General features: G+C 47.1%; 58 protein-coding genes and 1 riboswitch (1 of these 59 cut by a window edge). Of the genes, 9 read left to right on the top strand and 49 right to left on the bottom strand.

The genetic code is table 11. The features are described from left to right. From ACZLMD_RS02940 to ACZLMD_RS02955, 4 genes are all read right to left on the bottom strand, one after another. On the bottom strand, nt 1-1,292 hold a 1,292-nt coding region (locus ACZLMD_RS02940), incomplete at its 3' end, for an ATP-binding protein (RefSeq protein ID WP_489495100.1). Between the two features lie 33 nt (nt 1,293-1,325). After that, on the bottom strand, nt 1,326-3,092 hold the full coding sequence (argS, locus tag ACZLMD_RS02945; protein ID WP_482522130.1) for an arginine--tRNA ligase: 1,767 nt from the start codon (nt 3,090-3,092) through the stop codon (nt 1,326-1,328). 76 nt (nt 3,093-3,168) lie between these two features. Next, the gene (gene aroA / locus ACZLMD_RS02950; protein WP_482522778.1) at nt 3,169-4,461 is read right to left on the bottom strand and encodes a 3-phosphoshikimate 1-carboxyvinyltransferase; all 1,293 of its coding nucleotides are present in this window, start codon (nt 4,459-4,461) and stop codon (nt 3,169-3,171) included. 45 nt (nt 4,462-4,506) lie between these two features. Next, entirely contained in the window at nt 4,507-5,382 is an 876-nt protein-coding gene (locus tag ACZLMD_RS02955; RefSeq protein ID WP_022305237.1) for a D-alanyl-D-alanine carboxypeptidase family protein, read from the bottom strand. A 144-nt stretch (nt 5,383-5,526) separates the two neighbouring features. Here ACZLMD_RS02955 and ACZLMD_RS02960 point away from each other — a divergent pair, with 144 nt between their 5' ends. Continuing rightward, entirely contained in the window at nt 5,527-6,585 is a 1,059-nt protein-coding gene (locus tag ACZLMD_RS02960; RefSeq protein ID WP_482522779.1) for a CPBP family intramembrane glutamic endopeptidase, read from the top strand. Between the two features lie 133 nt (nt 6,586-6,718). On the opposite strand, the gene ACZLMD_RS02965 is transcribed toward ACZLMD_RS02960, so the two are convergent. The 4 genes from ACZLMD_RS02965 to ACZLMD_RS02980 all read right to left on the bottom strand — a co-directional run bounded on the left by ACZLMD_RS02965 (nt 6,719) and on the right by ACZLMD_RS02980 (nt 10,239). Next, entirely contained in the window at nt 6,719-7,159 is a 441-nt protein-coding gene (locus ACZLMD_RS02965; protein ID WP_118559370.1) for a regulatory protein RecX, read from the bottom strand. A 110-nt stretch (nt 7,160-7,269) separates the two neighbouring features. Next, a complete protein-coding gene (recA, locus tag ACZLMD_RS02970; protein WP_482522126.1) occupies nt 7,270-8,370 on the bottom strand; it encodes a recombinase RecA in 1,101 nt (366 codons plus the stop codon). 160 nt (nt 8,371-8,530) lie between these two features. After that, nucleotides 8,531-9,586 carry a hypothetical protein gene (locus ACZLMD_RS02975; protein WP_482522780.1) on the bottom strand — a complete coding sequence of 352 codons (1,056 nt, stop codon included), beginning with the start codon at nt 9,584-9,586 and terminating at the stop codon, nt 8,531-8,533. Beyond that, a complete protein-coding gene (locus ACZLMD_RS02980; RefSeq protein WP_482522781.1) occupies nt 9,583-10,239 on the bottom strand; it encodes a DUF1653 domain-containing protein in 657 nt (218 codons plus the stop codon). Before ACZLMD_RS02980 ends, ACZLMD_RS02975 begins: the two co-directional genes overlap by 4 nt. Before the next feature lie 256 nt (nt 10,240-10,495). Between ACZLMD_RS02980 and thiM the strand changes: the two genes are divergently transcribed. The 3 genes from thiM (at nt 10,496) to ACZLMD_RS02995 (ending at nt 12,685) form a co-directional block, all read left to right on the top strand. Next, nucleotides 10,496-11,335 (top strand): hydroxyethylthiazole kinase, encoded by an 840-nt coding sequence (gene thiM / locus ACZLMD_RS02985; RefSeq protein ID WP_482522782.1) that lies wholly within the window; start codon nt 10,496-10,498, stop codon nt 11,333-11,335. A 73-nt stretch (nt 11,336-11,408) separates the two neighbouring features. After that, entirely contained in the window at nt 11,409-12,053 is a 645-nt protein-coding gene (thiE, locus tag ACZLMD_RS02990; RefSeq protein ID WP_482522783.1) for a thiamine phosphate synthase, read from the top strand. Continuing rightward, a complete protein-coding gene (locus ACZLMD_RS02995; RefSeq protein ID WP_482522784.1) occupies nt 12,050-12,685 on the top strand; it encodes an HAD family hydrolase in 636 nt (211 codons plus the stop codon). The genes thiE and ACZLMD_RS02995 overlap by 4 nt, the downstream gene beginning before the upstream one ends. Here the strand turns inward: ACZLMD_RS02995 and thiD are convergent. The 6 genes from thiD to scfA form a co-directional block, all read right to left on the bottom strand. Next, on the bottom strand, nt 12,628-13,506 hold the full coding sequence (gene thiD / locus ACZLMD_RS03000) for a bifunctional hydroxymethylpyrimidine kinase/phosphomethylpyrimidine kinase (protein WP_118559441.1): 879 nt from the start codon (nt 13,504-13,506) through the stop codon (nt 12,628-12,630). The genes ACZLMD_RS02995 and thiD overlap by 58 nt on opposite strands. 1 nt (nt 13,507) lies before the next feature. Beyond that, nucleotides 13,508-14,815 (bottom strand): phosphomethylpyrimidine synthase ThiC, encoded by a 1,308-nt coding sequence (gene thiC / locus ACZLMD_RS03005; protein ID WP_022305227.1) that lies wholly within the window; start codon nt 14,813-14,815, stop codon nt 13,508-13,510. A 247-nt stretch (nt 14,816-15,062) separates the two neighbouring features. Then, a riboswitch (TPP riboswitch) is annotated at nt 15,063-15,165 on the bottom strand. 105 nt (nt 15,166-15,270) lie between these two features. Continuing rightward, a complete protein-coding gene (locus ACZLMD_RS03010; protein WP_482522304.1) occupies nt 15,271-16,101 on the bottom strand; it encodes a hypothetical protein in 831 nt (276 codons plus the stop codon). Between the two features lie 187 nt (nt 16,102-16,288). Next, entirely contained in the window at nt 16,289-17,209 is a 921-nt protein-coding gene (locus tag ACZLMD_RS03015) for an exopolyphosphatase (protein ID WP_482522785.1), read from the bottom strand. 174 nt (nt 17,210-17,383) lie between these two features. Beyond that, nucleotides 17,384-18,757 (bottom strand): thioether cross-link-forming SCIFF peptide maturase, encoded by a 1,374-nt coding sequence (gene scfB, locus ACZLMD_RS03020; RefSeq protein WP_489495101.1) that lies wholly within the window; start codon nt 18,755-18,757, stop codon nt 17,384-17,386. A gap of 162 nt (nt 18,758-18,919) precedes the next feature. Continuing rightward, nucleotides 18,920-19,072 carry a six-cysteine ranthipeptide SCIFF gene (scfA, locus tag ACZLMD_RS03025; protein ID WP_022305223.1) on the bottom strand — a complete coding sequence of 51 codons (153 nt, stop codon included), beginning with the start codon at nt 19,070-19,072 and terminating at the stop codon, nt 18,920-18,922. A 252-nt stretch (nt 19,073-19,324) separates the two neighbouring features. Between scfA and ACZLMD_RS03030 the strand changes: the two genes are divergently transcribed. Next, the gene (locus ACZLMD_RS03030; RefSeq protein ID WP_022305222.1) at nt 19,325-19,534 is read left to right on the top strand and encodes an alpha/beta-type small acid-soluble spore protein; all 210 of its coding nucleotides are present in this window, start codon (nt 19,325-19,327) and stop codon (nt 19,532-19,534) included. A gap of 92 nt (nt 19,535-19,626) precedes the next feature. Here ACZLMD_RS03030 and ACZLMD_RS03035 read toward each other — a convergent pair whose 3' ends face one another. From ACZLMD_RS03035 to ACZLMD_RS03085, 11 genes are all read right to left on the bottom strand, one after another. After that, on the bottom strand, nt 19,627-20,097 hold the full coding sequence (locus ACZLMD_RS03035) for a DUF6465 family protein (RefSeq protein ID WP_482522571.1): 471 nt from the start codon (nt 20,095-20,097) through the stop codon (nt 19,627-19,629). Nucleotides 20,098-20,270: 173 nt separating this feature from the next. Further along, nucleotides 20,271-20,624, bottom strand: a complete 354-nt coding sequence (spoVAE, locus tag ACZLMD_RS03040) for a stage V sporulation protein AE (RefSeq protein WP_482522572.1) — start codon at nt 20,622-20,624, stop codon at nt 20,271-20,273. A 67-nt stretch (nt 20,625-20,691) separates the two neighbouring features. Continuing rightward, the gene (gene spoVAD / locus ACZLMD_RS03045; RefSeq protein ID WP_482522570.1) at nt 20,692-21,759 is read right to left on the bottom strand and encodes a stage V sporulation protein AD; all 1,068 of its coding nucleotides are present in this window, start codon (nt 21,757-21,759) and stop codon (nt 20,692-20,694) included. Between the two features lie 491 nt (nt 21,760-22,250). Continuing rightward, on the bottom strand, nt 22,251-22,760 hold the full coding sequence (locus tag ACZLMD_RS03050) for a hypothetical protein (protein ID WP_489495102.1): 510 nt from the start codon (nt 22,758-22,760) through the stop codon (nt 22,251-22,253). Between the two features lie 77 nt (nt 22,761-22,837). Then, on the bottom strand, nt 22,838-24,805 hold the full coding sequence (locus tag ACZLMD_RS03055) for a beta-propeller domain-containing protein (protein WP_489495103.1): 1,968 nt from the start codon (nt 24,803-24,805) through the stop codon (nt 22,838-22,840). Nucleotides 24,806-24,956: 151 nt separating this feature from the next. After that, complete coding sequence (locus tag ACZLMD_RS03060; protein ID WP_489495104.1) at nt 24,957-25,700, bottom strand: histidine phosphatase family protein; 744 nt, start codon at nt 25,698-25,700, stop codon at nt 24,957-24,959. A gap of 239 nt (nt 25,701-25,939) precedes the next feature. After that, nucleotides 25,940-26,884: a transketolase family protein gene (locus ACZLMD_RS03065; RefSeq protein ID WP_022305215.1), complete on the bottom strand. Its 945-nt coding sequence runs from the start codon at nt 26,882-26,884 to the stop codon at nt 25,940-25,942. Nucleotides 26,885-26,896: 12 nt separating this feature from the next. Then, the gene (locus ACZLMD_RS03070) at nt 26,897-27,751 is read right to left on the bottom strand and encodes a transketolase (RefSeq protein WP_279222350.1); all 855 of its coding nucleotides are present in this window, start codon (nt 27,749-27,751) and stop codon (nt 26,897-26,899) included. A gap of 36 nt (nt 27,752-27,787) precedes the next feature. Continuing rightward, nucleotides 27,788-28,444, bottom strand: a complete 657-nt coding sequence (gene fsa, locus ACZLMD_RS03075) for a fructose-6-phosphate aldolase (protein ID WP_022305213.1) — start codon at nt 28,442-28,444, stop codon at nt 27,788-27,790. A gap of 123 nt (nt 28,445-28,567) precedes the next feature. Beyond that, on the bottom strand, nt 28,568-30,337 hold the full coding sequence (locus ACZLMD_RS03080; protein ID WP_489495105.1) for an aryl-sulfate sulfotransferase N-terminal domain-containing protein: 1,770 nt from the start codon (nt 30,335-30,337) through the stop codon (nt 28,568-28,570). Nucleotides 30,338-30,341: 4 nt separating this feature from the next. After that, nucleotides 30,342-30,782: an acyl-CoA thioesterase gene (locus ACZLMD_RS03085; protein ID WP_489495106.1), complete on the bottom strand. Its 441-nt coding sequence runs from the start codon at nt 30,780-30,782 to the stop codon at nt 30,342-30,344. Nucleotides 30,783-31,009: 227 nt separating this feature from the next. On the opposite strand from ACZLMD_RS03085, the gene ACZLMD_RS03090 reads away from it, so the two are divergent. Continuing rightward, on the top strand, nt 31,010-32,839 hold the full coding sequence (locus ACZLMD_RS03090; protein ID WP_489495107.1) for an ABC-F family ATP-binding cassette domain-containing protein: 1,830 nt from the start codon (nt 31,010-31,012) through the stop codon (nt 32,837-32,839). 119 nt (nt 32,840-32,958) lie between these two features. Further along, nucleotides 32,959-33,159: a cold shock domain-containing protein gene (locus tag ACZLMD_RS03095; RefSeq protein ID WP_022305209.1), complete on the top strand. Its 201-nt coding sequence runs from the start codon at nt 32,959-32,961 to the stop codon at nt 33,157-33,159. 157 nt (nt 33,160-33,316) lie between these two features. Here ACZLMD_RS03095 and ACZLMD_RS03100 read toward each other — a convergent pair whose 3' ends face one another. The 11 genes from ACZLMD_RS03100 to mtaB form a co-directional block, all read right to left on the bottom strand. Next, on the bottom strand, nt 33,317-34,774 hold the full coding sequence (locus ACZLMD_RS03100) for an alpha-L-fucosidase (RefSeq protein WP_022305208.1): 1,458 nt from the start codon (nt 34,772-34,774) through the stop codon (nt 33,317-33,319). A 21-nt stretch (nt 34,775-34,795) separates the two neighbouring features. Then, on the bottom strand, nt 34,796-35,023 hold the full coding sequence (locus ACZLMD_RS03105) for a hypothetical protein (RefSeq protein WP_489495108.1): 228 nt from the start codon (nt 35,021-35,023) through the stop codon (nt 34,796-34,798). A gap of 21 nt (nt 35,024-35,044) precedes the next feature. Then, nucleotides 35,045-36,280, bottom strand: a complete 1,236-nt coding sequence (locus tag ACZLMD_RS03110) for a peptidase U32 family protein (protein WP_489495109.1) — start codon at nt 36,278-36,280, stop codon at nt 35,045-35,047. A gap of 11 nt (nt 36,281-36,291) precedes the next feature. Continuing rightward, nucleotides 36,292-36,945 carry an O-methyltransferase gene (locus ACZLMD_RS03115; protein WP_022305205.1) on the bottom strand — a complete coding sequence of 218 codons (654 nt, stop codon included), beginning with the start codon at nt 36,943-36,945 and terminating at the stop codon, nt 36,292-36,294. Beyond that, entirely contained in the window at nt 36,942-37,313 is a 372-nt protein-coding gene (locus ACZLMD_RS03120; RefSeq protein ID WP_489495110.1) for an endolytic transglycosylase MltG, read from the bottom strand. Before ACZLMD_RS03120 ends, ACZLMD_RS03115 begins: the two co-directional genes overlap by 4 nt. After that, a complete protein-coding gene (locus tag ACZLMD_RS03125) occupies nt 37,306-37,650 on the bottom strand; it encodes a YlbF/YmcA family competence regulator (RefSeq protein ID WP_022305203.1) in 345 nt (114 codons plus the stop codon). Before ACZLMD_RS03125 ends, ACZLMD_RS03120 begins: the two co-directional genes overlap by 8 nt. A 3-nt stretch (nt 37,651-37,653) precedes the next feature. Beyond that, a complete protein-coding gene (locus tag ACZLMD_RS03130; RefSeq protein ID WP_489495115.1) occupies nt 37,654-39,348 on the bottom strand; it encodes a ribonuclease J in 1,695 nt (564 codons plus the stop codon). Nucleotides 39,349-39,706: 358 nt separating this feature from the next. Beyond that, nucleotides 39,707-39,967 (bottom strand): DUF1292 domain-containing protein, encoded by a 261-nt coding sequence (locus ACZLMD_RS03135; RefSeq protein ID WP_022305201.1) that lies wholly within the window; start codon nt 39,965-39,967, stop codon nt 39,707-39,709. A 15-nt stretch (nt 39,968-39,982) separates the two neighbouring features. Next, nucleotides 39,983-40,405, bottom strand: coding sequence for a Holliday junction resolvase RuvX (ruvX, locus tag ACZLMD_RS03140; RefSeq protein WP_022305200.1), 423 nt, complete (start codon nt 40,403-40,405; stop codon nt 39,983-39,985). Nucleotides 40,406-40,560: 155 nt separating this feature from the next. Further along, on the bottom strand, nt 40,561-40,821 hold the full coding sequence (locus ACZLMD_RS03145) for an IreB family regulatory phosphoprotein (RefSeq protein ID WP_022305199.1): 261 nt from the start codon (nt 40,819-40,821) through the stop codon (nt 40,561-40,563). A 60-nt stretch (nt 40,822-40,881) separates the two neighbouring features. Then, nucleotides 40,882-42,252, bottom strand: a complete 1,371-nt coding sequence (mtaB, locus tag ACZLMD_RS03150) for a tRNA (N(6)-L-threonylcarbamoyladenosine(37)-C(2))-methylthiotransferase MtaB (RefSeq protein ID WP_484104442.1) — start codon at nt 42,250-42,252, stop codon at nt 40,882-40,884. Between the two features lie 190 nt (nt 42,253-42,442). Here mtaB and ACZLMD_RS03155 point away from each other — a divergent pair, with 190 nt between their 5' ends. Continuing rightward, entirely contained in the window at nt 42,443-42,676 is a 234-nt protein-coding gene (locus ACZLMD_RS03155) for an HPr family phosphocarrier protein (RefSeq protein WP_022305197.1), read from the top strand. Between the two features lie 101 nt (nt 42,677-42,777). Here ACZLMD_RS03155 and thiI read toward each other — a convergent pair whose 3' ends face one another. The 5 genes from thiI to ACZLMD_RS03180 form a co-directional block, all read right to left on the bottom strand. Continuing rightward, entirely contained in the window at nt 42,778-43,959 is a 1,182-nt protein-coding gene (gene thiI, locus ACZLMD_RS03160; protein ID WP_022305196.1) for a tRNA uracil 4-sulfurtransferase ThiI, read from the bottom strand. Between the two features lie 75 nt (nt 43,960-44,034). Next, nucleotides 44,035-45,198 (bottom strand): cysteine desulfurase family protein, encoded by a 1,164-nt coding sequence (locus tag ACZLMD_RS03165; RefSeq protein ID WP_118559389.1) that lies wholly within the window; start codon nt 45,196-45,198, stop codon nt 44,035-44,037. Between the two features lie 9 nt (nt 45,199-45,207). Then, nucleotides 45,208-45,948 carry a 16S rRNA (uracil(1498)-N(3))-methyltransferase gene (locus ACZLMD_RS03170; RefSeq protein ID WP_118559390.1) on the bottom strand — a complete coding sequence of 247 codons (741 nt, stop codon included), beginning with the start codon at nt 45,946-45,948 and terminating at the stop codon, nt 45,208-45,210. Between the two features lie 187 nt (nt 45,949-46,135). Next, on the bottom strand, nt 46,136-46,879 hold the full coding sequence (locus ACZLMD_RS03175) for a hypothetical protein (protein WP_147403691.1): 744 nt from the start codon (nt 46,877-46,879) through the stop codon (nt 46,136-46,138). A 166-nt stretch (nt 46,880-47,045) separates the two neighbouring features. Continuing rightward, the gene (locus tag ACZLMD_RS03180) at nt 47,046-48,947 is read right to left on the bottom strand and encodes a YgiQ family radical SAM protein (RefSeq protein WP_482521880.1); all 1,902 of its coding nucleotides are present in this window, start codon (nt 48,945-48,947) and stop codon (nt 47,046-47,048) included. A 114-nt stretch (nt 48,948-49,061) separates the two neighbouring features. Here ACZLMD_RS03180 and ACZLMD_RS03185 point away from each other — a divergent pair, with 114 nt between their 5' ends. Continuing rightward, nucleotides 49,062-49,856, top strand: coding sequence for a Cof-type HAD-IIB family hydrolase (locus ACZLMD_RS03185; RefSeq protein ID WP_489495111.1), 795 nt, complete (start codon nt 49,062-49,064; stop codon nt 49,854-49,856). Here ACZLMD_RS03185 and ACZLMD_RS03190 read toward each other — a convergent pair. The 8 genes from ACZLMD_RS03190 to ACZLMD_RS03225 all read right to left on the bottom strand — a co-directional run. Next, entirely contained in the window at nt 49,848-50,294 is a 447-nt protein-coding gene (locus tag ACZLMD_RS03190) for an HMG-box domain-containing protein (RefSeq protein ID WP_022305190.1), read from the bottom strand. The genes ACZLMD_RS03185 and ACZLMD_RS03190 overlap by 9 nt on opposite strands. Before the next feature lie 193 nt (nt 50,295-50,487). After that, the gene (locus ACZLMD_RS03195; RefSeq protein WP_489495112.1) at nt 50,488-51,543 is read right to left on the bottom strand and encodes an aldose epimerase family protein; all 1,056 of its coding nucleotides are present in this window, start codon (nt 51,541-51,543) and stop codon (nt 50,488-50,490) included. 81 nt (nt 51,544-51,624) lie between these two features. Further along, the gene (locus tag ACZLMD_RS03200; RefSeq protein WP_118559396.1) at nt 51,625-53,031 is read right to left on the bottom strand and encodes an Orn/Lys/Arg family decarboxylase; all 1,407 of its coding nucleotides are present in this window, start codon (nt 53,029-53,031) and stop codon (nt 51,625-51,627) included. Next, nucleotides 53,028-53,360 carry a hypothetical protein gene (locus ACZLMD_RS03205; RefSeq protein WP_022305187.1) on the bottom strand — a complete coding sequence of 111 codons (333 nt, stop codon included), beginning with the start codon at nt 53,358-53,360 and terminating at the stop codon, nt 53,028-53,030. Before ACZLMD_RS03205 ends, ACZLMD_RS03200 begins: the two co-directional genes overlap by 4 nt. A 24-nt stretch (nt 53,361-53,384) precedes the next feature. Then, entirely contained in the window at nt 53,385-54,704 is a 1,320-nt protein-coding gene (locus ACZLMD_RS03210) for a replication-associated recombination protein A (protein WP_484107762.1), read from the bottom strand. A gap of 30 nt (nt 54,705-54,734) precedes the next feature. After that, nucleotides 54,735-55,397 (bottom strand): YigZ family protein, encoded by a 663-nt coding sequence (locus ACZLMD_RS03215; protein ID WP_482521884.1) that lies wholly within the window; start codon nt 55,395-55,397, stop codon nt 54,735-54,737. A gap of 1 nt (nt 55,398) precedes the next feature. Then, nucleotides 55,399-56,433 carry a lysylphosphatidylglycerol synthase transmembrane domain-containing protein gene (locus tag ACZLMD_RS03220; protein ID WP_484107763.1) on the bottom strand — a complete coding sequence of 345 codons (1,035 nt, stop codon included), beginning with the start codon at nt 56,431-56,433 and terminating at the stop codon, nt 55,399-55,401. Nucleotides 56,434-56,479: 46 nt separating this feature from the next. Beyond that, nucleotides 56,480-57,671, bottom strand: partial view of a hypothetical protein gene (locus ACZLMD_RS03225; protein ID WP_484107764.1) — the 3' portion only. The gene runs 524 nt beyond the window's last position; the window shows 1,192 of its 1,716 coding nt (coding positions 525-1,716); the start codon falls outside the window, past its right edge; its stop codon occupies nt 56,480-56,482.

Consider the following 57,671-nt stretch of genomic DNA (forward strand, 5'->3'; position numbering starts at 1 on the left):
GCCAGGTGATTAATAAACTGCTGTGCCGTTCTTCCTGATATTCCCCCATGGCTCAGCTCCCATTGATTTGCCTTCAGCTTCAGTTCTTCCTCCGACAAGGTGATCTCCGGATAACGTTTTGCAAGCTGCAGAACAATATCAAAATATTCCTGCTGTGACGGTCTGTAATAACCGATTGTCACACCAAAACGTGCCACCAGAGATAACTTTTCCTGCATCGTGTCGGAACGATGCAGCTCATCCTGCGACATATCGGAGCGGTCACTCCACGTCTCACGGATCAGATGACGGCGGTTGGAGGTCGCATAAATCAAGATATTATCCGGTTTCGTCTCCAGACCACCTTCGATCACAGCCTTCAAATACTTATACTCGATCTCAAACTCTTCAAAAGACAAGTCATCCATATATATGATAAATCGGTAATTTCTATTCTTGATCTGCGCGATCACGGAGGAAAGATCCTTAAACTGATGCTTGTACACCTCGATCATGCGAAGTCCCCTGCCGTAATACTGGTTCAGGATTGCCTTCACACTGGTAGATTTACCGGTACCTGCATCGCCGAAAAGCAGGACATTATTCGCCTTTCTGCCCGCCACAAATGCCTCTGTATTCTCGATCAGTTTCTGCTTCTGCTGCTCATAGCCGATCAGGTCATCAAGCATCATATCTCCGGTCGTCGTGATCGGACTTAACAGACCATATTCCTTATCATTGCTGATGCGGAATGCCTTGTTGAGACCGAACTTGCCAACTCCGTATTTCTTGTAGAAGCCGGTTACCACCTCGTATATCTCTTCCTCTCCGGATGCCTGCTCGATCTGCGCGCTCAACTCCTGCACCTTTTCGCTGACACTCTTATTGTAGATCTGCTCGCTCTTCACGATTGCCTTGTAATTTAAGATCGTGGAGAAGCAGGAAATACCAAGCTCCAACTCGATCGGTCCAAAGTCATAGTCAAAAAGCTGCTTGAAAATATGAAAATCATTTCTTGCAAACACGTTAACCGTTCCATCATTGGAGCCCACCTTCTCGGATACTATGGAAAACGGATTCTCATTCATTGCCAGCAGGAATGCCAGATAATTGTGCCACAGATTTTTGTCAAAACCGTAGCGGGTGGAGATATCCAGCAGCCGGTTGATCTGCGCATAAATCTCCGTGATCAGCTCTTCCTTCACATAATCACCGGAGTAAAACTTCTCACAGATATCAGCCAGAGAATATAAAATATTATTCTCTTCTCCAAAATTTCTGTAAATTACAAGATTTGATGTTAAACGATACATTGTAGTATTACCTATGCCTTTCTCACGAAAATATTACATTCTGTCCGGTGCTTCCAGCCCCAGCAGATCAATCGCCTGCTCCAATACACTTCCAACCAGTCTGCTCAGCACGATCCACGACTGTCTCTCCTGTACGTCCTCGTTTGCCAGGATCTTGTTCTCATGGTAGAACTTGTTGTATGCATCACAAAGCTCATATACAAACTGGCAGATCTTATGCGGTGCCTGCTCCTGATAAGCGGCACTGACCGTATCACTCCATTTGGACAGGGCAAGCATCACGTCGGTAACCGTCTTGTTCTGTGCCGGAAGGATCCTGGCATCCCCGTCTACGTTGATTCCCTGTGCCTCAATCTTTGCATTTAACGACTTTGTTCTGACGATCGTGTAAAGAATATATGGTCCTGTATTGCCCTCGAAGGATGTGAAACGATCCACATCAAAGACATAATCCTTGGATGCCTGATTGCTGAGATCACCGTATTTGATCGCTGCAAGACCGATCTTAGCCGCAGCGTCGTTTAATACGTCCTCGTCCATGTCACGGTCCGCCATCTTCTCGCGCACCTCTGACTCAACATCGCTCAGAAGCTGTTCCAGGCGAAGCACTCCGCCGTCACGCGTCTTAAACGGCTTGCCGTCCTTGCCGTTCATCGTGCCGAAGCCGACAAAGATCAGATCAACATCATCCCCGATGATCTGTGTCTTTCTTGCGCAGCGGAATACCTGCTCGAAATACAGGGACTGACGCTTATCAACCACATAAATGATGCGGCTTGGATCAAACAGCTTTCTTCGTTCTACAATTGTAGCAAGATCTGTTGTATTGTATAAGGTCGCACCGTTTGACTTAAGGATCATACATGGTGGGATCTCCTTGGTATCGCTCTCTTCCTGCACGTCAACGACCAGAGCTCCCTGATCAATATGTGCATATCCGCCATCCTTCATATCCTGTACCATCTGCGGAATGTACGGCTGTGCATCAGACTCCTTCTTCCACAGGTCGAACTCTACGTTCAGGCGGGTGTAGATCTTACGGAGATCAGCGACAGATACATTGATAATATGCTGCCACAGTGCCAGATAACCTCTTCTGCCTGCCTGCAGCTCTGCAGTTGCGGTCTGTGCTTCCTCCTTATAATCCTCATGCTCCTTGGAATAACCGCTGGCATACGGATAGATCTCCTCGAGATCAGACATCGTAAACGGCGGCTCTGTCGGATATTCTCCATCATAGTTCTCTTCAAAATAGACAAGCTCCGGCTGACGGTGCTTTAACTCTGTAATGATCAGACCGATCTGCAGTCCCCAGTCGCCAAGATGAACATCACCAACCACCTTATGACCAAGATAGCGTGCTGTTCTCTTAATACTCTCACCGATCACGGCAGAACGGAGATGCCCGACATGAAGCGGCTTTGCGACATTAGCTCCGCCATAATCGATCACGATCATCTCCGGCTTGTCTGCTTTGTCGCAGCCAAACAGCTCGTCCTCGTTCATATGGTTGACAAAATCTGCGAGAAATGCATCGCTGACTGTCATATTGATAAAGCCCGGCATCTGTGCCACAATTTCCTTGAAGGTACTGCTGTCTTCCAGCTTCTCCACAACCTCATTGGCAATTTGGATCGGTGCCTTGTGATACTGCTTTGCCGCTGCAAGAGCACCATTACACTGATACTGGCAAAGATCCGGTCTGTTCGACAATGTTACCTTTGCATATTTCTGCTCATAACCAGCTTTCTCAAAAGCTGCACTAAGTTCTTCCTGTAATAATGTTATTATATTCTTCATGATCATCCTCTTTTCTGCGCACATGTTCTTCTCTGTCGTCCCCTCCCGGTGCGCTTTGGAAAGAACGCTTTATATATCAGCCGGTAATTTCATCCAGCAATTGAAAATAATTCTCGAAGGTCTTACGACAGCACATCGGGTCACGGATCACAATGCCCTCTGTACGCACACCTGTCACGGCAAACGCCATTGCCACGCGGTGATCCTGATAGGTCTCTATCTCTGCCGGCTGAGGTTCATCCGGATAAATGGTAACTCCATCCTCACGCTCCTCAAAACGAACCCGCAGCCGCTCCATATTCTCACAGATTGCATGCAGCCTGTCACATTCCTGCCCACGGATATGTCCGACATTGCGAATGCACACCGGACTGTCCGCATATGGTGCAATCGCCGCAAGGGTCAATGTCTGATCCGAAAAATCGCTCATGTCCACATCCACACCATGCAGACTGCCCGGCTCCGGTCCTGTTAAGAACAGCTCTCCATCCCGCCAGTCCAGCCGGCATCCCATCTGTTCTAAAACACTCAGAAACTTCATATCACCCTGCAGGGAATCCTGCCGCATGTTCCTTACACAGCAGGTACTTCCCGTGATCGCCGCCATCGCATAGAAATAACAGGCGGCGGAAACATCCGGCTCCACTGTATAATTCTGCGCCCGATATCCCTTTCTGCCTTCCACTCTGTAGCAGCGTTCGGATTCCTGCTCGACACCTGCATGGCCAAACTGTCTCATCATCTGCTCTGTCATCCGTACATAAGACAAAGCACTTCTCTGTCCGGTCAGGTGGATCGTCATATCATCAAAGTGAGACGGTGCTGTCATCAGAAGTGCGCTTAAAAACTGGCTGCTCCTGTCAATATTTAAGGATAACTCTCCCCGCTCCTGCCGATGACCGATCCCGGTCACATAAACCGGAAACGTACCTTCATCGCACAGATAATGAACACCGGCTCCAAGCTCTGTGAGTGCATCAAAAAGCTCTTTCATCGGCCGTTTCTTCATCTGCGCGGAAGCATCCAGCCGAAACTTTCCCACCGTCATTGCTGTCATCGCTGTCAGGAATCTTGCCGCCGTTCCGGCACTTCCCACATAAATATTCGCATTGCTCCGCGGTACTCTTCCGCCCATTCCCTGCAATGCTACTCTGAGCGCCTTTTCATCTACCTCTACGGTAAAACCCAGATCACGCAGTGCCTGCAAAAACACATTCGAATCATCACTGAACAATACACCGTCCAAGATAGATCTTCCCTCAGCAAGTGCCGCGAGAAGCAGTGCTCTGTTGGTGATGCTTTTGGAACCCGGCACAGTGACCATCAGATTAGAGTGGTATGGTAATTTCTTTCCCTGATATGTCTGCATGTCAAATCTCCCCGATTATATAAAGATCACTGGATCCATAAAGGATCAATATGTAGCAAATGCGTAGTCAAGAAGCTTCCTGATATCCTTATAGAGCTGTTTATGATCGCCCTTTCCATAAAAAGCACAGATCACAGTATTGCCCTTTTTGTCAACGGCTGTTGCCACAAGACAGTGTCCTGCTGCACGCGTCGTTCCTGTCTTACTGCCGATGATCTTATATTTCTTATTCTTGACCATCTTCTTGTAGTCACTATAAAATGCATTGGTACTCTCGATCACAAATGATTTCTTAACACCAACCGGCTGTACACGGTACTTATGCTTTGCTACGATTCTTTTGATCACAGGATTCTCCATGGCCGCCTTCGACACTTTGATAAAATCAGCTGCCGTCGTATAGGTTCCGTAATATCCGCTCCCCTTGTCCAGCCCGATCGGATTGTCAAAATGGCTGTGCATCATGCCAAGAGCCTTCGCCTTCTCATTCATCCACACCACGAAATCCTTCTGACTTCCTGCAGTTCCCTGTGCGAGAGCCACTGCAGAGCCTGCATCAGATACGATCAAAAGCATATGAAGATACTGCTCTACCGTATAGGTTCTGCCCGTCTTCAAGTTCAATGCAGAAGCATCGGACGGAACCATTCTGCGGATCTTTTTGGTATATTTGATCTCTTCATCTGTTCCTGAATACTCCAAAACTGTCAATGCAGTCAGCAGCTTTACTGTGCTTGCCGGATATATCCTTTTGTTCGCATTACTCGACAGAATCTTTTTGCCACTTCCGGCATCGATCATGTAATATGCATGCGACGTTGTCTTGGGTTTTGCTGCTGCCTGTGCTTTGGCTGTCGGGACAATTGTTGTCAACATCGACAGAACAAGCAGGAATACGATACACTTTCTTGTATTCTTCATCTCCATCCTCATTTCCGTACATATCTCTAATGCACTTTTTCTTCCTTTTTGATCCTAGCCAAATATTATAACACATAATTTTCATTTACGCTATCCGTCAAATGTGATACATTATTCTATAACACAGAAAGGATGGGTGATCATATGTCAAACCCTATAGACGGACTTCTCACAAAAGAGCAGACAGATCTGATATTCGAAAATATGAGCGATGGTGTCCTGATGGTCAACGAAGACGGTATCATTACATATATGAATTCAGCCTGTGCCAAGCTCCTTCATGTCTCTGCGCCGGACGTGATCCGCAGCTCCTTTACGGATCTGTTCCTGCAGGACAAGAAGAACCGCGCATTCAATAAGCTGTTCAAAAACAGTATGGAAAAGGGACAGCTCACCGATAAAACAACAGTGAAATATACTCCCACAGATGTAAAGGACAGCTCCTATCTGACCATCGATATCAGCCTGATGCAGCAGGAAAATACATCAATCCGGCGAAAGGAACCATTTCAGGGAATGATCGTTCTGATCGAAGATGTCACAGACAGCCAGCTTCTTCAGCAGCATGACCATGACTGTGCCTATATCTTTGCCGGTCTGATCCTATGTATCAGTATATATCTGGCAGCCTGGAGCTTCTGTCGCTTCACCCTGCACATTCCGCTGACAACACACGACTATACTCTGATGATCGAGGTCATCACCTTTGTGCTGTTTCTTGAAATTGCATTTTGTACGAGGTTTTCCTTAAGGGAGATCGGTCTGATTCCAAACATCTCCCGATTCCGTACCAACCTCAAAGAGACACTTACCACCGGCATGATCTCCTGTCTGGTGATCATCCTTGCAAAGCTTATCCTGTCGCTTGCCGGCATAAAGATCAAGGGCTACTTTATCGGTGGCTCTCTGCAAGGTGCATACATTTATATCTTCACTGCATTTATTCAGGAATTTCTCGCCCGTGGAGTGATCCAGAAGAGCGTAAAATCCCTGCTGCATGTGAAATACCAGAAGCAGCTCAGCATCTTCCTGACCTCTCTGTTATTCTCCCTGATGCATCTGCCCTTTGGTTTCTATTTCATGCTGGGTGCATTCCTGTTAAGCCTTGCACTTGGTGCAATCTTTGAACGTCAGAAGGATATCTGGGGCTGTGCACTGCTCCACTGGGGCTGCGGTTATCTTGCGATGTGTCTGTTCTTCTGACAGGAGCCGGTACAAGCAGATCGGAACACTCCGGGTTTCCTATACATTTAAAACAAACGGACCAAAGAAAATTCATTCTCTTCGGTCCGTTTATTTTATTCCATCGCCGTCATCAACTGCGGCGGCTTTCTGCTTACATGTCCAACGCCTTCTTGATATCTCCAAGTCGAAAGCCCTTCCGGTATAACTTCCCGGCAATCTTCTGCTTCTCCTCATAGGAAAACTCAGTCTCTCCATGCGTGAGCTTGCGCAGCGCTGTCTGCAACGCAGCGTCATCATTCTCACATACGTTCTCTATCGCCAGATCAATATACTCCTCCGGCACATGGCGCTGATACAGATCCTGCCGCAGCCTCTGTCTGCTCCGCTGTTCATGATGGAACTCTACAAAATGAACGGCATATCTGTAATCATCCAGATAATGAAACGACTTGACATACTCGATTGCCTCTTCAATGGCTCCCTCGGAAAATCCCTTCAACGACAGCTTGTCACGAAGCTGCCACTCGGTCCGATCCATATACTTCAAAAGAGACATCGCCTTCTTCTTGGCTTCTAATGATTCGTCCTGCATTAATACGCTCCGTCCTTATCGTGCTTTCACGGCTTCCCCCCGGACTCGGCAGCGCTGTCCGGTCTGACTCCCCTCATTGCCTTCCCTTAAGATAATCTGTCCTGTCAGACTTACTTTCCCTTCGGTGCGCCAGCCTTATCCTGTGCGTCTGCCGGTGCGGCATCATTCTGCTCTGCCACTGCATCCGCATCCTCTGAGCCATCTGCGGACGGGATTCTCTTAGCGCGAACCTTGTCCTCGACTTCCTTCATGATATCCGGATGCTCCTTTAAGAACTGCTTTGCATTCTCACGACCCTGACCGATCTTATTCCCATTGTATGCATACCATGCACCACTCTTATTGATAATATTGTCATTGGCAGCCAGATCAAGAATATCTCCCTCTCTGGAAATGCCAATGCCATAGACAAGATCCACCTCAGCCTCACGGAATGGAGGTGCTACCTTATTCTTAACAACCTTGATCTTAGCTCGGTTTCCAATAGCCTCTCCGTCCTTCTTGATCACCTCACCACGACGTACCTCCAGGCGAACAGAAGAATAATACTTGAGCGCCCGTCCACCGGTTGTCGTCTCCGGATTACCAAACATCACACCGACCTTCTCACGGAGCTGGTTGATAAAGATAACGGTACAGCTTGTCTTACCAATGATACCGGTCAGCTTACGAAGAGCCTGTGACATCAGTCGCGCCTGCAGACCCACATGGGAATCGCCCATATCTCCCTCGATCTCAGCCTTCGGTACAAGTGCCGCCACAGAGTCAACAATAATAATGTCGATCGCCCCGGAACGAACCATCGTCTCCGTGATCTCCAGAGCCTGTTCTCCATTGTCCGGCTGGGATATGTATAAATTGTCAATGTCAACGCCGATCCGCTTCGCATAGACAGGATCCAGCGCATGCTCCGCATCAATAAATCCGGCGATACCGCCAAGCTTCTGCACCTCTGCTACAATATGAAGTGCTACCGTGGTCTTACCACCTCCCTCAGGACCGTAGATCTCCACAACTCTTCCTTTCGGAATACCTCCTACTCCAAGTGCAAGATCCAGCCCCAGAGAACCTGTCGGGAATGTCTCCACGTTCATATGGGTATTGTCACCGAGCTTCATCACCGAGCCCTTGCCGTATGCCTTCTCGATCTGTGCAACAGCAGACTCCAGTGCCTTTCGTTTATTCTCATCGATCTTAATTTCCTTTGCCATAATCTTCCTCACTTTCTTACGAACAAGTGTTCTTATTCATTAAGCATAAACTATTTTCGGACTGCTGTCAACAGTAAATATTTCAGGTGGTCAAATCTTATCATAATTTTATGCCCGCTACAATTATTTTTACAGTTTCCTTATATTTTTCATAAAATTTTTAGTTATGCTTCATAACATACTTCTGCGTATATTTCGTCACATACTCCTGCGTGATCAGATGATAGTTGTTCATCGCATTCAGCGTCCTGAAAAACTGATCTCTGGTGACCGGTGCCTCCACAAGCTCCTCCAGTACACTTTCCATTTTCTGACGGTACTCCTCCAACGTATAAACATTATTCTTGCATAAAATGCCATAACGATAGATATCTTTAAAATATTCATCAAACCGTCCGGAGGTATTCACCGCATCATCCACAAGAAACGGTGCTCTTGTCAGAATACTGAAAATCCCCTTCATAGAGGTATTGGTAAATGAAATTCCCGGATGGATCGTAAACAGATTCTTCACATATACGATATGTCCGTTTTTTGTATTTTGCTTATATTCCGGCAGATACGGCTTATATACGCCCGTCATGAAACCGGAATATTGAAATGCCAGATAATCCTGTTCGGGATCTGCCGGCATATTTTTATGATAATGCACGCCCTTAATATCATTAAAAGGAATCTTAAACTCTCTGGCACTGCGGTCCATGATCAGAAGATGCAGATAATGATCCGTCCGCCAGACGATTGCCGGTGCCTGTTGTATTTTCTCCGCCGGATAAGAATCGACCATCGCAAACACATGCTTCTGCTTCACCTGATGCTCTTTGGCAAGTTTTTTAAACTTACGCGCATTAAAGGAAGATAAGTACTGAAGCTTTTCTTTCTCCTGTTCCTTTTGCTTCTTCTCCTCTTCCTTTTCGCGGTCTTCCTGTCCCTCCTGCATTTCGCCGGATGCATCCAATCCTTCGACTCCTTTAGCAGACAGCTTCTCCCTGCGCCTGCGGTCGCTGCGCTCAATCTCGGTCAGTGAGGCTGACTGTGATGTCACAAATGCCGACAGCGCGCAGACAAAGGCTCCCGTTCCGAACGCAAAGGATCCAAGCACTGCCGCAAGTACGCCAAACAAAACCGCAGCAAGTCCCATGATAACGATCGACCACAAAAATACTCTTGCTTTGGCACTGCCATAAAACATCGTATGCAGAATCTTATTCATCATCGCCGCAGTCTTCCCCCCTCATACTTCTCATATGTCTCCAGACAATGAAGAAGCGTATCATAGTGCTCCTGTGAAGATCCTTCCTCCAGCACAATATCAAGTGCCGCCGCCAGATTATTCAGATAAAGCTCATTGATATAATCACGCATACCGGTAAGAATCTGCCGTTTCTCGCGGTATGTCTCCGCATCCAGAAGTGCAAGGAAACCTCTCCTTGCAATCTCCTCCTCCGGCATTCTCCCGGTCAGCCTTTTCTCTCCCTGATCATTGATCAGAATTTCCCGTAATTCTTCATCGCTGACCGGTTCTGCCATCATTTCCTTTCTACTGCTTTCCTGCAATTGTCCGGAATCGGTCTGTCCGTTTTCCGGGACAGATTTATTTTGTGACCGGAACACACTATCACCGTCTTCCTTCTGAAAACGTACCTCCACAAAACGATACTCCTGCGCCGCCTCCGGATAACGCGTTCTGTCAAGCCTGTCTGTAAACATGGACAATGGTCTTACCCATGTCTCAAACGGCGGATACATCGCCTGATACACCACCATTTCCTCTCCGCTCTCCGAATGCTTTGCAATCGTGCGTACCTGATATATATTCCCTTTAAAATGCCGATAAAATGCTCCCGGCACCGGTCTGTTCTGATTCATCGCTTTCCCCTCCTGTCTTCTCTCATTATAGGATGTTTTGCAATGATTATCAATTTCTTTTTGCTGTCTGCATCCTGCCGCAAACACACGCACATATGCTTGACTTTTTCGATCGCTATGATATACTGGATTCAGATTTTGTCGAACGGCAGAAGAAGGGGCATACCACCGCGGGTATGATTCTTTTTCTGTCGTTTTTTTATCAGAATACAAGCAGCGCAGTCCTTTTACTGCCGCATCAGAAAGGAAACATATTATGAATATTACAGAACAGGCAAAAGAAATCTTTGACAACATCAAAACAGTTGCTCCGGTTGTACACAATATTTCCAACTACATCACCGCAACCGACTGCGCCAATATGACGCTGGCATGCGGCGGCTCTCCAACTATGGCAGATGATCCGGAGGAAGTTGCCGATATCTCCGCAGGCTGCAACGGCTGCGTGATCAATATGGGTAACACCGGCGGATTTCTGGAGGAGTCCATGCTGCGTATGGGACGCAAGAACAACGAAATCGAGCATCCTGTCATTTTTGATCCGGTTGGAGCCGGAGCCGCACACCGCCGCAACGCCGTTCTGGAAAATCTGATGAACAGCATCCGTTTCACCGTAATCCGCGGCAATATCTCCGAGATCAAATATGTTGGTGACAAGAGTTCCCACGCCAAGGGCGTAGATGCTGCCAATGAGGATCTTGCAAACGAGGATAACATTTATGAAATTGCAGAATACGCCAAAAAGATCAGTGCCATCACCTGCTCTGTGATCGCCATCAGCGGTCCGATCGATGTTGTTGCCAACGCAGACACTGCTTATCTGATCCGCAATGGTCATCCTATGATGTCACGCATTACCGGTACCGGCTGCATGCTGACCAGTGCGATCGGTGTCTTTGTATCCGCCAACCCTTATAAGGCTCTCGAGGCTACTGCAACAGCAATTGCCGCTTACGGCTATGCCGGTGAGCTTGCCTACGAAAAAACTGTCCGGACAGAAGGCGGCACCGGTTCTTTGCGCACCTTCCTCATCGATTATATGAGCAGAATGGACTACGAAACCTTCTTAAAGGGAGCTAAGATCGAGCGCGTATAACACTGATACAATCCGTGGCATCGTCGAATTCAAAACATCCTATCATAAATTCAGATAACAAAAGGAGATAAAAATGTCATATCCATTAAGAAATGATGCACTTACCTTATATGCGATCACTGATCGTTACTGGTTAAACGGCAGCCGTCTTGCCGATGTTGTAGAAAACGTTCTCAAAAACGGAGCGACGTTTCTGCAGCTTCGCGAAAAAGAATTTTCCCATGAAGAAATGGTACAGGAAGCAATGGAGATCAAAGAAATTGCTGCCAGGTATCGGGTTCCGTTCGTCATCAACGATGATATTTACGCCGCCAAAGAAATTGATGCCGATGGCGTCCACATTGGTCAGAGCGATATGGAATATCAGAAAGCCAGACAAATCCTCGGACCGGATAAGATCATCGGTATTTCCGCCAGCACACTCGAGGAAGCGGTTGCCGCCGAGAAGGCAGGTGCAGACTATATCGGCGTCGGTGCCGTATTCCCAACCGATACGAAGGCAGATCATATCCCGGTTACCTTTGAGGAGCTGAAGCAGATCACTGATACCGTTTCCATCCCTGTTGTCGCTATTGGCGGAATCAATGCCGATAATCTGACAAAGCTTGCCGGAACAGGCATTGACGGCATCTCTGTGATCTCTGCCATCTTCGGTCAACCGGATCCCGGAATCGCCACGAAAGAACTGCTCGCACGCACAAAGGAGATACTCTCATGAATACCATAAAAGAAGCCGGACTTTATATTTTCGACATGGATGGGACGCTTCTTGATTCCATGGGAGAATGGACACACCTTGGACGCAGCTTTCTGCTGTCCAGGCAGATCCAGCCTCCTGAGAATCTGGAGGACATCATCGAAACAATGACAATGGATGAATCCGCTGCCTATTTCCGGACACTCGGCGTCTCCGGAGACATTGCCTCGATCAATCATGATGTCATGCAATTGATCCATGATTCTTACCGGCTGCAGATCCCATTAAAACCCGGGGTACTTTCTTTACTGAAAAATCTGTCCACCAAAAAGGACAGTATCCTCTGCGTCCTGACAACCTCAGAGCGCGACTGCGCTGAGAATGCCTTTCGACGTCTTGGAATACTGTCCTATTTTAAGGACATACATACCAGCTTTGAAATCGGTCTCGGTAAACGCACCGGCGATATTTACAAGTATGTATGTGATCTTTATCAGGTACCACCTTCGAATACGGTTGTCTTCGAGGATGCTCCTTATGCCATCCATGCTGCCAAAGAAGCCGGATGTTATGTTTATGCTGTTCCGGAGGAAACCTACCGCGCAGACTGGGAGGACTGTGTAAACACAGCCGATGATGTATTCCAGCCATGATCAAGCGGTCCGTTTCCATGACCCAGTTCAAGTCCTGTGGACATGGCACCGCGCACATATTCCTTGGCACGTCCCACGGATTCTTCCAATGAGTAACCAAGCGCAAGTCCGCTTGCGATCGCAGAGGACAGGGTGCAACCGGTCCCGTGTGTATTGCTGCATTCAATGCGCTCTGCCGGAAACCATACCGGTTCACCCACATATAACAGATCATCCGCTGCCTGCTGCATATGACCGCCCTTTAAGAGTACCTGACAGCTATATCGCTGCCACAGCTTCTTCGCCGCAGCTTCCATGTCGAAGACGGTTGTGATGCAGTTCTCCGGTACCGGTTCACTGCTCTGTAAATGTTCCTCTTCAGTCTGGATCGTCCCTGCAAGAATCGCCTGTATCTCCGGAATGTTGGGCGTCACAAGCTCAGCCATCGGAAACAGTCGTTCCAGCATCAAACGTTCCCCTTCCGGCTCCAGAAGACATCGTCCGCTCGTCGATACCATGACCGGATCTAATACAATATGGGAGGGCTGATATTCTTCAAGCAGATCAGCCACCGCCTCCACAGCTTCTGCGGTAGAAAGCATGCCGATCTTAACGGCATCCGGCTTAATATCCTTAAGCACCGCTTCCAACTGCAGACGAATCATTTCGCCGGTTACGCTCTGCACGCCGGTCACACCGCATGTGTTTTGTGCCGTCACTGCCGTGATCACACTCATACCGTATACACCAAATGCAGACATTGTCTTTAAATCTGCCTGTATTCCGGCGCCTCCACTTGAATCCGAACCGGCAATTGTCAATACAACCGATAATTTTTTCATTTTATTCATCGAAAATTGATACAATCTCCCCGTCCAAAATCTTGTTCATATTCTTTACTGCACAGAAGTTACCACACATAGAGCAGGTATCCTCCTTCTCCGGAGCTGCCTCGGCACGGTATCTTCTCGCCTTCTCCGGATCAATCGAAAGCTCAAAGGTCTTCTCCCAGTCAAGGGCGCGGCGGGCTGCTGCCATCTCATCATCCCAGTCTCTTGCACCCGGAAGTCCCTTCGCAATATCAGCGGCATGCGCTGCGATCTTGGAAGCAATGATTCCTTCCTTTACATCGTTCAGATCCGGCAAACGCAGGTGCTCAGCCGGTGTTACATAGCACAGGAAGGATGCGCCATAAGTTGCTGCGATTGCCCCACCGATTGCAGAAGTAATATGATCATAGCCCGGTGCAATATCCGTAACGAGAGGTCCAAGTACATAAAATGGTGCTCCCTTACAGATTGTCTTCTGAATCTCCATATTCGCTTTGATCTGATCAAGCGGCATATGACCCGGTCCCTCGATCATAACCTGAACATCCTTTTCCCAGGCACGTCTTGTCAGCTCACCAAGTGTGATCAGCTCCTGAATCTGGGAAACATCGGATGCATCCTTCAAACAGCCCGGACGACATGCATCACCAAGGCTCATCGTAACATCATATTCTCTGCAGATATCCAGCACTTCATCATAATACTCGTAGAATGGATTCTCATTACCGGTCATCTCCATCCATGCATAAATGATGGAACCGCCACGGGATACGATGTTCATCAGACGTTTATCCTGACGGAAATGACGTGCTGTTTCCTTATTGACGCCACAGTGGATCGTCATGAAATCAACGCCGTCCTCCGCATGCATTCTGACAATGTCGAGCCACTCCTTCGCGGTGATCTCCTTTAATGCCTTGTGATAATATACGACTGCATCATAAATCGGTACGGTACCGATCGTTGCCGGACACTCTGCCGTCAGCTTGCGGCGAAACTTCTGTGTATCTCCGCTGGAGCTTAAGTCCATGATCGCCTCTGCTCCCATATCAACGGCACTCTTGACCTTTTCCATCTCCATGTCAAGATCAGTCCAGTCACGGGATGTTCCAAGATTGACATTGATCTTTGTGCGAAGCGCACTTCCGATTCCGTTCGGTTCAAGTACCTTGTGGTTCTTATTCGCCGGGATGATTGCCTGCCCCTTTGCGATCAGGTCACGAAGTACCTCCACATCCATTTTCTCTTTGGCAGCAACCTTCTCCATTTCCGGAGTGATGATATTCTTCCTTGCTGCATCCATCTGTGTTGTGTAATCCATAATCTACCTCACTTCTTCCTTTTTAACTGACTCAGACTTTGCGCACTCAGTATATAACTGTGGTCATAAAAATATTATGGTGCACGTTTTAATTTTTAATAATAGCTGTGCGAAGTTTGAGTAACTCATAATAAAATAAACATACGCCCGGGAGCATTTTCGTATATCGCGGATGACACATTTCCATACAAAAAGTGCTCCGGATATATTCATCTGAAGCACTGTAATTTGTAAGAATATGATGTTATACAAAGCAAATCTATCTTCCTACGCCGGAATTATCCGAATCAGGTTCATGGGTCGGACATCTTTCGTCCCTCTCAGCCGTAACAGCTCCCCAGACAAATTATCTCTTTTAGTATAGTGAGGGTCACGCTGTCTGTCAAGCATACAAAAGAAGAATCCATTCATTTACAATTTATCAATTTCATGTACACCTGCACAAAATTGCAAAATTATAACAGCTGAAATCCCACAATTCCGATAATACAGACAATTCCACCCAGCACACTGAGAAGATCGTGCTCCTCTTCTTTTCTGGCAATGCCCCAGAAGAAAAGCACCACAAGGATCATCGGCTGGATGAAGGAATAATTAGCAAGGCTTACCGCGATCACGGCATTCTCGCCAAGCAAACCCGCAACATTCGGAATCTTGGTCAGAACGACAAACAGACCTCCGTTTCTCTTTTCCTTAAAGAGCCGAACCGGATGTACCACCGGTAAAAGGATCAGAGCAAGAAGGATCAATGCAAAATAAAGACACATTGTTGAGGATATGTACGGCTCTGCCGCTGCGATCACAAAACCATAGCCGTATTTCGCCGCCAGATAGACAATGAGCGGAAGAAGAATTTTCCCATAATGAATGGTTTTTCTGCCCGCCTGTGCGATCAGTATAAGGCCGACTACCGTCACTGCAATAAATGCAAGACGCACCCACGAAAACACCTGTGTCTTCATGGCAATGTCCGTAAAATAGGACGCAAACAGGCAAATTCCAAGCCATGCCTTTAATTCAAACGCCGACATATCCCGAAGGATCAGTGCTGACATCTGAAACTCCAGCATCTTGGAAGCGGTCAACAGAAGGATCGCTGCCACTGCCGGCAGCCCCCACACAACGTGCGTATCAACAAACGGCAACGTAAATGTCATAAATACCGCAGTTGCTGCTGCCATCAGGAATGTCAGTTCATTACCATTAAATTTAATCTTGGCAACTGCATATTTATCACTCAGCGAACAGATCGTGTAGCACAAAACTACCATTAACATTAATAACATAATATTCCGATATTCCTTTCTCAGCCCGCAGCCGTACTCCACAGGCGTAGTGTCTTCATTCCTGTTTCGTCGGTAACAGGAAAACAGAGACAAACTTTTCGATTGCCGGAAAATCTGTCCCTGCTTTTATCTTGTGATGTTGAGGGAAAAATATATGCCCCCTGCAGCATCTTATTCCGCTATATTATTACTGATTCGACATTGCAATCAGCTCCTGCAGCATCTTCGGAAGCTCCGTCTCCATGTTCTCATCGGAGAACTGGCAGGTTCCTACTGCCTTATGACCACCACCGCCGTACTTGAGCATCAGGCTTCCGACATTGACATTAGAGGTCTTATTCAAAATGCTGTAGCCAACTGCTGCAGAACATCCTGCACCGCCCTTTCCGTTTACGATCCAGCAGGAAATATTCTGTTCCGGATACATGCTGTAGATCATAAAACGGTTACCGGAATAGATCGGATCAACACCGCGAAGATCGGATATGATCACATTGCCCTCGACGTGTGTATGTGCCTTGACCATTTCCTGAAACTTCTCAGACTGCTCATGATAAATCTCAATACGTTCCACCACATCCGGCAGTGCCAGGATCTGATCCGTAGTCATTGTCCGGCAGGCGTCGATCAATTCTTCCATTAGCTGATAGTTCGGAATCCGGAAATTACGCCAGCGCCCAAGACCGGTACGTGGATCCATAATAAATCCGACCAGGATCCATCCGGTCGGATGAAGGATCTCATCAATCGTCAGATTGGCGGAGTCTACCTTGTCCACCGCCTCCATCATCTCATCAAACTGTGGAAACTTCTCCTTACCGCCATAATATTCATAAATAATTCTGGCACAGGATGGAGTCAGACGACTCTCTCCTTTATATTTGCCGGCTAACTGCTGTCTCTCATGCTCGCTGGAATGGTGGTCAAACCAAAGACCACAGCCCTCCACATAAGGAACATTTGCCAGACAATCATCCTCCGTAACCTCAATCAGACCATCCTGCAGATCCTTCGGATGTGCAAACTTCCAATGATCAATGATCCCGGCTTCCTTTAACAGTGCCGCACATGCTAACCCATCAAAATCAGATCTGGTTACTAACCTCATGATAATACCTCCATTCCTTTGTTAACCCACATATACACTGCGGTGATCCATTCTCTCGTAACTCACCTGTAAACACCGCAGCAAACGGCTTCTTTCATGCAGCCACCAATGCTGCCTCTTCTCTATTATACTATACCACGGCAAACACGGCAACATCATTGTACGTTGATCGGCTTATGCATTCGCCTTTTCTAACATCTCACAAACCTTGATCAGAATTGCACTTTCCAGACGCTTTCTCTGAATCTTGCAGGACATCTCATGAACCTTATGAATGTCTCCATTATAAATATAGTTGTTTGCATTACAGCCACCGCTGCAGTAAAACTTCGCCCAGCACTTCTGGCAGGATGGCTTGGAATAAACATGTGCCCCCGCAAATTCCTTCTTGATCTCCTCATTGAAGGTGCCTTCCTCAATATTACCCATGCAGTATTCCTCATGTCCAACAAACTGATGGCATGGATAAATATCTCCATCCGGGGTGATGGAAACATACTCGTTACCACTGCCGCAGCCACGCAGACGTTTGATCACACACGGTCCCTGCTCCAGATCGATCATGAAATGGAAAAAATTCAGGAATCCACCGTTCTTCTTGAGTTCCATCAGACGGTCTGCCAGCTTATCATACTCCTCGCAGATACGATCCAGATCTTCCTCCGTGATCGCATACTCTACTTTCGGATCCTCCACAACCGGCTCCACCGAGATCTGATCAAAGCCCTGCTCATACAGATGGAATACATCCTCGGAAAAATCCAGATTGTACTTTGTATATGTTCCACGGACATACCATTCCTTATCGCCACGCTTCTCCACAAGTTTTTTAAAATTCCTGACGATGCGATCATAGCTTCCTGTTCCGTCTGCACGCACACGCATCCGGTCATTGACTTCCTTTCGTCCATCGATGGAAAGAACAACATTATACATTTCCTTGTTGATGAAATCAATCGCATCATCATCCAGAAGCATGCCGTTTGTTGTGATCGTAAAACGGAAATGCTTACCGTATTCCTTCTCCTTGCTTCTGGCGTAAGCTACGGTCTGCTTTACTACATCGAAATTCATCAGCGGCTCACCACCGAAGAAATCAAGCTCGAGATTCTCTCTTCCCACAGACTTCTCCAAAAGAAAATCAATGGCTGCCTTAGCGGTTTCCAGAGGCATCAGCTTACGTCCCGTACCAAAATCTCCCGTGGATGCAAAGCAATACTTGCAGCGCAGATTACAGTCATGGGAAATATGAAGGCACATTGCCTTGATCGGCGAATTGATCGCTGTTTCGGCATAGACAGCATACGGATCTCCGCTGAAAAGCACTTTGTCATGGTAAAGCTCTAAAATCTCTCCATAGCACTCCTCAACCTGCTCCCTTGTATACTTGTCTGCCAGCGCTTTCACTGCCTCTTCCGGACATGCCTCTGCCAGCGGTTCCTCCAGATGATCCAGCAGATCATAAGTAAGATCATCCACCAGATGTACTCCACCGCTGTTTACATCCAATACAATATTTAAATCCTTTGCTTTAAATTTATGAATCATAATTATCCTTTCTTAATTCAGATCACCCACACCAGATATGTCAGCGCATCGAGCCTGTGTGATCCGATACATTACCCGTGGGAAATTTGAAACTGTAACATGTAAATAGCTGCTGCAATAATAAATTGCAGCAGCTATCTGCTTTCAGCGCAATCACAACAATTATTTGTCGTCATCCTCTCTTGCACACTTCTGGTTTCCCACCGTACAAGATGTCTTACATGCAGACTGGCAAGATGCCTGACACTTACCACAGCCGCCCTTCTTAGCGGACTCACTTAAGTTTGCCTTGTTTAATGTCTGAATATGCTTCATGATATCCTCCATCCTTTCATAAGTTCTAAACATAATTATTTATATTATTGTATCACATTTCTCATAAATTTCAACCTTCTGGTCAAATTTTCCTCAAAAAGCAGGAAGAAACTGGCAAAATATTTTACCTGCAATTGCAGATAATAGAAATCAGGATAAGCAAAACAAAAGCCTATCCCGCCGAAAAAGATATGAATCTGCTGCGGCAGAATGAAATCAATCGGCAAAACCAATATCAAGGAGGTAGAAAAAATGACAAACAGCCAGAGTTCAAAAATGGAAGTTCCACAGGCAAAAGAAGCTATGGACAAGTTCAAGATGGAGGTTGCCAGTGAGTTAGGAGTACCACTTAAGAACGGTGGTTACAACGGAGATCTGACATCCGCACAGAACGGTTCCGTTGGTGGCGAGATGGTTCGTCAGATGATCAAGCGTCAGGAAGAATCTATGGCAGGTAAATAATCAATCATCTGTCAACACAAATATTTTCCATGGGTTGACATGGAAAAAGGGCTGAGAATGATCTCAGCCCTTTTGATATATCGCAAAAATTCTTACAGCTCGATATACTTACCTTCACCATTGTCTCCGTTGATGACATAATATGCCTTGCCTTCCTCAGAGTTGATGTAAACCTTCAGATCCTTGATACGTCCGATCTGATGACCCTCGTTCTTGTAAGCCTGCTCGATCAGAGAAACAACCTGGCCGGCCTCAACCTGCTTGCCATCAAACTCGAAGTAAACTTCCTGAACGCGTGGCTCAGCCTTCTTAGCTACAGGCTTTCTTCCACGTTTCTTAGGCTCTGCCTTCTTAGCTGCAGGAGCTTTCTTTGGTGCCTCTGCCTTCTTGGTCTCAGTCTTCTTTGGTGCTTCTGTCTTCTTAACTGTATCTGCTGTCTTAGCTGCAGGAGCGGCTGCCTCTGTCTTCTTAGCTGCTGCTACGGTTGCGGCTGCTGCTGTTACTGCTGCGTTTGTCTTAACTGCGGTCTCCTTTTTTGCGGTAGTATTTTTCTTGTCTGCCATAATACTTCTCCCTTTCATAACTAAAGAAATAATTAACAACTTAATCTACGATAAAAAGTTTATAGCGTTTTCCGAAAAGTTTCAACCCTTTTTTCAATTTTTGTTACTATTGTATAATTATTTGAATTTTGTTACAAAAAATTATAAATATTGCCTTGTTTTTCCAGTGCTTTTTATTTCATTTTCGGTTTAAAAATCAACGATCCGATATACCCAAAAATGATTGCACCGGAAACGCCAACCGAACATGCCGTAAAACCGCCTTTAAATAATCCGATAAATCCTTCCTGATCAATTGCTTCTTTCATACCGTGAAATAAAACATTTCCAAAACCAAGAAGCGGAACCGTCGCTCCGGCACCTGCCCATTTTTCGAAAGGCTCGTACCATCCAAGTGCTCCGAGTATGACGCCGGTGCAGACAAGCAACACCATGATCCTTCCCGGCAAAAGCTTTGTATTGTCCATTAAAATTTGTACAATGACACAGATAAATCCACCCACAATAAATGCCCAAACATAATTCATATTTTTCGGTTCTCCTTTTTCCAAATTTTATTACATAATTTTTCAAAAAACGCTACGTTTCTTTTTCTTATTTTCTGTCATTTTCTCCGGCACTTTCCAGGATAACTGCATGTGCAATTCCCGGTACACTTTTTCCTTCATTAAAACTTACCGGTGACAAAAGTGCTCCGGTCGGAACAAACAAAACACGCTTCCATTCCTGATTTTTTAACTTCTGCAGAATATAGCCGGTCAGCATGACCGCGCTGCAGCCACAGCCGCTTCCACCGGACTGTACATTCTGGTCATCCCGATAAATTTCAATGCCACAGTCGATATATCTGTCCGCAATGTCATACCCCTTTGCCTGCAGAATATCCAGCAGGATCTGTCTTCCAACTTCTCCCAGATCACCTGTGATGATCTGATCATAGTCCTCCGGCTTTCTCTGAAAATCATTCAGATTCGCTGCGATCACGTCAGCCGCAGCCGGTGCCATACAGGCTCCCATATTCATACTGTCCTTGACACCATAATCTACGATCTTACCGGTGGTAACACCGCGTACCTGTACGATTTTTTGGACATCCGTTTTGCGGGACAGTTTCTTCTTCGTATCAAACTGCGAGGATAGAACAACTGCCCCGCTTCCCGTCACAGTCCAGGTTGCCGCCTGCGGACGCTGGTTGCCATAACCCAACGGGAAACGAAACTGCTTTTCTGCACTGGCAAAATGGCTGGACGTAAGTGCCACGACACGATCCGCAAAACCGCCGTCCACTAACATTGATCCGATTGCCAGTGATTCCCCCATCGTCGAGCACGCACCATACACACCAAAGATCGGGATGTCCAGATTCATCAGACCAAACGAGGATGCAATGAGCTGTCCGAGCAGATCGCCCGCCACAACATAGCGGATATCCTTTTTCTTTAAGCCGCATTTTTCGATTGCCATCTCCGCTGCAATCTGCTGAAAGCGTTCTTCCGCTTCCTCCCATGTCTCCTGTCCCGCCATCGGATCCTTTATGACATGATCAAAATATTTTCCGTAGGGTCCCTGTGCTTCTTTTTCTCCAACAACAGACGCCGCCCCTACGATCAGGGGCGGACAGTCAAATTCTACGCTTTGTTTTCCGATTTCTTTTTTTGCCATCCGGCACCTCCTTTTCCGCACAAAATGTGCATACCTTTTATGCCTATTTTTTCCAATGAAGGTACCGATTATTCATAATAATCTCACAAAACTTTCCACAGCAATGAAACGAAATCGCTCATAATATTTCTTATGTCCAATTACTGATAATAGAATTTTGCCTGCCAAAGAACTTGAAAATCCGTGAGCTATGACAAAAAAATTGTCTTGTCACTAACGGATTTCGAAAAGTCTAATTGCTTTGCTGCTTTGATTTTTGATAAACGCATCCTACCGTACTCGCCCCGAGGTGGGCTCAGTCGTGCGGATGCGCATTTATCAAAGCATTGCAAAGCAAAGACTTTTCAGAAATCCTACTGATCTGCGTCAATTTTTTGTCATAGTTCACGGATTAATCTGTTTTACGAGGCAAAATTATTATTTGTTTTCAGGACATAAGAAATATTATGAACCTACATTAACATTTCGTGAGGAAAGTTTTCGTAACATGATTATGAATCCTGTGAATTTTTTGGAAATGCTTTTTCATTTTTGCCGGTATATTTGATAAATAATTTCTGAAGTTTGAGGGCATATTTTTTGTCGAGATAATAACTTTTTATGTCGTCGCCGTCTACGGCTCCCCATGTGAAAAGCCCTGTTTTATCGTCCTGATAATCGGACCAGTACAGAATGTTTTTTGTGTCGTTGTCCCAGCGAAACAGTATCTGTGTATCCCACAATCCAAGATCCTCCGGCGAATATTTTGGATCTTTTTCTTTTTGATAAATTCTTGTTTTTTGCAGAATATGAAATAACTGAACTTTGTCCTGAAAGGACAGGTTTTTTAATTTCTTGCCGGAATAATTTCCCTGCGCCAGCGAAACATCCGGCATCTGAAATACCGAATACATTTTCATCGTTCCAAGAATGGAACGAGAAGTCTGCTGTCTTGTGACCACAAAGATCACAAGGCAGAAGACCACGATCACTGCAGCAAACATGATTTTTCTTTTCTTCATAGTTTCCCCCTTTTCCAGGCAACCTGCTACCGTTACCATAGCGAACTGATTTTACTTAAAAATTTAAGATTTCTTCTTTATAGATACGGAACGATCACCATATCACTGACATCTGCATGACCATACGGAATAATATAAAACCACGATCCGATCCGCATGCCAACCGTTCCACTGCTTCCTGTTTTAACCTCGTAGTCCCCGATTGGTTCGAGCTTACCTTCTCTACTGTAACGATATAATACATAGGTGTTCCGGTATGCCTTCTCTTCTGGATCATCCAGATATTTCTCATCGTAGGTCATTCCCCCAAAACCGACGATACTGTTATCCCCATCAATAAATACACCCTTGTAATCATACTCTACATTGCTGTTCTCCATATCTTCGATAAGCTTTTCATCAAAAATATGCAGATTTTCATTGTCCGAAATATCGTACAGTGCTATCTTAATATGTTGATTCTGCGTATCGTCTGTTGTCCCGATTCCGAGAAGAAGATTGTCTTTGACCGGATGAAGATACGTAGAAAAGCCCGGCATTTTCAGTTCGTCCATCACCTTTAGCTCCTTTGGATCAGAAAAGTCAATACTGATGAGAGGATCCGTCTGCTGATAGGACACCACATATCCGACATCCTCCAGAAGACGGACGGCTTTGACATCTTCGTTTTCTGCAATATTGCCGCATTTCGAGATCATTTCTAATGCATCGTCAAAAACGTAGGCACAGATTTCTGTGTTACTGACATAGTTTTGCCCGGACTCATAGCCCTCCTCCCCCTTTGCATCCTGCTCATACGCATAACGGATAATCTCTGTCACCACATACAGCATGTCTTTTCTTTCCTGAATGGCAAAACTGTTTGCAAACGATCCCGGCATTACCACCGTCTTATTTTCAACCAGTTTTCCCCCGTCCAGTTTAAACCTGAGTATCCTGCTACTGTCATTTTTTTCCTGTTGGGCGATATCTGCATAAAGAGTCGTGGAAAGATACAGATTATTCTCTGTCATATATACGCCCGTGTACAGACCAATCACTGCTTTTGTATTGATCTTTTTCACGTCCTTTTGCAGCTTCCATGTGCTGACCATGGTGTATGCATTCCCCTGTGCATCTTCCGGCAGAATAATATTGTCGGTTTCCAGAAATTTTCCGTCCAGCCACGGAACATAACGTTCCTTATCCTTCTCCTTCATCGCAGTCACCGGAACGTCCCAATTCTGTGTCACCAGATACAAAACACCCTGATATTCCCGCAGAGTATTGTAACTGCCATTCTGCAAAACATGGCGCAGTTCCTTTGGATGTCTGATATCGGAAATGTCATAGAAATAAACGGCTGTTTTAACATCCCACTTCACCGTTTCCTGAATCTCCTCTTCTCCGGCAAGTCCATGAAGCTCCTCTGCCACAACAAGTATATCCTGATAAACATACAATGCTGCCGTCCGGTATGACAACCATTTTGCATCAGAAGATAAACCTGTGGATCCATTTTCGTCCTTTGGAACCGGCAGCTTAAACTTCAACATCTCCTTTGTCTGTTTCCCCTCCGGCTTCAGAATATGAATACACGGCGGATCACCCCAGTCATTCTCCGTCTCTTTCTGTACCAGCTCATAGATATATTGTCCGTCCGTAATGATCGCATCTGCTTCCCCGACTCCTGTTTCCCGCTGGTTGATCGAAACATATGTCTGCACATTGCTGTCGACAGAAGCAGTTGCATATTGCACATCCCCGCCGGAAGTATTCTCTCCTCCCATCTTTGCGTTCATTGCATCACTGTCTTTTAAAACAATTTTATCCTGCTTCTCAAGCAGTCCCATATAATATTGATAAATCTGCTGGTAGCTGTCCACATGCATGATACTGTTGGTATAGCAGCCATCCGTTCCTCCCAGAAAGATCCGGCACAATAATACTGCAAGCACGAACCACACACAGCCTCCGGCAATCCGTGCCGGTTTCTTCCAGTGACGTTTGCGAAGCGTCACCTTCCTCATTCTGAGTCCGATCAGCCGTTCCGTTCCATTCATCATAAGCGGCTCCCTTCTGCCGCTTCCCCTGCGGCACATAAAATAAACAATTTGTTTCCCATTTTCGGAATTCCTATTTATCTGTGTCGCCTCAGCTCAAAATGTTGCATGAAATAAATTTTTTTAATATAGTTATCACCGGATTGGATGTGGGTTAGTCGTGGCGCTCATCGGTGTGGTCATAGCACTCACAGAATCTGGCTGCGAAGGCAGGTGGTTCGTCTGCCACATACAGGTGTGAGGTATCTCCGAAGGCTGTCATACGGAAGGAGGCAATGCCCGGGCGGCGTTCTTCGGTATAGAGTGTTGTAACGGAGGTTGGTGCCGCGCAGAAGCCATGCCACAGCACCATCGGTGAGATCCCGAGAAGGTGACTTAGAAGCACGCATTCCAGTCCGAAGTGACAGAACAGGACAATGGTGTCATCATTGGCATTCTCCGCACGGTAGATCTGTCCTTCGCAGCGATAGCCATGACGCTCAAGCAGTTTGTCAAATTCACCGATGACCCAGTCATACTCCGCCCTGATATCACCATGTTCCGTTGTCCCTTCTTTCAGAAGTGTATGGTCACTCCATGCATCCTTATCATAAAAGGAAGAAACCTTCGTCCAGTCCTCCGGAAGCCAGTCCCACAATATCGCCCTGTCGCCCACGTCCGGTCGTTTGATCCAGGCATCAAATTCCCGCATCCACGTCATCTCTTCCGCTTCCCGTCCCAGCCATTTCAGCGTGAAGGATGCGGTATCCTTTGCTCTTCCAAGTGGAGAAACATAAAATTTTGCAATGTCCAGCTTACAAAGGCGGTCTGCTAAAAGCTCTGCCTCCTTCCAGCCCTTTGGGGTCAGCGAATCAATGCTGTAATCCGGATCTCCATGTCGTACGATCATCAGTCTCATATTATATCAGTCACCTTTCCTATTTTATTAATGCAAAGCATGCCTGCCAATTTCTACTTCCAATGCTTCTTATATGTGAGGGATCTGACACGCCTTGCGCGTTGCCGTACCATTATCGAAAATTTTCTATATACCAGAAATGGGATCTGTACCATTTTCAGTACAGACCCCACAAAATAACATATCATTTCTAAGCAGCTTTTGCTTTCTGCCGCCAGTCAAAGACGTCGAAACAGACCTTACTCCGCTACAAACGCCTTTACCTTTGCGTAAATGCTGTCTGCATCCAGACCATACTTCTTGATCAGTTCAAGAGCAGGACCAGACTCACCGAATGTGTCGTTCACACCGATCTTCATAACCTTTGTCGGTGCCTTTGCAGACAGGCAGTCACATACTGCACTGCCAAGACCACCGATCACGGAATGTTCCTCAACGGTAACAACCTTACCGGTTTCTTGGGCTGCTGCCACAACCAGATCCTCATCCAGAGGCTTGATCGTATGAATGTTGATCACCTTTGCGGAGATGCCGTCTGCTGCAAGCTTCTCTGCAGCCTCAAGGCTCTCTCCAACCTCAAGTCCGGTAGCGATGATCGTCACATCGGTACCCTCGCGGAGTACAACACCCTTACCAATCTCAAACTTGTAATCCGGTCTGTCATTGATCACCGGCACTGCCAGACGGCCAAAACGGATATATACAGGACCTTCATGATCCAGCGCCGCCTTTACGGCAGCCTTAGCTTCTACATCATCCGAAGGATTCATAACGATCATCCCCGGAATCGTGCGCATCAGAGCAAGATCCTCACAGCACTGATGGGTTGCTCCATCCTCGCCGACAGAGATACCTGCATGAGTTGCTCCAATTTTTACGTTGAGATGTGGATATGCGATAGAATTACGAACCTGCTCAAAAGCACGTCCTGCTGCAAACATTGCAAAGGAACTTACAAACGGGATCTTTCCTGTCGTAGCAAGTCCTGCTGCAATACCCATCATATCACATTCTGCAATACCACAATCTATATGTCTGTCCGGATATGCTTTCTTAAAGATTGCAGTCTTGGTCGCTGCTGCCAGATCGGCATCCAGTACGACAAGATTTGGATACTCCTCTGCATATTCCTTCAACGCATTTCCGTAGCTTTCTCTTGTTGCTATTTTCTTTACGTCAGCCATGTTCATCCTCCTTTACTTTAAGCTCTCACCGATTTTGTCCAGATCAGCCATTGCCTGTGCATACTGCTCATCATTCGGAGCAGAGCCATGCCATCCTGCCTGATTCTCCATGAAGCTTACGCCCTTGCCCTTGATACTCTTTGCAATAATTGCGGTTGGCATTCCCTTGGTAGATTTCGCCTTCCGGAATGCATCTGCAATCTGATCAAAGTCATGGGCATCAATCTCGATCACATTAAAATTAAATGCCTTGAACTTGTCTGCGATCGGATATGGTGAACATACATCTGCAATATCTCCATCAATCTGAAGTCCGTTGTTATCAACGATCACAACGAGATTATCTAACTTACGGGCACCTGCAAACATTGCAGCTTCCCAGACCTGTCCCTCCTGGATCTCGCCGTCACCAAGAAGTGCATATGTTCGGTAATCTTTGCTGTCCAATTTTGCGGACAGTGCCATACCAACTGCTGCAGAGATTCCCTGTCCCAGAGAACCGCTTGACATATCAACACCCGGGATATGCTTCATATCCGGATGACCCTGCAGATAAGATCCCACATGACGAAGTGTCTTCAGATCCTCCTTCGGGAAATAGCCTTTCTCTGCCAGTGTTGCATAAAGTGCCGGTGCGATGTGTCCCTTGGAAAGAACAAAACGATCACGGTCTGCTTTCTTCGGATCCTTTGGATCTACATTCATCTCTTCAAAATAAAGATATGTTAAAATGTCTGCTGCGGAAAGAGATCCACCCGGATGACCGGACTTTGCACTGTGCACTGCTGTCACAATACCTTTACGAATCTCATTTGCAGTTTTCTTTAATGCTAATGTATCCATTTTCATTTCCTTTCTGTCTTTGATCTTATGATGACAGCTTTTCAAAGCTGCCTGTTCTTATTACTCACCAAATACGGCAAGATACTCCTTCTGGAACTTCTCAATACCCTGATCGGTCAGCGGATGCTTTGTCATCTGCTCGATTACAGAATATGGTACTGTTGCAATATCAGCTCCTGCCAGAGCGCAGTCTGTTACATGGATCGGATTACGGATGCTTGCCGCAATGATCTCTGTATCAATACCGTAGTTGTCAAAGATAGCGGTGATCGTCTCGATCAGATCGATACCCGGCTGTGAAATATCATCCAGACGTCCAAGGAATGGTGATACATATGCTGCACCTGCTCTTGCTGCCAGAAGTGCCTGATTTGCAGAAAAGATCAGTGTTACATTTACCTTAACTCCCTCAGAAGCAAGTACCTTTGTTGCCTTGAGTCCCTCTACTGTCATAGGGATCTTTACAACCATGTTTGGATGAAGCTTTGCAATTTCACGTCCCTCTGCGATCATGCCCTCTGCGTCTACAGTTGTTGCCTTAACTTCTCCACTGATAGGACCATCAACGATAGAAGCGATTTCCTTTAAGATCTCCTCCTGGCTCTTGCCACCCTCCTTGGCAATCAGAGAAGGGTTTGTGGTTACACCACAGATCACACCCATATCGTTTGCCTTTTTGATGTCCTCAATCTTCGCTGTGTCAACAAAAAATTTCATTATAACTTTCCTCCTATACATTATTCATTAGACAGTTGCCTGATTACATACAAACTACTGTTTTTAGTATACCTCTTTTCCGGGACAGGGTCAATAAAAATAGCGTGTCGAAACGTTAAAACATCAGTAAAACCAAACGCCCTTCCAGTCGTTTTTATATACCCTGTGCAGGCTGCCCTTCACACGGAAGGAACGAATCTTTCTTCCGCTTCCGTCAAGCTCCTCAAACAAATGATCTGCCGACCTGCAGTAAAGAAAACTATCATCATATGCAGTTACATTTCCACCGCTTTTGTTCCAGTCCAGTCTGTTCTTATCCACCAGTGCATAAGTTCCTGCCGTCTCGTCCACAAGATACCGGTAATAGTAGGAATTCTTCCTGCCGGATGAACCCCTGCCGGAATTGTTATTCAGCATACTGACATAATACTGTCCATCGGCAAGTCCGGAATTTTCCCCGGTCACAAGCGCATTCTGACCATACTGGGAGGCAAAAAGCTCCGGTGTCGTATTGCCTGTGTCGAGAATGGAATTCACTAACGGTGATGCCTGTGTCGGCTCGGCCTGTCCCTCGGCAAGACCTTTGGTCAATATCTTTTTGCGAAGCTTTTTGTCTGCTTTGTTCTTTCCGGAAATATTCCATAGCTTCCGATCCGTGATCATATAATCGAGCTTCGGCATCAGACTGTTGACATTGCTGACCTTCATGATCGTTGAATATTTGGAGGAGCCAAGCAGAAGCTGATTCGTTCCGGTCACCCGGATTGAATTGACCTGCATATGGTTCTTCCCTTTTAAGGTCTTCTTATGATCGGCACGCTTTACAAGCTTCACAAGTGCCGGTATATCTGACAGATTCAGGGCATCCGTAACCTTCCCGGAATTAACCTCCACTCTTGTAACGTTTCCGAGGGATGCCGACTGCTGTACCGGTCTTGCCAGCACATAGACCGCCCCCGCTCCATCATAAGCAAATTCACCGTAGATCTGATGCATCGGAAGCTTTAAGCACTTCTCCACCTGCCCCAGTGCATTGACCCGGACAAGCGTATTATTATCCACGGCATAAACGAGCGTATCATAAATTTCTTCGATATTATAACCGGCTGCTTTCGTCGGAAATTCCGCACGCAGCACGCCACTGTTATCATAAAATAAAACGGCATTTTGCTGTCCGGAGGAAGCTTTGCGGAATACCGTATAAAGACCGTTTTGCTGCTTTCCTTTGCTACTCCCCTTCTCGGATGAAAGGATTGTCTGCGCACCACTCCGGCTTTTCGGCATGTCCACTTTATAGTACAGTGTGTTGGCAAGCTCGTCCTTTTTATTGTACAGCTTAACAATCAGATAATTGGTTCTGCCCGGCACCAGACCGATGATCTGATACTCATGCTCCTTTGAAACATTGCCGGAAGCGCCGTTGTCGAGTGTTCTCGTAAAATCCGGTATCTTGTCGTCATCCACCGAGATCGTATAACGGCAGTAGAAATTCCCTTTGCTTTTAAAGTACATATACAAAGAATCCGGATTGGTTCCATATGGATTGTATGCCCAGAGAACGTCCTTCTCCGAATAATCCCGCTTCTTCTTCAGTTCGGTCAGCATCTTTTCTGCCGATGCCGACCGGCTTTCATTATAAACCTCATCCAGACTGGCATAATCTCTGGTGACAACATTCTTGTCAGAGCCCGATAAATAGAGCGTCTGCATATCCAGCTTGTCAATATCCTCCAACGCCTTATCCTTCGTGTTCGTATCCATCTCTTCCTGCAAAAGTGCTGCCTTTTTCTTCTCGATGCGCTGTGACACCGCATTCATTTTCCAAAGAAAGGCTCCCATCCCCGCGATCATCACCAGACTGGTGATCAATATAGTTATCAGCTTCTTCTTCATGAATTCACATTCCCTTTCTTCCTTCTCCGCCATCCTCGTGAAGTGCCTGTATCATGATCTCATACAGCTTCGGATAGCTCTTGCGGATAAGCACCGGACGCATATCCTTATCCAGGAAGCAATGTCCACTGCTGCCTGTGCTTCGCAGCTTTCCGGTTGCTTCATCGCACACCTCATAGGCAAATACCATCTTGATTCCATCGAACTTCGATATGCGCACAGATATGCTGATCGTATCCCCAAAGCGGACCGGATTCTTATACCTGCAGTCCACAAAGGTGACCGGAATGATCACTCCAAGCTCCTCCAGTCCGCTGTATGAAAGTCCTATCTCGTCCATCCAGTGCAGACGTGCCTCCTCGAAATAACGAATGTAATTAGAATGGTGTACGATCCCCATCTGATCGGTCTCATAATAATTGACCGAACGGCTGTATTTTATCATCAAATCCCCCCGTTTCCTTTTTTGACAGAATCACGCTTTACAGGTATCATATTGATATTGTGACTCCTACCAGTTATTATAAAGCCTGGCGTGCCAAAAGTCCATTTTATAACCGGGATATTTTTCCGGATTCTGACACACCTCCTTTTCCGAGGATCACACAACTTTATGAAAACACATCTGTTACAGATTATTTATTATAGAAATTATCAGAAAAGAGGACGATTATGAATCTCATCACAACAGAACACCTGACACATTCCTACACGGAACGAAAGCTATTTGACGATGCTTCCTTTTCCTTAAACGAACAGGAAAAGGTCGGAATTATCGGCATTAACGGCACTGGCAAATCAACCCTTTTAAAGATCCTTGCCGGCAAAGAGGAACCGGATGAGGGAACCGTTATTATGGGAAGAAATCTGCGAATCGGCTATCTGCCGCAGAATCCTGTTTTCCCGGAAAGCTTCGATGCACTGACCGCAGCGCTTCCTCTCGCCTCTGACATTTCCGGAGATCCTATGGATTACGAAGCAGATGCAAAATCAATGCTGACAAAGCTTGGCATCACGAAGCTGTCCCAGAATATCACAGAGCTTTCTGGTGGACAACGCAAGCGGATCGCCCTTGTACGCACCCTGCTGACACCATCGGATATCCTGATCCTTGACGAGCCGACCAACCACCTTGACAGTGCGATGGCGGAATGGCTGGAAAACTTTCTGAAAAACACAAAGAGTGCTCTGATCATGATCACCCACGACCGCTACTTCTTAGACAGCGTCGTCAACCGTATCGTGGAGATCGACAAGGGCAAGCTGTACAGCTACAGCTGCAATTACCTCGGTTATCTCGAGCGCAAAGCCCAGCGTGAGGAGATTGAAATGGCAACCGAACGCAAGCGTCAGAGTCTTCTGCGCGTGGAGATTGCATGGATGCAGCGCGGTGCCAGAGCACGTTCCACAAAGCAGAAGGCACACATCTCCCGCTACGAAGCACTCCGCGACACCAAGGCTCCGGTACAGGACAGCTCCGTAGAGATGGCTTCCGTTTCTTCCCGCCTCGGAAAAACGACCGTCGAGCTGGAACATATTACAAAATCCTATGGAGATCGTACCTTGATCAATGATTTCTCCTATATTTTCCTCAGAGATGACCGGATCGGAATTATCGGTCCAAACGGCTGCGGCAAGTCAACATTAATGAAGATCATTGACGGCACCGTCAAGCCGGACACCGGAACCGTAACGATCGGTCAGACTGTAAAGATCGGTTATTTTTCACAGGAAAACGAGGCTCTGGAGGACAATATGCGTGTGATCGATTATGTCCGCAGCGGTGCAGAATATATCCGACAGCCGGACGGCTCGCTGATCACCGCATCCGCCATGCTGGAGCGGTTTCTTTTCCCGGGTGACATGCAGTATGCCCTGATCAAAAAGCTGTCTGGTGGCGAGAAGCGCCGTCTCTATCTGCTCCGCATCCTGATGGAGGCACCAAATGTCCTTTTCCTCGATGAGCCGACGAACGATCTTGATATCGCTACACTGACGATACTGGAGGATTATCTGGACCATTTCGACGGTATCGTTGCTGTTGTATCGCATGACCGTTATTTTCTGGACCGTGTTGTCCGCCGGATCTTCTCCTACGAGGAGGACGGACACCTTGTGCAGTACGAGGGCGGTTATACCGATTATCTCCATGCAAAGCAGGCGAAGGAAGCTGCGATCACACCGTCCGGCACAGACAGCACTGTCACAGAGAATGCCTCCAAAACAATCAACCGCAGCAACTGGAAGGACGGACAGACCCATAAGAAAAAGATGACCTATCAGGAACAGAAGGATTTTGAAACGATCGAGGAGGATATCCAGAAGTTAGAAACCCGCCTGGAAGAGATCGATGAGGAGATGGGACGTGCCGCCAGTGATTTCGTCCGGCTCGGCAAATTATCCGAAGAAAAAGAGAATCTTTCTCAGGAGCTTGAGCAGAAAATGGAGCGTTGGATGTATCTTGAGGAGCTTGCGCAGGAACTGGGAATAGACAAAAATTAGCGGAGTATTTGATTGGTTTTACATTGACAGCGAACAACGAATATGATAGATTAAACATGTTGTTGAATCTGTGCTCACACAGGTTACAAAATTTTTTCATTATTTTAGGAGGCACTACTATGAAGGGTACAGTTAAATGGTTTAACGCAAAGAAGGGTTTTGGTTTCATCTCTGACGAGACAGGAAAAGATGTATTCGTACATTTCTCAGCACTTCAGATGGACGGCTTCAAGGTTCTTGATGAGGGCGAAGAGGTTGAGTTCGATGTTGTTAACGGAGAAAAGGGACCACAGGCTGCTAACGTTGTTAAGCTTGGTTAATTGCAGACAACAGACAGACGTTATATTCATGGCATAAACCATTTTAGTTTTTTGATAAAATTTTTTATTGCAAAATTATCTGGACATAAGCTTTGAGGTGTAACAAAAGGCTGATGCATCATCTGATGCACCAGCCTTTCTTTATTATCTGTTTCTGTTATTTCAGCTTCATGCGGTATACAACCGGCATATCACTCTTTACAAACGGTGCATGGATCGTCATGGTATCCGCATCGCGCTCGTAAGTCACCGGCTCATCATAACCAAGTGCCTTCATCTCAAGAATAATGCCGTGGAAGTCCTTGCTGTCCTCGCCCATAGACTTAACAACAACATCGGCACCCTCCTGCTTCATCGCAATGATGTAGATGTAATCTGCCTTACAGGTGAAGCGGATATCATCCTTGCCATAAGCCTGACGACCTTCCTCGGAGAACATACCTTCAACACCCTTGGTGCTGCCCTCTGCCTGGATACGCCATGGGTGTGTATCGTAGATTGCCTCTCCGTTGACGCTCATCCACTCACCCATCTCCTTTAAGATCTTGATCTCTTCGTCGCAGATAGTTCCATCTGCCTTTGGTCCCACATTCAGAAGCAGGCAGCCGTTCTTGCTGACGATATCCACGAGATCCTGAATGATCTCCACCGTCGGCTTAAAGCGGTTCTGCTCTGTGTAACACCAGGAATTGTACGCCATAGAGGTATCTGCCTGCCAGGTAAACGGCTTTGCCTCTGTAAAATGTCCACGCTCCATATCAAGCACACCGGTGCCAAGCATCATTGCATCATGCTTATAAGAAATAGTCACCTGCTGTCCCCATTCCAGACCACGGTTGTAATAATATGCTGCAAACTTCTTAAGATATGGCTTTACGGAATCATGCTGGATCCACCAGTCGAAATATACCATATTCGGATGATACTTCTCCACAAGCTCACAGTTTCTTGCCAGCCAGTCTTCCATGAAATCCTGTGGTGGTGCCGGGCTGAACAGATCCTGATTATCCGGTTCCGGCATAGCAGGGTAATAGAAATCGCCTAACTTCATCGGATCCTTGATATCACTGTCAAACTCCTTACCATGCCCCATAAAAAAGGAATGCTCTACACGGTGATTTGACTCACAGAAGGTCAGTCCCTCCTTCTCGATGGCTGCCTTCATCTCGCCAAGAACATCACGCTTCATAGCCATCTTCACGCTGTTCCACTCGCTGATCTCACTGTCATACATCTGAAAACCGTCATGATGCTCTGCAACAGGCATGACATATTTGGCTCCCGCTTCCTTGAAAAGCTTCACCCACTCCTCCGGCTGAAACTTCGGTGCCGTAAACATCGGTATAAAGTCCTTATAACCAAACTTTGTGTGCTCTCCGAAAGTATCCCTGTGATGCTGCCACTCCTCCATGCTCTGGATATACATGTTGCGGGAATACCATTCATTGTTAAATGCCGGCACGCTGAAAAGTCCCCAGTGAATAAATATACCAAACTTTCCATTCTTGAGCCACTTCGGCGTCTCATAATCAGAGAGGGATACCCAGTCCGGTTTAAACGGACCTTTCTCGATCACCTCATCCACAATGTTTAAATATTTCTGCTGTGGTGTCATTCTTTTTCTCCTTTTCTTTCATTAGCGACTGGCAAGACGATATGTCTTGTCAGACTGGGTATACCGGATATCCAGTCCGAACTCCTTCAGGGCATGAATATCTTCGTAGATACTCTTTCTCTCGCCGGTCAGATCGTGTTCACCCAGCCAGTCCAGAATCTCCTGCATGGTTACTCCTTTTTCCGAATCTGTCTGCTCCACAAACAGCTCCATCACATACAGTACTCTAAGTCTTACATTTTTTTCCATAACGCTTCCTCCTGAATGTATTTACTCACATGATACACGGATCAAATTCATCAGATCCGGTGTCTCGCTAAACCTCACCTGAATCATTTGCTGTGGGTGAGGACAGCTCTCCATTGCTTCTCCTTTATCATCCCGCATGGCAAGAACCTTCACGTGACAGTCACTGCCATCCGGCTTCATAATCTCAACCTCATCGCCCACACAGAACTTGTTGCGCTGCTCCATCACTGCGTAGCCGTCCTCTGTGATTCCGCCGACAATGCCAAGATATGTGTACTTACGAACGTAGGTATTGTTATCGTAGATCTGTCCCTCATGGGTCGGTTTGCCATAGAAGAATCCTGTCGTATACTGGCGATATGTACACTTTGAGATCTCATCCATGTAATAGTCCTTGCGGGACTCATATAACTCCGGTGAGGTGAAATAATCATCGATCGCCTGACGATATGTTCTCGCCACATCCGCCACATAAAGTGCCGTCTTCATGCGTCCCTCGATCTTGAAGCTGTCAATTCCGGCATCCACAAGATCCGGAATATGCTCGATCATACACAGATCCTTTGAATTAAAAATATAGGTGCCGCGTTCATTTTCCTCCACCGGAAGATATTCCCCCGGACGATTCTCCTCCATGATATAATACTTCCAGCGGCACGGATGCGTGCAGGCACCCAGATTAGCATCCCGCCCGGTAAAATAATTGCTGAGCAGGCATCGTCCGGAATAGGAAATGCACATTGCTCCGTGCACAAAGGTCTCTATCTCAAGATCATCCGGAATATGCGCCCGGATATCCTTGATCTCCTTGATTGAAAGCTCTCTTGCGGAAACGACGCGCTTTGCACCCATCCGCTGCCAGAACAGATATGTTCCGTAATTGACATTATTGCTCTGGGTGCTGATGTGGATCTCTATCTCCGGACAGACCTCTCTGGCAATATCAAATACACCCGGATCGGAAATGATCAGAGCATCCGGTCCGATCTCCTTTAACTCGCCGAAATAACGGCGGATCCCATCCATATCTTTATTGTGCGCTGTGATATTTGCTGTCACGAAAACGCGCTTTCCGTGCTCATGCGCAAAGTCAACGCCTTCCTTCATATCCTCTGTCGAGAAATTCTTCGCCTTGGCACGCAGACCATACATATCTCCACCGATATATACCGCATCCGCACCGTAGATCACAGCCACCTTTAACACCTCTAAACTGCTTGCCGGTATCAGAAGTTCCGGCTTTCCATTTGGTAACAAACCATTCCACCTCACTTTATCCGTCTGGACACGGTAATGCCGTCTCCAACCGGTAATATCACTGTATCAAGCTCCTCCGAATGAGTCAGCTGATATAAATATTCCCGCATCCTTCCGTGGATCGTACGATCCCTGCGGTTGATCGCGTAACGTGACTGGATCACGTCACCATCCTGTAATACATTATCCGTTATCAGCATACCATTTTCAGGCAGCATCTTCAATATGTTCGGCAAAAAATTAAGATACTGTCCCTTGGCAGCATCCATAAATATAAATTCGTATTGGTTTCCCTGTGCGGAAAGCTCTGTCAGCACATCGGCAGCATCCCCTTCCAACAGGCATATCCTGTCTGTTTTGCCGTAGCGTTTAAAATTCTCCTTCGCCGCTTTGATCCTTGCCGGCACCTTCTCGATCGTCGTGATCGTTGTCTCCTCCGGCACATATTCGCTCATCAGGATACCGGAAAATCCAACGGCAGCCCCAATCTCCAGAATAGACGCCGGCTTTAAAAGTCCCAGCATAAACCCGAGATATGACTGCATCGGACGACGGATGATCGGCACCTGATCCTTCAGAGCCTGCGCCTCAAGCTGATCCAGTCCATCCGGAAGTTTCCACTCCAGCGCATCGATAAATATAGAAAGTCTCTCATCTATTATCATTGGTCAAATCCCTCCGATACTGTCAGGCGGTTTAATATCTGCTCATATGTCATGGAATCGTTCAGGGTATATTTTCCGGCATAGATCTTGTTGCGTTCCGTATTCATCAGCTTGGCACGCACCAGAAAGCTGTACCGGTCATGGATCACACCCCTGTCCTGAAGCCTTGCTGCAATGTCTCCGAACGCATCGGCGGAATGCACCTCCACAGAAATCTCCTTCCCCGGTGCATCCTCCACACGGACATCGGCAAAAATGTTGTAACAAAACCGGTAACCGTGCAGACACAATGCGACCGAACCGAGAACCAGCAGCGAATACAGCACAATATATACGGACGTCATCGCAGCCGGTTTCCAGCTATTCATCCAAAAACTCCAGTGCAAGATCAAGATTTTCCAGAAAATATCCCTGCATTCTCTTAATCATCATGCAGTACTGATGCTCTGCCGCCAGAAATTCATTAGCAAGACCGTTGACCTGCAGATCTGCAAATTCCTTCTGAAGCTGATTGTTCTCCTCGATCGGATTCGCATGATCCGTCATCTGGAATGCAATGCTTCTGCGACGGAATTCTCCGATCCGCTGATAGATCTCAGGACGTTTTCTGACATTCTCCAAAAGCGTCTGATACTGATTATACTCCTGGGTACGCTTTACCGCATCCACCAGCTGCTCCATCAAAAGCTGCGTCTCTCCACTCATAGACTATTCAACCTCCATAATAACCGGCAGGATCATAGGATTGCGTTTCATCTTCTTCCACAGATAATCGCTCAGGCTGTCCTTGATCTCTGTCTTGATCTTGGACCAGTCTGACACCTGATTGTCCAGACATCTCTCCAGTGCCGCATAAACAATGCTCTTCGCTTCATCCATGAGATATTCGGACTCACGGACATAAACAAACCCGCGGGATACGATGTCCGGTCCTGCCAAAAGCTGATTGGTATACTTCTCTAAGGTTAATACAATAATGATCAGTCCGTTCTCTGACAGATGCTGTCTGTCTCTGAGTACGATATTTCCGACATCGCCGACACCAAGACCATCCACCATGATGCCCTGTGCCTGTACCTTTCCGACAAGTGCGCAGTGCTCACTGTCAAGCTCTAAAACATCACCGGAGGATAAGATCACGGTGTTCTCCTTCGGCACGCCCATAAGCTGTGCAAGCTCTGCATGCGCCTGCAGATGGCGGTACTCACCATGAACCGGGATCGCATACTGCGGCTTTGTCAGTGCGTAGATCAGCTTGATCTCCTCCTCACTGGCATGGCCGGATACATGTGCATCCTGCTCAATGACCTTTGCACCCTTTGCTGCCAGCTCGTTGACAACCTTGGCTACATTCTTCTCATTGCCCGGAATCGGACGGGAGCTGAAGATAACGGTATCTCCCGGCTCGATCGTGATACGACGGTGCAGGTTTGATGCCATTCTCGACAATGCTGCCATCGCCTCGCCCTGACTTCCTGTCGTGATCAGCACCAGCTTCTCCGGTGCATAGTTCTTCATCTGATCCATATCGATCAACGTATTGTCCGGAATATCAATATATCCTAACTCTGTCGCTGTGGTGATCACATTGACCATGCTTCGTCCCTCAACGACAACCTTTCTTTCATACTTAACCGCAGAGTTGACGATCTGCTGCACACGATCCACATTGGATGCGAAGGTCGCAACAATGATACGGTGCTTCGTATTCTCCGCAAATATATTATCAAACGTCTTTCCAACGGTACGCTCTGACATGGTAAAGCCCGGCTTCATTACATTGGTACTGTCTGCCATCAATGCTAAAACGCCCTTCTTACCAAGCTCTGCAAAACGCTGCAGGTCGATAGGCTCTCCTCTGACCGGTGTATAGTCCACCTTGAAATCTCCGGTATGAACGATCGTTCCAACCGGTGTAAAAATTGCAAGTGCTGCCGCATCGGAAATACTGTGGTTCGTACGGATAAATTCCACACGAAAACAGCCGAGATTGATTGACTGACCATATTTGACCACTTTCTTCTTGACCGGCTTTGGCATCACATGCTCCTTGAGTTTGTTCTCGATCAGACCCATGGTAAGCTTTGTCGCATAAACCGGTGCATTGACCTCCTTTAAGACATACGGAAGTGCTCCGATATGATCCTCATGACCATGCGTGATCACAAATCCTCTGACCTTATCAATATTTTCCTTGAGATATGTGATATCCGGAATAACAAGATCAATACCGAGCATATCGTCTCCCGGGAAGGAAAGACCGCAGTCCACAACAATGATATTATCCTCGTACTCAAATGCGGTGATATTCATACCGATCTGTTCCAGACCACCGAGTGGAATGATCTTCAGTCCATGTCCCACCAGACTGCTTTTATTCTTCTGGTTGGATTTCTCTGTCATACGGCGTACCTTTTCTGCAACTGCTTTATCTGCTTTTGCTGCAACACTCTCCTCTTTGGCAGCCTTGGACGCTCTCGTCGTTCTCGTTCTCTTAGGCTTCTGCTTCTCTGTTTCCGTCTCCTTTGTTTCACGTTCTGCCTTTGCTGACGGCTTTCTCCCTCTTCTTATGATCCGTTTCGCTCCTTTTTCTCCCTCTGTTTTGTGCTGTGCTGCACTTGTTTCCGTTTCCTTTTTCAATGAATTACCCTGCCTTTCTTCTATCTTAATTAATTATTTAAAATCCAGAAAATTGCATAGAAAAGCAAAGCCATTCCAGACATGCTTCCCGTCTGTCAGGCACCTTTTCCTCTGCATCCTTCTACATTTGAATATCTACGTCATCTAATAATTCTTCGAACACCTTAGAAAGCGCTTCTAACTGCGCCTCATCCTCCACGAACTCGTAAATCGTCTGATCGTCCTGATCACTGATCTCCTGCATAATGTAAACCTGTGCTTCGTCCTCCTGTGTATCGCTGTCCGTTACCAGCAGAAAGTCCTTTCCTGCAAGTGTGGTCTGCTCAATTATATAAAAAGGGATCTCCTCCCCTTCATCCGTAATAAAATTAATACTCTGCATGATTATTCTCCATTTCTACTTCCGGAGCATATCAAGATAGCCCTGCAGGATCAGCGATGCTGCAAGCTTGTCTATATACTCCTTACGGTTTTCTTTTCGAACTCCACCCTCGTCTAATACAGCGTCCGCTTCCTTTGTCGTCAGACGCTCATCCTGATAAATGATCGCAATTCCCGTTCTTTTGGCAAGCTGGTCCCCGAACTCCCTGGTTCGCTCACACCGCTCACCTTCCTCATTGTTCATCCGCTTTGGAAGTCCCAGCACGATCCGCTCCACGTCATACTCCACGATCAACGCATCGATCCGCGCAAATGTCTTGCGAAGCTTCGCCGGACGTTCTCTTTGAATTGTTTCCACAGGCTGTGCCGTCAACAGCAGTTCATCGCTGATCGCAACCCCCACTGTCTTATCGCCGTAGTCTAATCCCATGATCCTCACTTGCGTTCCTCCTTCTGCTCCGGATCGAGCTGTCAAAAAGGGCAAAACAAGCGTTTTGCTCTTAATTTCCGCCACAATACGAGCATTCCTGTCCAATCAAAGGAGCAACCTGCACTCTGCAGAAAAAATCCATGCTCCAGCCATCTTGTCCGGAATTATTTGAAATTATTCTGAATATAATCTTCCAGAAGCACCTCGATGATCTCATCGCGCTCCACACGCATGATCAGGCTTCTCGCTCCCTTATGACTGGTAATATAGGTTGGATCTCCCGACATCACATAGCCAACAATCTGGTTGACCGGATTGTATCCCTTCTCAGTCAAAGCTTCATAAATACGGGCAATGACATCCTTTACCTCGAAATCCATATCCTTCTGTACGTTAAAATATTGTGTATTATTGATTTCCTGCATAATGGCACTACCTCCATCCTTTCACGAGCACATATCTATCCAATATAGTAATATATCTTTTTACAAATTACAAGCCTTTTCCATTGTACCAAACAAAATCTCCCCATCCCTATCGCCTTCGATATGGACGTCGATCAGCCTGTTACAAAGGCTTTCATCACATTTTCCTGCCTCATACGGTACCGCAACCCGGACATACCTTTCGTTATAGCCGATCAGATATTTTTCCTTCCCAAGCATCACTGCTTCCTCGACCAGCACCTTCTCGGTCTGTCCCATAAATCGGTCATGGTATGCCTTCTCTAACTGTGCTTCGATCGCAAGAAGTGCATCGCTCCGCTTTCCTTTGATCTGCTCGTCCACCTGGTCTGTCATGGCATCCGCCACGGTTCCCTGCCGTCTGGAATATTTAAACACATGGATCTGTGCAAAACCAACTTCTTTAGCAAAGGCACATGTCGTTTCAAATTCCTCCTGCGTCTCTCCCGGAAAGCCCACGATAATATCCGTTGTAACCGCCGGATGATCAAAATATTTCCGTAAAAGCTCCACCCGCTGCAGATAATCCTGCGATGTATAATGGCGGTTCATCCTCCTGAGTGTTTCATCACAGCCGCTTTGCAGGGACAAGTGAAAATGTGGACACACCTCCGGAATTTCTGATAAATTTTTCACAAATTCTTCCGTGATGATTCTCGGCTCCAATGACCCAAGACGAAGTCTTTCAATCCCTTCCACCTGCGCCATATTTTTTAAAAGCGTCAGCAGATATTTTCCCTGCAGCTTTACAAAACTGTTCGCATCAATCTTCTCTGTTTCGCGGTCCACTCCAAAGGAAGAAAGATGAATTCCCGTCAAAACAATTTCATGAAATCCCGCCGCAGCAAGCTTTCTTGTTTCCTGTAAAATATCTTCGTCCGGGCGGCTTTCAAGCTTTCCGCGGACATAAGGAATTATGCAGTAACTGCAGTACTGATTACAGCCGTTCTGAATCTTAATATATGCTCTTGTATGCAGCTCCTGCTCTGCCTTTTCGGACATTTCTCCCATCGAATGTTCCGGACATTTTTCTGTCTGGAAAACACCTTTTTCCTCGAGAAGTTTCTCGACAAGTAAGACCATATTTTCTTTGTCTTCATTGCCAATAAAAAGATCGACACTTTCATCCTCTTCTCCCTTTCTTCTGGCAGAATCCACATAGCAGCCGGCAGCTGCCACAACGGCATCCGGGTTCATCCGGCGCGCACGGTGCAGCATTTTTCTCGATTTGCGGTCTGCAATATTGGTGACCGTGCAGGTATTGACTACATATACATCTGCTTTTTCCGAAAATGATACAATCTGATGCCCTTCTGTTTCAAATTGCATTTTCATTTTTTCCGTTTCATAGGAATTCACTTTACAGCCCAATGTTAAAAAAGCAATTTTCATTTTATCCGGTATTCCTTTCTTCCGAAATCCGATAAATTTTACATATTTTTTACCGGCTTTTGGTGTTTTTACTAAAATATGGCATTCCTCACCCATTTTTCGCATTATTTTTTGGCAACATTGTATATTGACTTTTCGTTCGGTAATGTCTAGTATAAAGGAGAACAAAATCAATGAGGAGGTAATAGTTATGAAAACAGTAAAGATTTCTTTAAACTCAATTGACAAGGTTAAGGCATTTGTAAACGATGTAACAAACTTCAATACTGATTTTGATCTGGTATCCGGAAGATATGTGATTGATGCAAAGTCTATTATGGGAATCTTCAGTCTGGATCTTTCCAAGGCTATCGATCTGAACATCCATGATGATGACAACATCGATGAGATTCTTAAGACTCTCGCTCCATACATCGTAGAGTAATATTTATGTGCATACCTTTATGAGTTTCCTCAGGTTTTCCTGGGGTTTTCATTTCGAGAAGTACAGAGAACACCAATGGTGTTCTCTTTTTCTTTTCTCTTTTATTCACCCACGGTAATGATCTCTACCGTATTCAAGGCTTCCCTGACCATATCATCAATCTTGTCCACAAGCTTCTCCTCCGAGCGATGCAGCATAGAAAGTACCGGCTTTGTCACCGGATGCTTTGCCACGAAGATCGTACAACAGTCCTCATACGGCTGAATGGATGTCTCATAGGTATTGATCTTCTCGGAAAGTTCTACGATCTCCTGCTTGTCAAAGCCGATCAGCGGACGATAGACAGGAAGTGTGCAGACCTCGTTGGTTGCCGCCAGACTCTGCATAGTCTGACTTGCCACCTGACCGATGCTCTCTCCGGTGATCAGTCCCAGACAATCGTTTTTCTTTGCCAGTATCTCTGCGATACGCATCATATAACGGCGCATCAGAATCGTCAGCTCCTCATGCGGACACGTCTCATAAATATACATCTGTATGTCCGTAAAATTGACCACATGAAGACGGATCGGTCCTGTATATTTTGATACAAGCTCCGCCAGGTCAACAACCTTCTGCTTTGCTCTCTCGCTGGTGTATGGCGGTGCATGGAAATATACCGCATCGATAAACACGCCTCTCTTGGCGATCATATATCCGGCAACCGGACTGTCAATACCGCCGGACAATAACAGCATCGCACTTCCATTGGTTCCAAGCGGCATACCGCCTGCTCCCGGAATCACTTTAGAGTACACATATGCCTTCTCTCGGATCTCCACCCAGATGCGGACCTGCGGCTTATGCACGTCTACCTTAAGCTCCGGAAAACGGTCGAGAAGATATGCACCCGTTTCCACACAGACCTCCGGGGAGGTCATCGGATAATGCTTATCACTTCTCTTGGACTCCACCTTAAAGGTAAAATCAAGGCTGTCATACTGCTGCTCCACAAAGTCACCAACGCCCTTTGCCACGCTCTCCCAGGTCTTGTCCTCGATCACGTTGACCGGGCAGATGCCTGAGATACCGAAAACGTGCCGGAGTGCCTCGATCACATCCTCCTCATCAAAGTCGCCCTTTGCCTCCACAAAGATACGTCCCTGCTGGCGCTGTACATGAAACTCTCCGTCCACCGGCTTTAATGTTCTCTCCATCTGTGTACAGAGCGCATTCTCAAACTTGTATCGGTTCTTTCCCTTGATACCGATCTCTGCATATTTCACCAAAAATGCCTGATACATATATTATCTCCATTTCTGCGCCGGTCATGCGGCGCCTGATTTCTTTTCATTTCATTGCATACTGTGTTAAATCGATCACTTCTTAATAAAACGACGAAGCATTGGCAAAACCTTATCGACTGCTGTCAGCGCATAGTCAACCTCCTCCGGCGTGCTTAACACCGAAAAACTGAACCGGAGTGTGGAATCCAAAAGCCGCTCATCCACACCGATCGCACGAAGCGTTCCGCTCAGTTCCGGATGATTGGAAGAACATGCTGAGCCGGAGGATACATAGACGCCCTCCTGTGCAAGCGCATGAAGCATAACCTCGCTCTTGATACCGGCAAAGCTGGCACTGACAATATGCGGTGCCGTCTCCTCCAGAGCAATCTCATTGATCCCGTTGACTGTCACCCCCTCCATTGCAAGCAGTCCGTCGATCAGCCGTTTCTTGAGCGCATATAGCTGCTCGACCTTCTGTGCGTGATCCTGATAAATAATGCGGATTGCCTCACCCATACCTGCTATCGCCGGAACATTCTCCGTACCTGAACGCATACCGCGCTGCTGACCGCCTCCCAGAATGATCGGGCTGATCTTCACGCCATCCCGCACATACAAAAAGCCGCTCCCCTTCGGTCCATGTATCTTATGACCGCTCACTGACATCAGATCGATCCCCATCCGTTTCGGAACGATCTTATATTTGCCGTACGCCTGAATCGCATCCACATGAAAAATAACATTGGGATTCTTCTTTTTGGCAATGGCGGATAACTTTTTGATATCCTCCAGCGCACCCATCTCATTATTGACCATCATAACAGAAACAAGCAGCGTATCCTCTCTGACCGCAGCTTCAAGCACCTCCGGCAGAACGTGACCGTTCTGATCCACCGGCAGATACTGCGTCTCATAGCCCATCTGCTCAAGTCTGCCAAACGGCTCATGCACCGATGCATGCTCTATCCTTGTCGTGATGACATGCTTTCCGGCACGCGGATTGGCAAGTGCTGTTCCGATGAGTGCCATATTATTGCTCTCTGTACCGCCGGAGGTCAGCACAATCTCCTTCGGCTGGCACTTCAATGTCGATGCGATCTGCTGCACCGCCCTTGTGACATATCCTTCCGCATCAATTCCCTTGGTATGTCTGGAGGAAGGATTGCCGAAGTCCTTCTCCATCACCTGCAGCATAATATCACGTACCTCCGGAAATACCCGGGTCGTTGCCGCATTATCCAAATACGCTTCCATGTTCTATCCTCACTTTTGTAACTGAAACATCATGATCGACAGCAGTGCCATGCCTGCCGTCTCTGTCCGAAGTATCCGTTTTCCAAGCGTGATCGGCTTCGCTCCGATCGCAACCGCCCGGTCAACCTCGTCCTTCTCCAGGCCTCCCTCCGGTCCGATAAAAATACCGACCGATTCCTTTGCACACGCCTCGTCCACAATCTGTCTGGAAACCTGAATCCCGTCCTGTAATTCATACGGTATCATATTGTACTCTAAGGAAGAAGCCATGTCAAACGCCTGTCCCATCGTAACCGGCTCATGAACCACCGGAATAATGCCGCGGTCGCACTGTTTTGCCGCCGCCTCCGCGATCGCCTGCCAGCGCTCGGTCTTCTTTTTGATCTTTTTGTCCTCGGAAAGCTTTACCACGCAGCGTTTCATCATGACGGGCACAATCTCATAAACCCCCAGTTCCACCGCCTTCTGGATGATAAATTCCATCTTGTCCTTCTTGGGAATCCCCTGAAACAAAGTAATGCGTGTATCAAGCTCGGTCCCGCTCTCCTGCTTCTTCTCAATAGAAAGCGTCACATCATCCGGCGAGAGCGATTGGATACGGCATACATAATCAGTCCCCTCCCCATCGCATGCCACCAGCCAGTCTCCCGGCTCCAAACGCAGCACATTCCTGATATGATTAACATCGGAATCCAGAATATGGATCTCATCCTCCTGTATCTGATCCTGTCCTATATAAAAGCGATACAACGTAATCTGCCTCCTCCAAGTTATATTTTCCTAATTATACCTATAATGTAAAAAAACACCTCCGGAACATAAACGGATAACGTTGTAAAGCCCCGGAGGTGTAACGTTCATTCATATCATATGCTGTGTCAGCAATGTGATCCCGCTTCTGTCACGGATTGCTCCACTGCCATATGCACCTGCACTCCTATAAATATCTGTCCAGCATGCCGTTGGCACCGCCAAGAGCCGCATAACGTCCGGAATATGTATACGCCGAACCGCTCCCACTCTGATATGCCTGACTGTTCGCCAGCTGATAAGTCTGTCTCGTCATGCTCTGCAGACTGTCACCATAGGAACCGCTTCCCTGAAACATGGAAGAAATATCGGTAAGCTTTGCACTTTTCAACTTGTCCTCATTGACCACAAGCTGGTTATTCTCGCCAAGCGTAATGCCGACCTTGGACAACATGGAAAGATTTCTTGAAGTCGAGCCTACCATATTCACAGACTTACGGAGAAGTGATACATTATCCACATCAGCCGTAGACTTAATGAAGGAATTGTAGTTGCTCACGAAATCCTTGATGCTCTTTGTGATCTTATCTCTGTCGTATACGGCTGCGCCGTTCTCATCGGTGCCGGTCGGCTCATAAAGAGATGCGCTGCGCAGATCCTCCAGACTGTTGTTGAGTGCGGCTGCCTGACTCTTGACGCCGACATATTTCGCCTGCTCCTCCTTCTCCTTTGTCTCAGTGCTCTCGGAAGACTTACCAGCCTTGTCCGTTGCATAATATGCCTTCATCAGCTTTCCGTAAGAACCGTTCTGGATCATCGTCAGATCGCTGAGTCCGAACGAATTGCCCGTATCCTTACTGCTGCCAATCCCGAAGATGCTATTATAAAGATTTGAAATATTCGATGAATCATAAACTCCATTTACTGCCATAAACATTCCCATTCCTTTCTCAATGTGCAAACCTCAGACTGCACGCCTGACATTTGCAAAACGGATATCCTCCGCTTTGTGCCGATGACTTTCATGCCACCATTCCTGCATACCCTCTTATAATTCTATATTAACACAAATTAACCGTTATGTCTTACTTTTCTCATTAATATTTTCTAAATTTTTTCCGGTCCTTTCCTTTGCCCCTGCTTTTATTTTCTTTCTTACGGTGATCATGCCTTTCTTCCCACTTCTTTTCACGCCAGCGTTCCTTACGCGGGGCGATCAGACACTCCGGACCAAACCCGATCAGATCCTCTCTGCCTGCTTTGATCAGTGCCTCCCTGACAAGATCGTAATTGTGCGGATTGCGATACTGCATCAGTGCACGCTGCATCGCCTTCTCGTGTGGATTGACCGGCACATAGACCTTCTCCATCGTCCGTGGATCAAGCCCTGTGTAATACATACAGGTCGATAACGTTGAAGGTGTCGGATAAAAGTCCTGCACCTGCTCCGGCATATACCCCAGATCCCGCAGATATTCCGCCAGCTCCACCGCCTCCTTAAGCCCTGAGCCAGGGTGGGAGGACATCAGATACGGTACAAGAAACTGCTTTTTGCCGGTCATCTTATTGACCCGCTGATAACGCTTGACAAAACTTTCATAAACGGCATTCTCCGGCTTTCCCATGTAATGGAGTACCCGATCCGCCACATGCTCCGGTGCTACGCGAAGCTGACCGCTGATGTGATATTTGCAGAGTTCCCGTATAAAGGAATCGTCCTTATCCTCCATCACATAATCAAAACGGATTCCCGACCGGATGAAGACCTTCTTGACGCCCGGCAGACTGCGCAGCTTACGCAGAAGCTCCAGATAATCCGAATGATCCACAGTTAAATTTTTGCACGGTTTCGGAAACAGGCACTGCTTTCCGGTGCATACTCCGTGCTCCAGCTGTTTCTGACAGGATGGATGACGGAAATTGCCGGTCGGACCACCCACATCATGAATATATCCTTTAAAATCAGGCTCCCTGATCATCTGCCCGGCCTCGGCAATGATCGATTCATGGCTTCTTGTCTGCAGAATCCTTCCCTGATGAAATGTCAACGCACAGAAGCTGCAGCCACCAAAGCAGCCGCGGTTGCTGGTCAGGCTGAACTTGATCTCCTGCAGTGCCGGCACACCACCAGCCGCCTCGTAGGACGGATGATACGCCCGCATATACGGCAGCGCATAGACATCATCTAACTCCATCTGTGTCAACGGTCTTGCCGGAGGATTCTGCACAACATACAGATGGTCGTTATATTTCTCCACCAGACTCTTCGCTGTAAAATGATCCGTATTGCAGTATTGTGTATAAAAGCTTTCTGCATATGCTTTTTTGTCATTGCTGACCTCATCATAGGACGGCAGCATCTCGGCATCATACACGGCATCTAATGACTTTGTGCGATATGCCGTTCCCTCTACATAGGTAATATCCTCCACTGCCATGCCGCTCTCAAGTGCCTCTGCAACCTCCACCACGGCGAGTTCACCCATCCCGTAGATCAGGATATTCGCCTGCGAATCCACAAGGATCGAATGCTTGAGGCTGTTGGACCAGTAATCGTAATGAGCCAGACGCCGCAGGCTCGCCTCGATCCCGCCGATAATAACCGGCACCTGCTTGTACACGCGGCGGATCAGATTGCAGTAAACGATTGTTGCATAATCCGGCCGCTTTCCGGCAACGCCGCCCGGCGTATAGGCATCACTGCTCCTGCGCTTCTTTGAAACAGTATAATGATTCACCATGGAATCCATATTCCCCGCGGACACAAGAAAGCCCAGTCTCGGCATGCCAAAAACCTGAATGCTCTGTTCATCCTTCCAGTCCGGCTGTGCGATCATTCCAACCCGGAAGCCGTGTGCCTCCAGAACACGGGTAATGATCGCTGCCCCAAAGGAGGAATGATCTACATAAGCATCCCCACACACATAAACAAAATCAACCTGTTCCCATCCCCGGTCCAGCATTTCCTGCCTTGTCACCGGTAAAAATCCCTGACTCATATATTAATGATCCTTCCTTAATTAACAGTATTTTCTTGCATAATCCATCACATTCCATTATACTTACATGGGCATTTGAGACCCTTGCATCATAAAGAAAGGACGGTACAAAAGATGCGTAAACTTCTTTTTTTTGATATTGACGGTACGATCCTGTCAGAAGGTAAAAAACGATATATTCCCGACAGTGCTGTGGAGGCAATCCACAAGCTTCAGCAAAACGGTCATCTCTGCTTCATCAACTCCGGCAGATCATGGTCTGAGATCAACGACAACATTATTGATCTCGGCTTTGACGGCTTCGTCTGCGGCTGCGGAACATTTATCAACTACCACGGAAAGCCGCTTCTTGCCGATGAGCTTCCGATGGAGCTTGCCGATGCGATCTATGCGGATCTTCACAGCTATAAGCTGGAATGGCTTTTGGAGGGACAGCATGCGATCTATTACAGCACTCTCCCATACCGCACACACATCGGTGATTTCTATAAGGAATACCATACTCTTTTCCCGGATCACTGCGTGGATTATCCACCTGAGACACGGGGACTGCATTTTGACAAATTCTGTATCTGTGTCACACCTGAAAGTGATCTGTCCGGTTTTATGGACAAGTACAAAGACAGACTTACCTTCATCGACCGCGGAAACGGTTTTTATGAAGTTGTCCCTGTCGGTCATTCCAAGGCAACCGGCATTCAGTTTCTGATGGATTATTTTGACATTCCACTGGAGGATACGATCGCAATCGGCGACAGCAATAATGATCTTCCCATGCTGGAATTTGCGGGCTTAAGCATCGGCATGCAAAAAAGTGATGCCGACGTTTTGAGTACTGTAGACTATGTAACAGATACGGTTGAAAACGACGGCATCTATAAGGCAATGAAACATTTTCATTTAATCTGATGTACGTTCCAGTGCAGTTTTATATAACATCATCAGGTATGCGTCCACAAAGCAGAAACGGTTGCAGACAAACTCGTATACCTTGTACAAAAAGCACAGACCAATCAGTGCCAGACTGACATTGGTCACAGCCGGCTGCAGTCCCATGGCGATCAGTACGACATTCGCCACGATATAAAACAGAAACACAAAACTGAACTGACGTGCGATCCGAAATGCCTCCAAAAGAGTGCCCGCAAGGCGCTCTTTTTTCTTGGCAATCTCCTCCGGAGTCCATTCCCGGATACGTTCGCACATTTCCCGATACACTTCTTTGCCATCTGTCTCAATCTCGTCCAGCGGATTGTTCTCTTTCATTTCCTCACGGCACATTGTCACAAAATGCCGGTAGCTCTTCTGCCCAAACTCTGCCCGCAGGCGTTTCCGAAAAACATTCATTGTCTTTTCCCCATCTTTTATGATATCGGACCGCTTACACGGTTCGTTTTCTCTTCTTGCATCATTATATGATGTCGGAGTCAAAAAGTGTTTGTCTCCAACCGGTGCTGCGTATTGCTCCCTTGCATCCCTATATGATAAAGTCAGAAATGGGTGTCTGTCAAGTCTCTGATCGATTCCAAAATGAAATACACTAATCAATTCCAAATCGAAATACCGTGTAATGCTTATACGGCTCTCCCGCCTTCAGCACGATATCCGGAAACTCCGGTGTATTGATGGCATTCGGAAAATTCTGTGTTTCAAAGCAGACAGCACTGGACGGGCCATACACCATGCCATCTTTTCCCTTCTCTCCGGAAAGCTCCGGTGCCGTATACATCTGAATGCCCGGCTGGTCGGTCAGAACGGTAAGCGTCCTTCCGGTCTCCGGTGCCCTGCATACTGCCGCCGTAACAACCTCACCCTTCTCATGCCCAAGCACAAAATTATGGTCATAGCCCTTGAAATAGTCCGGACTACTCTTATCCGAAACAACATCGGTACCGATCACCTTAAATTCTCTGAAATCAAATGGTGTACCTGCCACATCGACAAACTCGCCGGTCGGATATAACAGCTCATTGACCGGATTATACTGCTCTGCCAGAATCTTTACCTCATGATTCAGGATCTGTCCACCCTTGTGACCGCCCTTTCCCAGATTGAAATAAGAATGATTCGTCATATTGACTACGGTGTCTGCATCGGAAACACCCTCGTAATCAATGATCAGCTCATCGTCGTCCGTCAGATGATATGTAATGCTGTATGTGAAATTCCCCGGGAAATGCTGTTCCCCATCCGGGCTGATCCTGGAAAATGTCAGGATTTCCTCGCCATCTCCCTTCTCATACTCCGCCTCATACATCAGATAATTAAACCGTAAGAAACCACTGTGAAGACAGTTCGTGGAATCATTCTGATCAAGCTTATACTCGACTCCGTTGATCGTAAAATGACCATCCGAAATACGGTTTGCGCAGCGTCCGACCGGAGCGCCGAAGCTTGGTTCGTTGACTTCGTAGGAAGCGACATCATCATATCCGTGTACAACATCATCAAAATTGCCGTCCCGGTCCGGCACCCAGATATTTGTGATAACCGCTCCGAGATCAATAAACGATACCTTCATTCCGTTCTGATTCGTCAACGTATAACGCGTTACCTCACGTCCATCCTTTGTGGTTCCAAATTTTTCCTTCTGCATCATTTTCCCTCCATACCTTAAGTTTGCTAAGCTCCCTATTTCCAGTCACTTAAAACATTAAGTTAATTATAGCAAAAGTAACTATATATGACAAGACTTCACAACCGCAATCTGATCGATTCCGTAATACAAAAAGACGTCAACCATCTCTCCCGTGATCTCCTCTCCGCTGACGGCGATCGGAATTGCCGGCGGGCATGATACAGTTTCCTGTGCAAGAATCCTGCCAACCGACTTCTTCACCGGGATCATTTCCGAATCTGCAAAAACAGCTTCGCGAATGCTCATCCTGCGTACGGCAGGTGTCTGCCCGACTGGCATTGCCGGCTTTAACGGCTTCCTGCGGTGGCGCAGTCTCGTTTCGCGGACCCAAAGCCTCATATTCTCCCAGTCAATCGGTGAAGTCATCATTCCCACCATCAAAACAACCGTGTTGCAGTCTGCAAATTCACATTCAATGCTCTTTCGGGTGGCTCCATTCACATTTGCCCCACCGGCACGCATTTCTTCTGCGATCACACGACCATCGTAACCGGAGGCTCCCGTGTCGATCACGATCTTGAGCGGCTCGGATTCCCGGACATAAATTCCTGCGAGATCAGTTATCCTTCGAAACCGTTGTACCTGCTCGATGCTGTGCGCAAGCTCTGTTCTGATCCGCCGGTCCAGATAATCATTACACAGATCCAATGACTGCAGAATCAAATACGACGGGCTTGTAGAGCCAAACATCGCCAGTCCCTTTCCGGCATAATCCTGCAGAGCCTCCGCCATGTTCCTGCTGATATGAAGGTATGCACCGCCCGTCAGAACGATCAGTGTCTTATGGGCGGAATCACAGCAGATATCTGCACCGAGATAGATCGGATGTAAGCTTTCTTCCAGAAAAGCAAGATATGCTCCATGTGCATTGTCCACGGCAAGCAGTGTACCCTTTTCATGACACACCGCCGCAATCCCCGCAACATCGCTTAAAACACCCAGATAATCCGGCGAGGTGATATACACAGCCGCTGGAAGGTACTCGCATTCCTCCAGAGCCTTTCGGACATCCTCCGGCTCCACCACCGCCGAGCAAAGTCCCTGCGCCGCCCCGCTTCGTATAAACTCAATATCAAGATCTAACAGTGCACAGCCATCCAGCATGGCACGGTGAACATTTCTCGCCGCCAAAATGTACGGTCTTTTCCCTCGGTTCTGTGGCAGTCTCTTCCAGTACATCACCACCGCATAGAGCATTGCCTTGACCGCCAGAGAGGATCCCTCTGTAGAGTACAGCGTGGCACCTGTCCCGAATAACGTACCGGCATTCTTCTGACTCTCCCCAAGGATCCCCTCTGATTCCGATAAAACATCCGCCCCTGCGATCTCCGTAATATCACGTTCTTCGATTCGGAGCGGACCGATACCCTTGTGTCCGGGCATGTGTGCACGGACACCTCTTGCGGCTATGTATTTTTCTACAAAATCATAAACCGGTGTATTCACGATTTCTTCTCCTGTCCGGCAGTGTTCGCCTGCGTTTCCTGCTGTCCGGCTGCATTTTCCTGCGCTTCCCTCTGCTTCAGCGCATCGCGGATCTGGTTCATATAGATCTGCTCACGCATACGATTGTTTGCTTCTGTCTTTTTCTGAAGACCGGCAAGCATATTGATCGCATAGAGAACCATCGGCACAAGCACTGTCATCATGATACTTCCGATAAACCAGTTGCGTGATCCGTCTGATGCAAATATTGCCGTAATGATCGTCATCACATACATAAATACCAGCAAAATAACACCAATCATTGCCAAAACCCGTTTAAATTTGTCCATAAATTCACCCTTCCTTTCTTTTAATCACAATTTTCCAATCTCTTTAAAATGTTCTTTTATCTTCTTCTCATAGCCATTGTCCGACAGGTTAAAGAAGGTTGTTCCCTCAAGCTCATCCGGAAGATACTGCTGCTTCACATAATGATACGGATAATCGTGGGAATACAGATAGCCGATGCCATGTCCCAGCTTCGCCGCACTCTTATAATGTGCATCCTGCAGATGTGCCGGGATCGGACAGGTCTTGGAATGTGCCACAAGATCCATCGCCGCATCGATCGCCATGATCGACGAATTACTTTTCGGGGCACACGCCACATACGTCGCCGCCTGCGCAAGCACGATCCGCGCCTCCGGCATGCCAAGCCGTTCCACTGCCTGTGCCGCACTTGTCGCCACAACTAATGCCTGCGGGTCTGCATTCGACACATCCTCTGCCGCACAGATCATGATACGACGTGCAATAAACGCCACATCCTCCCCGGCATAAAGCATCCGTGCCAGATAATACACTGCCGCATCCGGATCGGACCCCCGCATACTCTTGATAAACGCTGAGATCGTATCGTAATGATTGTCCCCGGACTTATCATAGCGAAGCACCCGTTTCTGAATACATTCTCCGGCAACCTCCATATCAATATGTATCTTGTCATCCTCACTGCGCTCTGTCGACAGCACGCCAAGCTCCAGCGCATTGAGGGCGCTTCTGGCATCTCCGTTTGCCACGTCCGCCAGAAAATCTGCCGCATCATCCTCCAGAACAACACGATAGCTTCCCATCCCCCGCTCGTTATCCTCCACCGCACGGAACAAAAGCTGTCTGATATCCTTCTTTGTAAGCGGCTTTAATTCAAAGATCACCGACCGCGAGATCAATGCGCTGTTCACTTCGAAATACGGATTCTCCGTGGTCGCACCGATCAGGATAACGGTTCCGTCCTCCACATAAGGGAGAAGATAATCCTGCTGACCTTTGTTAAAACGGTGAATCTCATCCACGAAAAGGATCGTCTTCTTACCGTACATGCCCGCCTGATTTTTGGCTTCCTGTACTACCTCTTCCATATCCTTCTTACCGGCAGAGGTCGCATTGACCTGACGGAATACTGCACTTGTCGTATTTGCGATCACCTTCGCAAGCGTTGTCTTACCGGTTCCCGGCGGTCCGTAAAAGATAACCGAGCTTAACTTATCTGCCTGAATCGCACGATACAATAACCGATTCTTTCCGACAATATGCTCCTGTCCCACCACTTCATCTAACGTCCGCGGACGCATCCTGGAGGCTAACGGGGCATCATCGTCCTTCGTCTGTTCCCTCATATATTCAAATAAATCCATAACAATATAACATTCCTTTCCCTTTGCCGGCTATTCCTCAAAGATCATCGGTTTTCCGTCAAGAACCGCAAAAAACAACGGATCCGACACCTCAAGCTGTGCCTTTCCCGCCGTTGCCTCTGTGATCTCCTTCTGAAGCAAGGTGCATTCCTCCTCCGGCACAAGCACATCCATCTCCACCGCCTCCGCATAGCGCGTATCAAGCACCGGAATATTTCTCTTGCCGACAATATACTGCATTTTGCCGATGCCATTGTAATCTGTGCCGATCGAAAGCTTTCTGCCTGACTGCCTTGTCATGATCCGGCTTGCAGCAAGTCCCGCCTGCGTCGCCTGTGAATATGCGCGGACAAGACCACCGGTTCCAAGCAGTGTTCCTCCAAAATAACGGGTCACAATAACAAGCACATTATGTATTCCTCTGCCCTGCAGCACCTCCAGAATCGGGCGTCCGGCAGTTCCGGACGGCTCTCCGTCATCACTGCATCGGCTGATCTCATCATTCGGTCCGATCACAAAGGCATGGCAGTTATGACGGGCATCCCAGTACTGCTTCCTGATCTGTTCAATATGTTCCACAGCCTCCTGTTCAGAATGCACCGGAAACACATGCGCAATAAACCGTGATTTCTTCTCCACGATCTCATCGCTGCCTCCCTCATAAACAACATCATAGGTCTGTTTCATTGCCATATCATTCCCTTTCTTTCTGTCCGGTCACCTTCATCATACCGGTCCCCAGCGTTACAAACGCTCCAATGATCATCAGTATATAGAAATTAACACCGCGGCTGAGCAGCATCGCCGACATCGCCGTTTTCTTATTCATGATCTGTTTAAACATCGTCACAAAGAAGCCTTCATTGATCCCGACCCCTCCCGGCATCGGCAAAATATCAATGCAGACGGCAACAAAGCTCTGCAGCATAATGACCTCCCACGGCGAAACGCCATGCTGTCCGAGTGCCAGATATACAAACCATGTCACCGCAAAAAAGCTGAGCCGCTGCAGCACCGTCACTGCCAGCACAATAAAGAACACTTCCCAGTGTGTTCTCATGTAGACAGCTCCCTCCTGATACAGTTCCAGCGAACGGTCTAACTTCTCCATAAAACGTTTCTTGTGGCGGATGATCCGCAGCTTATGGCAGATCCAGGTTCCAACGTGTGCCAGATTGCGGACACCGTTTCGGGAAAATACCACGATCGAGTACAAAATAATGGATACCAGATTCACAACGATCCCCACTAGAAACAGCCAGTAATAGTGTCCCAGATACTGATGAAGAAATCCCCGGAAAAACAGCATCACAACGCCTTCGATCAGAAGAAGCGCTATCTTGTAAATGATTGTCCAAAACAAAAGCGCCACTGAAGAAACACCAATCGAGATGTTGTCCTCATGCATATAATAAACCTGCATCGGCTGCCCGCCACTCGCAGACGGCGTGATCGCATTAAACAAAAACCCGATAAACGTATAACGGATCCCATCCTTCAACCTCATCGGTGTTCCTGCCGACTGTACAATAATTTTTAAGGAAACGGCCTGCAGTACAAGATACGCCATTGCAAACAAAGCCGCAAATATAAGCCAGCTTTTGTCTGCCCCTCTCAATACTTTCAGGATTGATCTAAGATCTTCTCCATGCAGAAGGGTATAAAAGGTAAAAATAAGAACTACGATCATCAATATGATGTTAAATACATAGGTTGTCTTTTTACGCATCAAATGACCTCACCTTTCTATCGAATCTGCCTTCTCCCCGTCAAAATCACCGCAGCCTGAACGTCTTCGGTGCCAGCTTCCATACAAGCAAAATACCGACCACCATCGTAACTACGGTCACGCTAAGCAACAGCACCGCAAAATAGGTGGGCGGTGTGTGAAGCTGCAGACAGCTGTATGCAGCAACATACACGCCGCCATTACATGCTTTATAGCCGACACTTGTCGTATTGCCCGCTTCCGTGAATGGTTGAAAAATATAATACATGCAAAGAAACAGCACCGAGAAAAACACGGACAATATCACGATACAGCCCAGAATCGCCACAATCTGCAGCATGTCCCGAAATCGACCCAGCAGCATCAGATTTACAAATACGCCGACACAAAATGTCAGAATAAATGCGACTTCTGTCTGAAGCATATATTTCAGGCGGATGCGAAAGCTTGAAATGATTGCCTCCGGTGTCCGGTAATATCCATACTTCAACAGGGAAGCATCACAGTGAAAAAACATCGCCTGTGTCAGCTTCTCACCACTCGAAGAGCAGTACATCACAAACACAAGAACCGGAAGCAGTAAATTCACTACTTTCCATGCGCTGTCACTCATCGACTGAAACTGTGCACCGGAGAGCACAAAACGACTGACGATCACAGCTAAAGCCGCAACTGCAAAAATTCCTTCTGCCAGCCAGCGCTTGATCTGGCTCGGCCTGCGAAGCAGCTTCTTATGCCGTTCAAAAAAGATTGCATGAAGATAATCATAGCCATTCTTATTCGGAAAAAGACGTTCCGGCACCTCATCCTCATCCAGCGAATTTTCCAGTTTTGTTTCGATGGAACCAGCACCCTCCGCCTGCTTTTGTTTCTCCGTCACACGTGCAAAACCGCAGCATATTCTTGCAACCTGCAGATACTTCGGATATGCTCTCAGATACCTTACACTGACAACGGCTGCCACCAGAAGGATCAAAATAAGAACTGCCTGCAGTCCCAGCGAGAAACGTCCTGCATCGAACAGCGGATGAAACACCTGTATATGTTTGTCACCCGGTCTGCTCTGCAGCAGATACAGAACCGGATAACACAAATACGCCAAAAACACCATGGCAAAATTATACATGTAATATCCGCCCTGCACTTTAGGGCTTCTATCCTGATACGGAATCTTGTCATAATGCTCACAAAGCTTTAACGAAACCGCCTCCCCGATCGGGCGGCAGCAGATGTAGCAC

The sequence above is a fragment of the Jutongia sp. genome, assembly GCF_057878315.1.

What these genes read in the sequence shown, in the direction of transcription:
- argS (WP_482522130.1), bottom strand. Translation starts at nt 3,092, where the DNA reads ATGAAGAATATAATAACATTATTACAGGAAGAACTTAGTGCAGCTTTT.
- aroA (WP_482522778.1), bottom strand. Translation starts at nt 4,461, where the DNA reads ATGCAGACATATCAGGGAAAGAAATTACCATACCACTCTAATCTGATG.
- ACZLMD_RS02955 (WP_022305237.1), bottom strand. Translation starts at nt 5,382, where the DNA reads ATGAAGAATACAAGAAAGTGTATCGTATTCCTGCTTGTTCTGTCGATG.
- ACZLMD_RS02960 (WP_482522779.1), top strand. Translation starts at nt 5,527, where the DNA reads ATGTCAAACCCTATAGACGGACTTCTCACAAAAGAGCAGACAGATCTG.
- ACZLMD_RS02965 (WP_118559370.1), bottom strand. Translation starts at nt 7,159, where the DNA reads ATGCAGGACGAATCATTAGAAGCCAAGAAGAAGGCGATGTCTCTTTTG.
- recA (WP_482522126.1), bottom strand. Translation starts at nt 8,370, where the DNA reads ATGGCAAAGGAAATTAAGATCGATGAGAATAAACGAAAGGCACTGGAG.
- ACZLMD_RS02975 (WP_482522780.1), bottom strand. Translation starts at nt 9,586, where the DNA reads ATGATGAATAAGATTCTGCATACGATGTTTTATGGCAGTGCCAAAGCA.
- ACZLMD_RS02980 (WP_482522781.1), bottom strand. Translation starts at nt 10,239, where the DNA reads ATGAATCAGAACAGACCGGTGCCGGGAGCATTTTATCGGCATTTTAAA.
- thiM (WP_482522782.1), top strand. Translation starts at nt 10,496, where the DNA reads ATGAATATTACAGAACAGGCAAAAGAAATCTTTGACAACATCAAAACA.
- thiE (WP_482522783.1), top strand. Translation starts at nt 11,409, where the DNA reads ATGTCATATCCATTAAGAAATGATGCACTTACCTTATATGCGATCACT.
- ACZLMD_RS02995 (WP_482522784.1), top strand. Translation starts at nt 12,050, where the DNA reads ATGAATACCATAAAAGAAGCCGGACTTTATATTTTCGACATGGATGGG.
- thiD (WP_118559441.1), bottom strand. Translation starts at nt 13,506, where the DNA reads ATGAAAAAATTATCGGTTGTATTGACAATTGCCGGTTCGGATTCAAGT.
- thiC (WP_022305227.1), bottom strand. Translation starts at nt 14,815, where the DNA reads ATGGATTACACAACACAGATGGATGCAGCAAGGAAGAATATCATCACT.
- ACZLMD_RS03010 (WP_482522304.1), bottom strand. Translation starts at nt 16,101, where the DNA reads ATGTTATTAATGTTAATGGTAGTTTTGTGCTACACGATCTGTTCGCTG.
- ACZLMD_RS03015 (WP_482522785.1), bottom strand. Translation starts at nt 17,209, where the DNA reads ATGAGGTTAGTAACCAGATCTGATTTTGATGGGTTAGCATGTGCGGCA.
- scfB (WP_489495101.1), bottom strand. Translation starts at nt 18,757, where the DNA reads ATGATTCATAAATTTAAAGCAAAGGATTTAAATATTGTATTGGATGTA.
- scfA (WP_022305223.1), bottom strand. Translation starts at nt 19,072, where the DNA reads ATGAAGCATATTCAGACATTAAACAAGGCAAACTTAAGTGAGTCCGCT.
- ACZLMD_RS03030 (WP_022305222.1), top strand. Translation starts at nt 19,325, where the DNA reads ATGACAAACAGCCAGAGTTCAAAAATGGAAGTTCCACAGGCAAAAGAA.
- ACZLMD_RS03035 (WP_482522571.1), bottom strand. Translation starts at nt 20,097, where the DNA reads ATGGCAGACAAGAAAAATACTACCGCAAAAAAGGAGACCGCAGTTAAG.
- spoVAE (WP_482522572.1), bottom strand. Translation starts at nt 20,624, where the DNA reads ATGAATTATGTTTGGGCATTTATTGTGGGTGGATTTATCTGTGTCATT.
- spoVAD (WP_482522570.1), bottom strand. Translation starts at nt 21,759, where the DNA reads ATGGCAAAAAAAGAAATCGGAAAACAAAGCGTAGAATTTGACTGTCCG.
- ACZLMD_RS03050 (WP_489495102.1), bottom strand. Translation starts at nt 22,760, where the DNA reads ATGAAGAAAAGAAAAATCATGTTTGCTGCAGTGATCGTGGTCTTCTGC.
- ACZLMD_RS03055 (WP_489495103.1), bottom strand. Translation starts at nt 24,805, where the DNA reads ATGATGAATGGAACGGAACGGCTGATCGGACTCAGAATGAGGAAGGTG.
- ACZLMD_RS03060 (WP_489495104.1), bottom strand. Translation starts at nt 25,700, where the DNA reads ATGAGACTGATGATCGTACGACATGGAGATCCGGATTACAGCATTGAT.
- ACZLMD_RS03065 (WP_022305215.1), bottom strand. Translation starts at nt 26,884, where the DNA reads ATGGCTGACGTAAAGAAAATAGCAACAAGAGAAAGCTACGGAAATGCG.
- fsa (WP_022305213.1), bottom strand. Translation starts at nt 28,444, where the DNA reads ATGAAATTTTTTGTTGACACAGCGAAGATTGAGGACATCAAAAAGGCA.
- ACZLMD_RS03080 (WP_489495105.1), bottom strand. Translation starts at nt 30,337, where the DNA reads ATGAAGAAGAAGCTGATAACTATATTGATCACCAGTCTGGTGATGATC.
- ACZLMD_RS03085 (WP_489495106.1), bottom strand. Translation starts at nt 30,782, where the DNA reads ATGATAAAATACAGCCGTTCGGTCAATTATTATGAGACCGATCAGATG.
- ACZLMD_RS03090 (WP_489495107.1), top strand. Translation starts at nt 31,010, where the DNA reads ATGAATCTCATCACAACAGAACACCTGACACATTCCTACACGGAACGA.
- ACZLMD_RS03095 (WP_022305209.1), top strand. Translation starts at nt 32,959, where the DNA reads ATGAAGGGTACAGTTAAATGGTTTAACGCAAAGAAGGGTTTTGGTTTC.
- ACZLMD_RS03100 (WP_022305208.1), bottom strand. Translation starts at nt 34,774, where the DNA reads ATGACACCACAGCAGAAATATTTAAACATTGTGGATGAGGTGATCGAG.
- ACZLMD_RS03105 (WP_489495108.1), bottom strand. Translation starts at nt 35,023, where the DNA reads ATGGAAAAAAATGTAAGACTTAGAGTACTGTATGTGATGGAGCTGTTT.
- ACZLMD_RS03115 (WP_022305205.1), bottom strand. Translation starts at nt 36,945, where the DNA reads ATGATAATAGATGAGAGACTTTCTATATTTATCGATGCGCTGGAGTGG.
- ACZLMD_RS03120 (WP_489495110.1), bottom strand. Translation starts at nt 37,313, where the DNA reads ATGAATAGCTGGAAACCGGCTGCGATGACGTCCGTATATATTGTGCTG.
- ACZLMD_RS03125 (WP_022305203.1), bottom strand. Translation starts at nt 37,650, where the DNA reads ATGAGTGGAGAGACGCAGCTTTTGATGGAGCAGCTGGTGGATGCGGTA.
- ACZLMD_RS03130 (WP_489495115.1), bottom strand. Translation starts at nt 39,348, where the DNA reads ATGACAGAGAAATCCAACCAGAAGAATAAAAGCAGTCTGGTGGGACAT.
- ACZLMD_RS03135 (WP_022305201.1), bottom strand. Translation starts at nt 39,967, where the DNA reads ATGCAGAGTATTAATTTTATTACGGATGAAGGGGAGGAGATCCCTTTT.
- ACZLMD_RS03145 (WP_022305199.1), bottom strand. Translation starts at nt 40,821, where the DNA reads ATGCAGGAAATCAATAATACACAATATTTTAACGTACAGAAGGATATG.
- mtaB (WP_484104442.1), bottom strand. Translation starts at nt 42,252, where the DNA reads ATGAAAATTGCTTTTTTAACATTGGGCTGTAAAGTGAATTCCTATGAA.
- ACZLMD_RS03155 (WP_022305197.1), top strand. Translation starts at nt 42,443, where the DNA reads ATGAAAACAGTAAAGATTTCTTTAAACTCAATTGACAAGGTTAAGGCA.
- thiI (WP_022305196.1), bottom strand. Translation starts at nt 43,959, where the DNA reads ATGTATCAGGCATTTTTGGTGAAATATGCAGAGATCGGTATCAAGGGA.
- ACZLMD_RS03165 (WP_118559389.1), bottom strand. Translation starts at nt 45,198, where the DNA reads ATGGAAGCGTATTTGGATAATGCGGCAACGACCCGGGTATTTCCGGAG.
- ACZLMD_RS03175 (WP_147403691.1), bottom strand. Translation starts at nt 46,879, where the DNA reads ATGGCAGTAAATGGAGTTTATGATTCATCGAATATTTCAAATCTTTAT.
- ACZLMD_RS03180 (WP_482521880.1), bottom strand. Translation starts at nt 48,947, where the DNA reads ATGAGTCAGGGATTTTTACCGGTGACAAGGCAGGAAATGCTGGACCGG.
- ACZLMD_RS03185 (WP_489495111.1), top strand. Translation starts at nt 49,062, where the DNA reads ATGCGTAAACTTCTTTTTTTTGATATTGACGGTACGATCCTGTCAGAA.
- ACZLMD_RS03190 (WP_022305190.1), bottom strand. Translation starts at nt 50,294, where the DNA reads ATGAATGTTTTTCGGAAACGCCTGCGGGCAGAGTTTGGGCAGAAGAGC.
- ACZLMD_RS03195 (WP_489495112.1), bottom strand. Translation starts at nt 51,543, where the DNA reads ATGCAGAAGGAAAAATTTGGAACCACAAAGGATGGACGTGAGGTAACG.
- ACZLMD_RS03205 (WP_022305187.1), bottom strand. Translation starts at nt 53,360, where the DNA reads ATGGACAAATTTAAACGGGTTTTGGCAATGATTGGTGTTATTTTGCTG.
- ACZLMD_RS03210 (WP_484107762.1), bottom strand. Translation starts at nt 54,704, where the DNA reads ATGGATTTATTTGAATATATGAGGGAACAGACGAAGGACGATGATGCC.
- ACZLMD_RS03215 (WP_482521884.1), bottom strand. Translation starts at nt 55,397, where the DNA reads ATGGCAATGAAACAGACCTATGATGTTGTTTATGAGGGAGGCAGCGAT.
- ACZLMD_RS03220 (WP_484107763.1), bottom strand. Translation starts at nt 56,433, where the DNA reads ATGCGTAAAAAGACAACCTATGTATTTAACATCATATTGATGATCGTA.